Annotated in this window: 55 protein-coding genes and 1 other RNA gene (2 of these 56 cut by a window edge); 17 read left to right on the plus strand and 39 right to left on the minus strand. The window is 62.2% G+C overall.

Annotated elements, in window-relative coordinates; translation table 11 throughout:
* The 16 genes from ftsA to rsmI form a co-directional block, all read right to left on the minus strand.
* Window positions 1–383: the start of a cell division protein FtsA gene (gene ftsA, locus MRBLPB4O_RS23145; RefSeq protein WP_016488959.1), read on the minus strand. Its footprint begins 880 nt before the window's first position; 383 of the gene's 1,263 nt are visible here — the first part of the coding sequence; the start codon lies at window positions 381–383; its stop codon lies off the left edge, out of view.
* Between the two features lie 14 nt (window positions 384–397).
* Window positions 398–1,267 (minus strand): cell division protein FtsQ/DivIB, encoded by an 870-nt coding sequence (locus MRBLPB4O_RS23150; protein WP_016498051.1) that lies wholly within the window; start codon window positions 1,265–1,267, stop codon window positions 398–400.
* 5 nt (window positions 1,268–1,272) lie between these two features.
* Window positions 1,273–2,229: a D-alanine--D-alanine ligase gene (locus MRBLPB4O_RS23155; RefSeq protein ID WP_063422306.1), complete on the minus strand. Its 957-nt coding sequence runs from the start codon at window positions 2,227–2,229 to the stop codon at window positions 1,273–1,275.
* A complete protein-coding gene (gene murC, locus MRBLPB4O_RS23160; protein WP_016498049.1) occupies window positions 2,226–3,674 on the minus strand; it encodes a UDP-N-acetylmuramate--L-alanine ligase in 1,449 nt (482 codons plus the stop codon). The genes MRBLPB4O_RS23155 and murC overlap by 4 nt, the downstream gene beginning before the upstream one ends.
* A complete protein-coding gene (gene murG / locus MRBLPB4O_RS23165; protein WP_341796711.1) occupies window positions 3,667–4,746 on the minus strand; it encodes an undecaprenyldiphospho-muramoylpentapeptide beta-N-acetylglucosaminyltransferase in 1,080 nt (359 codons plus the stop codon). The genes murC and murG overlap by 8 nt, the downstream gene beginning before the upstream one ends.
* Window positions 4,736–5,947, minus strand: a complete 1,212-nt coding sequence (ftsW, locus tag MRBLPB4O_RS23170; RefSeq protein ID WP_169725189.1) for a putative lipid II flippase FtsW — start codon at window positions 5,945–5,947, stop codon at window positions 4,736–4,738. Before ftsW ends, murG begins: the two co-directional genes overlap by 11 nt.
* Window positions 5,947–7,293, minus strand: coding sequence for a UDP-N-acetylmuramoyl-L-alanine--D-glutamate ligase (murD, locus tag MRBLPB4O_RS23175; RefSeq protein WP_341796712.1), 1,347 nt, complete (start codon window positions 7,291–7,293; stop codon window positions 5,947–5,949). Before murD ends, ftsW begins: the two co-directional genes overlap by 1 nt.
* 6 nt (window positions 7,294–7,299) lie before the next feature.
* Window positions 7,300–8,382, minus strand: a complete 1,083-nt coding sequence (gene mraY, locus MRBLPB4O_RS23180) for a phospho-N-acetylmuramoyl-pentapeptide-transferase (protein WP_016498046.1) — start codon at window positions 8,380–8,382, stop codon at window positions 7,300–7,302.
* Entirely contained in the window at window positions 8,382–9,749 is a 1,368-nt protein-coding gene (gene murF / locus MRBLPB4O_RS23185) for a UDP-N-acetylmuramoyl-tripeptide--D-alanyl-D-alanine ligase (protein ID WP_341796713.1), read from the minus strand. Before murF ends, mraY begins: the two co-directional genes overlap by 1 nt.
* Entirely contained in the window at window positions 9,742–11,229 is a 1,488-nt protein-coding gene (locus MRBLPB4O_RS23190; RefSeq protein ID WP_341796714.1) for a UDP-N-acetylmuramoyl-L-alanyl-D-glutamate--2,6-diaminopimelate ligase, read from the minus strand. Before MRBLPB4O_RS23190 ends, murF begins: the two co-directional genes overlap by 8 nt.
* Window positions 11,229–12,968 carry a penicillin-binding protein 2 gene (locus MRBLPB4O_RS23195; protein WP_162471779.1) on the minus strand — a complete coding sequence of 580 codons (1,740 nt, stop codon included), beginning with the start codon at window positions 12,966–12,968 and terminating at the stop codon, window positions 11,229–11,231. The genes MRBLPB4O_RS23190 and MRBLPB4O_RS23195 overlap by 1 nt, the downstream gene beginning before the upstream one ends.
* Entirely contained in the window at window positions 12,968–13,261 is a 294-nt protein-coding gene (ftsL, locus tag MRBLPB4O_RS23200; protein ID WP_063422309.1) for a cell division protein FtsL, read from the minus strand. Before ftsL ends, MRBLPB4O_RS23195 begins: the two co-directional genes overlap by 1 nt.
* Window positions 13,258–14,199 (minus strand): 16S rRNA (cytosine(1402)-N(4))-methyltransferase RsmH, encoded by a 942-nt coding sequence (gene rsmH, locus MRBLPB4O_RS23205; protein WP_169725190.1) that lies wholly within the window; start codon window positions 14,197–14,199, stop codon window positions 13,258–13,260. The genes ftsL and rsmH overlap by 4 nt, the downstream gene beginning before the upstream one ends.
* 2 nt (window positions 14,200–14,201) lie before the next feature.
* Window positions 14,202–14,657, minus strand: a complete 456-nt coding sequence (gene mraZ, locus MRBLPB4O_RS23210; protein ID WP_019439042.1) for a division/cell wall cluster transcriptional repressor MraZ — start codon at window positions 14,655–14,657, stop codon at window positions 14,202–14,204.
* A 309-nt stretch (window positions 14,658–14,966) separates the two neighbouring features.
* Window positions 14,967–15,342: RNase P RNA component class A (rnpB, locus tag MRBLPB4O_RS23215), an RNA gene on the minus strand.
* Between the two features lie 67 nt (window positions 15,343–15,409).
* Window positions 15,410–16,285 (minus strand): 16S rRNA (cytidine(1402)-2'-O)-methyltransferase, encoded by an 876-nt coding sequence (gene rsmI / locus MRBLPB4O_RS23220; RefSeq protein WP_341796715.1) that lies wholly within the window; start codon window positions 16,283–16,285, stop codon window positions 15,410–15,412.
* A gap of 186 nt (window positions 16,286–16,471) precedes the next feature.
* Here rsmI and MRBLPB4O_RS23225 point away from each other — a divergent pair, with 186 nt between their 5' ends.
* From MRBLPB4O_RS23225 to MRBLPB4O_RS23245, 5 genes are all read left to right on the plus strand, one after another.
* Entirely contained in the window at window positions 16,472–18,289 is a 1,818-nt protein-coding gene (locus MRBLPB4O_RS23225; protein ID WP_341796716.1) for a penicillin-binding protein activator, read from the plus strand.
* Entirely contained in the window at window positions 18,289–18,660 is a 372-nt protein-coding gene (locus MRBLPB4O_RS23230) for a YraN family protein (RefSeq protein WP_341796717.1), read from the plus strand. Before MRBLPB4O_RS23225 ends, MRBLPB4O_RS23230 begins: the two co-directional genes overlap by 1 nt.
* Before the next feature lie 86 nt (window positions 18,661–18,746).
* Window positions 18,747–19,340, plus strand: coding sequence for a phosphoheptose isomerase (locus MRBLPB4O_RS23235; RefSeq protein ID WP_012274070.1), 594 nt, complete (start codon window positions 18,747–18,749; stop codon window positions 19,338–19,340).
* On the plus strand, window positions 19,337–19,915 hold the full coding sequence (locus MRBLPB4O_RS23240; protein ID WP_016498037.1) for a BON domain-containing protein: 579 nt from the start codon (window positions 19,337–19,339) through the stop codon (window positions 19,913–19,915). Before MRBLPB4O_RS23235 ends, MRBLPB4O_RS23240 begins: the two co-directional genes overlap by 4 nt.
* Window positions 19,916–20,015: 100 nt before the next feature.
* The gene (locus MRBLPB4O_RS23245; protein WP_016488976.1) at window positions 20,016–20,234 is read left to right on the plus strand and encodes a YgdI/YgdR family lipoprotein; all 219 of its coding nucleotides are present in this window, start codon (window positions 20,016–20,018) and stop codon (window positions 20,232–20,234) included.
* A 48-nt stretch (window positions 20,235–20,282) separates the two neighbouring features.
* Here the strand turns inward: MRBLPB4O_RS23245 and MRBLPB4O_RS23250 are convergent, their stop codons facing one another.
* From MRBLPB4O_RS23250 to rplM, 7 genes are all read right to left on the minus strand, one after another.
* Complete coding sequence (locus MRBLPB4O_RS23250; RefSeq protein WP_258653920.1) at window positions 20,283–20,711, minus strand: ClpXP protease specificity-enhancing factor; 429 nt, start codon at window positions 20,709–20,711, stop codon at window positions 20,283–20,285.
* A gap of 10 nt (window positions 20,712–20,721) precedes the next feature.
* Window positions 20,722–21,345: a glutathione S-transferase N-terminal domain-containing protein gene (locus MRBLPB4O_RS23255; RefSeq protein WP_341796718.1), complete on the minus strand. Its 624-nt coding sequence runs from the start codon at window positions 21,343–21,345 to the stop codon at window positions 20,722–20,724.
* Between the two features lie 117 nt (window positions 21,346–21,462).
* Entirely contained in the window at window positions 21,463–22,242 is a 780-nt protein-coding gene (locus tag MRBLPB4O_RS23260; protein ID WP_341796719.1) for a cytochrome c1, read from the minus strand.
* A complete protein-coding gene (locus MRBLPB4O_RS23265; RefSeq protein WP_003251825.1) occupies window positions 22,242–23,453 on the minus strand; it encodes a cytochrome bc complex cytochrome b subunit in 1,212 nt (403 codons plus the stop codon). The genes MRBLPB4O_RS23260 and MRBLPB4O_RS23265 overlap by 1 nt, the downstream gene beginning before the upstream one ends.
* Window positions 23,453–24,046, minus strand: coding sequence for a ubiquinol-cytochrome c reductase iron-sulfur subunit (gene petA / locus MRBLPB4O_RS23270; protein WP_016498033.1), 594 nt, complete (start codon window positions 24,044–24,046; stop codon window positions 23,453–23,455). The genes MRBLPB4O_RS23265 and petA overlap by 1 nt, the downstream gene beginning before the upstream one ends.
* A 262-nt stretch (window positions 24,047–24,308) precedes the next feature.
* Window positions 24,309–24,701, minus strand: a complete 393-nt coding sequence (gene rpsI / locus MRBLPB4O_RS23275) for a 30S ribosomal protein S9 (RefSeq protein WP_003260797.1) — start codon at window positions 24,699–24,701, stop codon at window positions 24,309–24,311.
* Window positions 24,702–24,715: 14 nt separating this feature from the next.
* Window positions 24,716–25,144 carry a 50S ribosomal protein L13 gene (rplM, locus tag MRBLPB4O_RS23280; protein WP_003251819.1) on the minus strand — a complete coding sequence of 143 codons (429 nt, stop codon included), beginning with the start codon at window positions 25,142–25,144 and terminating at the stop codon, window positions 24,716–24,718.
* Window positions 25,145–25,402: 258 nt separating this feature from the next.
* Between rplM and MRBLPB4O_RS23285 the strand changes: the two genes are divergently transcribed.
* Together MRBLPB4O_RS23285 and MRBLPB4O_RS23290 are read left to right on the plus strand one after the other, a co-directional pair.
* On the plus strand, window positions 25,403–26,443 hold the full coding sequence (locus MRBLPB4O_RS23285) for an NADP(H)-dependent aldo-keto reductase (RefSeq protein WP_341796720.1): 1,041 nt from the start codon (window positions 25,403–25,405) through the stop codon (window positions 26,441–26,443).
* Between the two features lie 189 nt (window positions 26,444–26,632).
* A complete protein-coding gene (locus MRBLPB4O_RS23290) occupies window positions 26,633–27,553 on the plus strand; it encodes a GlxA family transcriptional regulator (protein ID WP_341798924.1) in 921 nt (306 codons plus the stop codon).
* Between the two features lie 32 nt (window positions 27,554–27,585).
* On the opposite strand, the gene zapE is transcribed toward MRBLPB4O_RS23290, so the two are convergent.
* From zapE to MRBLPB4O_RS23305, 3 genes are all read right to left on the minus strand, one after another.
* Window positions 27,586–28,680: a cell division protein ZapE gene (zapE, locus tag MRBLPB4O_RS23295; protein ID WP_016498030.1), complete on the minus strand. Its 1,095-nt coding sequence runs from the start codon at window positions 28,678–28,680 to the stop codon at window positions 27,586–27,588.
* Between the two features lie 84 nt (window positions 28,681–28,764).
* The gene (locus MRBLPB4O_RS23300; RefSeq protein WP_341796721.1) at window positions 28,765–30,114 is read right to left on the minus strand and encodes a tryptophan--tRNA ligase; all 1,350 of its coding nucleotides are present in this window, start codon (window positions 30,112–30,114) and stop codon (window positions 28,765–28,767) included.
* Window positions 30,115–30,139: 25 nt separating this feature from the next.
* A complete protein-coding gene (locus MRBLPB4O_RS23305) occupies window positions 30,140–30,775 on the minus strand; it encodes an alpha/beta fold hydrolase (protein ID WP_341796722.1) in 636 nt (211 codons plus the stop codon).
* 135 nt (window positions 30,776–30,910) lie between these two features.
* Between MRBLPB4O_RS23305 and MRBLPB4O_RS23310 the strand changes: the two genes are divergently transcribed.
* Window positions 30,911–31,348: a DUF1043 family protein gene (locus MRBLPB4O_RS23310; RefSeq protein ID WP_016488987.1), complete on the plus strand. Its 438-nt coding sequence runs from the start codon at window positions 30,911–30,913 to the stop codon at window positions 31,346–31,348.
* Between the two features lie 288 nt (window positions 31,349–31,636).
* Here the strand turns inward: MRBLPB4O_RS23310 and MRBLPB4O_RS23315 are convergent, their stop codons facing one another.
* Window positions 31,637–32,833, minus strand: a complete 1,197-nt coding sequence (locus MRBLPB4O_RS23315) for a methionine gamma-lyase (RefSeq protein WP_341796723.1) — start codon at window positions 32,831–32,833, stop codon at window positions 31,637–31,639.
* A 127-nt stretch (window positions 32,834–32,960) separates the two neighbouring features.
* On the opposite strand from MRBLPB4O_RS23315, the gene MRBLPB4O_RS23320 reads away from it, so the two are divergent.
* Window positions 32,961–33,440 (plus strand): Lrp/AsnC family transcriptional regulator, encoded by a 480-nt coding sequence (locus tag MRBLPB4O_RS23320; RefSeq protein WP_016498026.1) that lies wholly within the window; start codon window positions 32,961–32,963, stop codon window positions 33,438–33,440.
* 76 nt (window positions 33,441–33,516) lie between these two features.
* Here the strand turns inward: MRBLPB4O_RS23320 and cysN are convergent, their stop codons facing one another.
* The 3 genes from cysN to MRBLPB4O_RS23335 form a co-directional block, all read right to left on the minus strand.
* Window positions 33,517–35,418 (minus strand): sulfate adenylyltransferase subunit CysN, encoded by a 1,902-nt coding sequence (gene cysN / locus MRBLPB4O_RS23325; RefSeq protein WP_341796724.1) that lies wholly within the window; start codon window positions 35,416–35,418, stop codon window positions 33,517–33,519.
* A gap of 16 nt (window positions 35,419–35,434) precedes the next feature.
* Entirely contained in the window at window positions 35,435–36,352 is a 918-nt protein-coding gene (gene cysD, locus MRBLPB4O_RS23330) for a sulfate adenylyltransferase subunit CysD (RefSeq protein ID WP_003251799.1), read from the minus strand.
* A gap of 276 nt (window positions 36,353–36,628) precedes the next feature.
* The gene (locus MRBLPB4O_RS23335; protein ID WP_049274848.1) at window positions 36,629–37,387 is read right to left on the minus strand and encodes a Nif3-like dinuclear metal center hexameric protein; all 759 of its coding nucleotides are present in this window, start codon (window positions 37,385–37,387) and stop codon (window positions 36,629–36,631) included.
* A 168-nt stretch (window positions 37,388–37,555) separates the two neighbouring features.
* Between MRBLPB4O_RS23335 and algW the strand changes: the two genes are divergently transcribed.
* On the plus strand, window positions 37,556–38,716 hold the full coding sequence (gene algW / locus MRBLPB4O_RS23340; protein WP_063422316.1) for a Do family serine endopeptidase AlgW: 1,161 nt from the start codon (window positions 37,556–37,558) through the stop codon (window positions 38,714–38,716).
* 166 nt (window positions 38,717–38,882) lie between these two features.
* Here algW and MRBLPB4O_RS23345 read toward each other — a convergent pair whose 3' ends face one another.
* From MRBLPB4O_RS23345 to MRBLPB4O_RS23360, 4 genes are all read right to left on the minus strand, one after another.
* Window positions 38,883–39,647, minus strand: coding sequence for an amino acid ABC transporter ATP-binding protein (locus MRBLPB4O_RS23345; RefSeq protein ID WP_016498022.1), 765 nt, complete (start codon window positions 39,645–39,647; stop codon window positions 38,883–38,885).
* Window positions 39,648–39,657: 10 nt separating this feature from the next.
* On the minus strand, window positions 39,658–40,755 hold the full coding sequence (locus MRBLPB4O_RS23350) for an amino acid ABC transporter permease (RefSeq protein WP_341796725.1): 1,098 nt from the start codon (window positions 40,753–40,755) through the stop codon (window positions 39,658–39,660).
* A gap of 10 nt (window positions 40,756–40,765) precedes the next feature.
* Window positions 40,766–41,944 carry an amino acid ABC transporter permease gene (locus tag MRBLPB4O_RS23355; RefSeq protein ID WP_341796726.1) on the minus strand — a complete coding sequence of 393 codons (1,179 nt, stop codon included), beginning with the start codon at window positions 41,942–41,944 and terminating at the stop codon, window positions 40,766–40,768.
* Window positions 41,945–42,011: 67 nt separating this feature from the next.
* The gene (locus MRBLPB4O_RS23360; RefSeq protein ID WP_043197986.1) at window positions 42,012–43,040 is read right to left on the minus strand and encodes an amino acid ABC transporter substrate-binding protein; all 1,029 of its coding nucleotides are present in this window, start codon (window positions 43,038–43,040) and stop codon (window positions 42,012–42,014) included.
* 332 nt (window positions 43,041–43,372) lie between these two features.
* On the opposite strand from MRBLPB4O_RS23360, the gene MRBLPB4O_RS23365 reads away from it, so the two are divergent.
* Both MRBLPB4O_RS23365 and rhlB read left to right on the plus strand, forming a co-directional pair.
* Window positions 43,373–44,029, plus strand: a complete 657-nt coding sequence (locus tag MRBLPB4O_RS23365) for an alpha/beta fold hydrolase (RefSeq protein WP_341796727.1) — start codon at window positions 43,373–43,375, stop codon at window positions 44,027–44,029.
* A gap of 100 nt (window positions 44,030–44,129) precedes the next feature.
* Complete coding sequence (gene rhlB / locus MRBLPB4O_RS23370; protein WP_341796728.1) at window positions 44,130–45,599, plus strand: ATP-dependent RNA helicase RhlB; 1,470 nt, start codon at window positions 44,130–44,132, stop codon at window positions 45,597–45,599.
* Window positions 45,600–45,737: 138 nt separating this feature from the next.
* Here rhlB and moaE read toward each other — a convergent pair whose 3' ends face one another.
* The 5 genes from moaE to MRBLPB4O_RS23395 form a co-directional block, all read right to left on the minus strand.
* Entirely contained in the window at window positions 45,738–46,184 is a 447-nt protein-coding gene (gene moaE, locus MRBLPB4O_RS23375; RefSeq protein WP_341796729.1) for a molybdopterin synthase catalytic subunit MoaE, read from the minus strand.
* Window positions 46,185–46,186: 2 nt separating this feature from the next.
* Window positions 46,187–46,432: a MoaD/ThiS family protein gene (locus MRBLPB4O_RS23380; protein ID WP_061202735.1), complete on the minus strand. Its 246-nt coding sequence runs from the start codon at window positions 46,430–46,432 to the stop codon at window positions 46,187–46,189.
* On the minus strand, window positions 46,432–46,902 hold the full coding sequence (gene moaC, locus MRBLPB4O_RS23385; protein ID WP_016498014.1) for a cyclic pyranopterin monophosphate synthase MoaC: 471 nt from the start codon (window positions 46,900–46,902) through the stop codon (window positions 46,432–46,434). The genes MRBLPB4O_RS23380 and moaC overlap by 1 nt, the downstream gene beginning before the upstream one ends.
* 210 nt (window positions 46,903–47,112) lie before the next feature.
* The gene (locus MRBLPB4O_RS23390) at window positions 47,113–48,507 is read right to left on the minus strand and encodes a PhoH family protein (RefSeq protein WP_016498013.1); all 1,395 of its coding nucleotides are present in this window, start codon (window positions 48,505–48,507) and stop codon (window positions 47,113–47,115) included.
* Window positions 48,508–48,778: 271 nt separating this feature from the next.
* Complete coding sequence (locus MRBLPB4O_RS23395) at window positions 48,779–49,915, minus strand: polysaccharide deacetylase family protein (RefSeq protein ID WP_341796730.1); 1,137 nt, start codon at window positions 49,913–49,915, stop codon at window positions 48,779–48,781.
* Window positions 49,916–50,052: 137 nt separating this feature from the next.
* Between MRBLPB4O_RS23395 and yaaA the strand changes: the two genes are divergently transcribed.
* The 5 genes from yaaA to algK all read left to right on the plus strand — a co-directional run.
* On the plus strand, window positions 50,053–50,832 hold the full coding sequence (gene yaaA, locus MRBLPB4O_RS23400) for a peroxide stress protein YaaA (RefSeq protein ID WP_341796731.1): 780 nt from the start codon (window positions 50,053–50,055) through the stop codon (window positions 50,830–50,832).
* 863 nt (window positions 50,833–51,695) lie between these two features.
* Entirely contained in the window at window positions 51,696–53,012 is a 1,317-nt protein-coding gene (locus MRBLPB4O_RS23405; RefSeq protein ID WP_016498010.1) for a UDP-glucose/GDP-mannose dehydrogenase family protein, read from the plus strand.
* Between the two features lie 74 nt (window positions 53,013–53,086).
* A complete protein-coding gene (locus MRBLPB4O_RS23410) occupies window positions 53,087–54,568 on the plus strand; it encodes a glycosyltransferase family 2 protein (protein WP_016498009.1) in 1,482 nt (493 codons plus the stop codon).
* 37 nt (window positions 54,569–54,605) lie between these two features.
* Window positions 54,606–55,772 carry an alginate biosynthesis protein Alg44 gene (locus MRBLPB4O_RS23415; RefSeq protein ID WP_341796732.1) on the plus strand — a complete coding sequence of 389 codons (1,167 nt, stop codon included), beginning with the start codon at window positions 54,606–54,608 and terminating at the stop codon, window positions 55,770–55,772.
* A 12-nt stretch (window positions 55,773–55,784) separates the two neighbouring features.
* Window positions 55,785–56,621, plus strand: the 5' portion of a protein-coding gene (gene algK / locus MRBLPB4O_RS23420) for an alginate biosynthesis TPR repeat lipoprotein AlgK (protein ID WP_341796733.1). 591 nt of this gene lie beyond the right edge of the window; 837 of the gene's 1,428 nt are visible here — the first part of the coding sequence; the start codon lies at window positions 55,785–55,787; its stop codon lies beyond the right edge, outside the window.

A 56,621-nucleotide genomic window follows, 5' to 3' on the forward strand; every position in this document is an offset into this window, starting at 1 on the left:
AGCACACGCTGGTCGGCCGGAATCGCCACGGCCTGGGCGGCGTCGAGTACACGTTCCAGGTCGGCCAGGCTGACCTCGCGGTCGCGGATGGCGACGATGCCGTGGGAGTTCAGGCTGCGGATGTGGTTGCCGGCTACCCCGACGAAGGCCGAGTGGATACGGCAGCCGGCCATCAGCTGCGCCTCTTCCACGGCGCGCTGGATCGACTGCACGGTGGACTCGATGTTCACCACCACGCCTTTCTTCAGGCCGCGGGACGGATGGGTGCCGATCCCGACGATTTCCAGGGTACCGTCTTCGCCCACTTCGCCCACCAGCGCCACCACCTTGGAGGTGCCAATGTCCAGCCCGACGATCATTTTGCCGCTATGCGCGTTTGCCATGGTCCTGCCTCTCTCTAATTCTTCGCAACGGCGGGTTGGGCCGTCGTCGGTGCAATCGGTTCCCGCCAACCAACGGCAAGTCCGTTGGAATAACGCAGATCAATGCGGGCGATAGTGGTGATCTGGTCTTTGAGTGTCTTGTCGTAAATGGCAATGAAACGGCGCATCTTCTCCACCAGATGGTCACGCCCCAACAGCAGCTCGATGCCTGGCCCGGCGCTGCTTGCACCGGTGGTCAGGAACCAGCTGCCTCGCTCGCGCAGCTCCAGGCGAGCAATGGAAAAGCCCATGGGGCGCAGCATCTGGCTCAATACCTGGTACTGCTGCATGACTTGTTGCTGAGCACGCTGGGGCCCGGCCAACTGCGGCAGGTGCTCGTAGTTGGCCAGTTCGCGCGGAGTGAAGGCCTGGCCCTGGTTGTTGAGCAAGGCTTCGTCACCCCAGCGCGCCACCGGCAGCTGTTCTTCCAGGCGGATCACCACCTCGTCAGGCCACACCCGGCGCACTTCGGCGTGGGCGATCCATGGCATCTGTTCGAGCTCCGCACGCATCGCTGGCAGGTCGACGCTGAAGAAGCTTGCCGCCACGTAGGGCGCGATGCGCTGCTGCACCGACTGCTGGCTGATGTAGCTGAGGTCGCCTTGCACGTCGATCTTGGTGATCGGCCGGTCGGCATACGGCATCAGGCGAATGGCGCCTTCGTAGGCACCAAAGCCGGCCGCCACCAGCAGCACCGGCCACAGCAGGCGCTTGAGGCCTCCCAGGCTTGGCCGCGGCAGGCGCGCCGATACGGGCTCGTCGGCCACCAGCCGGCTGGCACCACGCGGCACCGGCTTGCTACGGCCGGTAACGGGTTGCTGCTGACGTATCATCGCGCCTTGCATGGTTGTTAACCTCGCGTCGTCACGCTTTCAGCCAGGATTGCCAGCACCAGTTGCTGGAAGTCCAGGCCAGCCGCGCGGGCCGCCATTGGCACCAGGCTATGATCAGTCATGCCCGGTGCGGTGTTGACTTCGAGCAGCCAGAACCGGCCCTGCTCGTCCTGCATCACGTCCAGCCGCCCCCAGCCTTCGATGCCGATGGCATCACAGGCGCGTGCGGTCAGGTCGATCAGTTCCTGTTCCTTGACGCTATCCAGGCCGCACGGGATGCGGTACTGGGTATCGTTGGCGATGTACTTGGCGTCGTAGTCGTAGAACACGTGCGGCGTACCCAGGGCGATCGGCGGCAGCACCTGGCCGCGCAAGACCGCGATGGTGAACTCCGGGCCGTGGATCCACTGTTCCACCAGTACCTGGGAATCGTATTTGGCGGCGTCCTGCCAGGCGGCGACCAGTTCCTGGGCGCTGTTCACCTTGGCCATGCCGATGCTAGAGCCTTCATGGGCGGGTTTGACGATAAGCGGGAAGCCCAGTTCCGTACTGGCCAACAAACAATCGTTTTCGCTCGCCAACACCGCGTGACGCGGGGTCGGAATGCCCAGGCTCTGCCACACCTGCTTGGTGCGCAGCTTGTCCATGGCCAGCGCCGAGGCAAGGATGCCACTGCCGGTGTAAGGGATGCCCAGGCACTCCAGCAGGCCTTGCATGCTGCCGTCTTCACCGCCACGGCCGTGCAGGATGATGAAGGCGCGGTCGATCTTTTCGCTTTGCAGGCGCGTGAGCAGGTCGTCACCGACGTCGATGGCGACCACGTCGACACCGGCAGTGGTCAGCGCGTCGATCACCGCCGCACCGGACTTCAGCGACACTTCACGCTCGGCGCTTTTGCCACCGTACAGCACGGCGACGCGGCCGAACGCCTTGACGTCCAGGGTCGAGTGCAGTTTTTCGTAGGCGCTGGTCATTTCGACTTCTCCTGCTTGGCGCCAGCGAACAGCGGGCTTTTCATCAATTGCGGGGCCAGGCCGCCGACATCACCGGCACCCTGGCAGATCAGGATGTCGCCAGCGCGCAGCAGTGGCTTGACTAGCGGTGCCAGCTCGGCGCCGCGCTCGATGTAGATCGGGTCCAGCTTGCCGCGCTGGCGGATGCTGTGACACAGCTGACGGCTGTCGGCACCCGGGATCGGCTCTTCGCCCGCCGGGTAGACCTCCATCAGCAGCAGCACGTTGGCATCGCCCAGCACCTGGACGAAATCGTCGTACAGGTCGCGGGTGCGGCTGTAGCGGTGGGGCTGGTAGACGATCACCAGGCGGCGGCTTGGCCAGCCACCGCGCACGGCCTTGATCACCGCAGCCACTTCGGTCGGGTGGTGGCCGTAGTCGTCGACCAGCATCACGCTGCCGCCTTCCACCGGCAGCTCGCCGTACACCTGGAACCGGCGACCGACACCCTGGAAGCCGGACAGGCCCTGGACGATGGCTTCGTCGCTGATGCCTTCGTCGGTGGCGATGGCGATGGTGGCCAGTGCGTTGAGCACGTTGTGGTTGCCAGGCATGTTCACCGACACTTCCAGCGGCTCGCAGTCACGGCGCAGCACGGTGAAGTGGGTCTGCATGCCCTGCTGGCGCACGTTGATGGCGCGAATGTCGGCCTCTTCGCTGAAGCCGTAGGTCACCGTCGGGCGTTTCACCTGTGGCAGGATTTCGCGCACCACCGGGTCGTCCAGGCACATCACCGCCAAGCCGTAGAACGGCAGGTTGTGCAGGAACTCGACGAAGGTTTTCTTCAGCTTGTTGAAGTCACCTTCGTAGGTCGCCATGTGGTCGGCGTCGATGTTTGTGACCACGGCCACCATCGGCTGCAGGTGCAGGAAGCTCGCATCGCTTTCGTCTGCTTCGGCGATCAGGTAGCGACTGGTGCCCAGCTGGGCATTGGTACCGGCAGCGGTCAGGCGGCCACCGATAACGAAAGTCGGGTCCAGGCCACCGGCAGCGAACACCGACGCCAGCAGGCTGGTGGTGGTGGTCTTGCCGTGGGTACCGGCAACGGCCACACCATGACGGTAGCGCATCAGTTCGGCGAGCATTTCGGCACGTGGCACTACCGGAATGCGTCGCTCGAGGGCGGTAGCCACTTCCGGGTTGGCCGGGTTGATGGCACTGGACACGACGAGCACGTCAGCGGTAGCGGCGTTCTCGGCGCGGTGGCCGACGAAGATCTCGGCGCCGAACGATTCCAGGCGCTCGGTCACCGGCGAAGCTTTCAGGTCCGAACCGGACACTTCATAGCCCAGGTTCAGCAACACTTCGGCAATGCCGCACATGCCCACGCCGCCGATACCGACGAAGTGAATACGGCGGATACGGCCCATCTTCGGATGGGGCATGGCTTTCTGGCTTTCAACCATGGGCCACCTCCAGGCAGATATCGACCACGGTGCTGGTTGCAGCAGGTTTGGCCAGGCGCCGTGCGGTGCCTGCCATGACGTTGAGTTTCTCGGGTTGCATCAGCACCTCGTTCAGGCGTTCAGCGAGCTGCGCTGCGCCAGTTGTCGCTTGTGGCATCAGGAAGGCAGCGCCTTCGCGGGCCAGATATTGGGCGTTGTGGGTCTGGTGGTCGTCGATGGCGTGGGGCAAAGGCACCAGCATCGAAGGCAGGCCTGCTGCCGCCAGCTCGCTGACGGTCAGGGCACCGGCCCGGCACACCACCATGTCGGCCCAGCCATAGGCTTGGGCCATGTCCTTGATGAAGGGCTCTACCTGAGCCTCGACGCCCGCCTCGTGATAACGCTCGGCGGTGATTGGCGCGTGTTGCTTACCGGCCTGGTGGAACACCTCTGGCCGCAGCGCGGCAGGGACCTCGGACAGGGCCTTAGGCAACAATTTGTTCAATGGTTCCGCACCCAGGCTGCCACCGAGCACCAGCAGGCGCGCACGGCGCTGGGCCAGGGGCGCGCGTTGTGCATCCATGAACAGCTCCGGGCGCACCGGGTTGCCGGTGGTGCGACGCTTGTCGCTGGCCTCGAAGGTGTTCGGGAAAGCTTCGCAGACCCGCGCCGAGAGTGGCACCAGCAACCGATTGGCGGTACCGGCACGGGCGTTCTGCTCGTGGATCACCAGCGGCACGCCGCACAGCCGCGCGGCCACACCGCCGGGGCCGGTCACGTAGCCGCCAAAGCCCAGCACGCAGACCGGCTTGAGCTGGCGAATGATGCGTCGCGCCTGCAGCACGGCCTTGATAAGGGTGAATGGCGCCTTGAGCAACGACAGTTTGCTTTTGCCGCGCAGGCCGCTGACCTGGATCAGGTGCAGTGGCAGGCCAGCCTGTGGCACCAGCTCGTTCTCGATGCCACGCGGGGTGCCCAGCCAGTGCACGGTAAAACCACGCGCCTGGAACTCACGGGCGCAGGCCAGGGCCGGGAATACGTGGCCCCCGGTGCCGCCCGCCATGATCAGTATGTTCTTGCCGTCAGCGCCCATGACTGGTCTCCTCGGCAAAATCGCTTTCGCTGAACTCGTGTTCCTCGCTGCCCAGGTGCGTGCGGCTCTCCCACTCGATACGCAGCAACAGGCCTACGCAGGCGCAACAGATCACCAGCGAACTGCCCCCGTAACTGAGGAACGGCAGCGTCAGGCCCTTGGTTGGCAGCAGGCCGACGTTCACCCCGATGTTGATCAGGAACTGGCCGATCCACAGGAACGCCAGGCCGAAGGCCACATAGGCGGCAAAGAACTGCTTGGCCTTCTCGGCCCACAGGCCGATGTACAGGGCACGCACGGTCACGAACACGAACAGTGCAATGGTCAGCAGCGAACCGACCACACCCAGCTCTTCGGCCAGTACCGAGAACACGAAGTCGGTGTGCGCTTCGGGCAGGTAGAACTGCTTCTGCACGCTGTTGCCCAGGCCAACACCCAGCCACTCGCCACGCCCGAAGGCGATCAGTGCCTGGGTCAGCTGGTAACCCGAGCCGAACTGGTCGGACCACGGGTCGGTGAAGGTGATAAGCCGCGCCATCCGGTAGGGCTGCGCCTGTACCAGCACAAACACCGCCAGCACCGCCAACACCACCATGAGGCTGAAGCGGAACAGCCCAACCCCGCCGAGGAACAGCATGGCCGCCGCCGCGCCCATCATCACCACGGTGGCACCGAAGTCCGGCTCCATCAGCAGCAGGGCGGCCATGGGCAGCAGCACGATGAACGGCTTGAAGAAGCCCATCCAGGTTTCGCGCACTTCGGTCTGCCGGCGCACCAGGTAACCCGCCAGGTAGACGACCACGAACACCTTGGCGATTTCCGAAGGCTGGACGTTGAAGAAGCTGAAGCCGATCCAGCGCATGGAGCCGTTCACTTCACGGCCGATACCCGGCACCAGCACCAGCACCAGCAGGCCGAAGGCGCCCAGCAGCATCATGAAGCCCATGCGCTGCCAGGTGGCGATCGGCACCAGCATGGTCGCGCCGCAGGCAACCAGGCCAAGGAACACGTAAACCAGGTGGCGGAACATGTGGTAAAGCGGGTTTCCCGACTGCACCGCGGCCACTTCCGAGGACGCCGAGGTGATCATCACCAGGCCCAGGCCAAGCAAGGCCAGGCAGCCGGCGAGCATCGGGAAGTCCAGGTCGATGCCACGACCGCTGATCAGCGGCGACGGGTAGGGCTTGAAGATGCCGAAGATCATGCAAGACCTCCCGCTGCCTGGGCAAACAGGCGCCCGCGCTCTTCAAAGTTCTTGAACATGTCGAGGCTGGCGCACGCCGGCGACAGCAGCACCGCATCGCCGGCCAGGGCCAGTTCGGCACACTGCTGCACGGCGTCCTCGAGGGTCTTGACCCGTACCAGCGGCACGTCATTACCCAACGCTTCGGCCAGGCGCTCGGCATCACGGCCAAGCAATACCACGGCGCGGCAGAAGCGCTTGACGGGCTCGCGCAACGCAGTGAATTCAGCACCTTTGCCGTCGCCACCGGCGATCAGCACCAACTTGCCTTCGATATCGGCACCCAGGCCTTCGATGGCGGCCAGGGCAGCACCGACGTTGGTGGCCTTGGAGTCGTCGTACCAGTTCACGCCATTACGCTCGCGCACCCACTGGCACCGGTGGGCCAGGCCACCGAACTCACGCAGGGCTTCGAGCATGGGCTCGAACGGCAGGCCAGCGGCATGCCCCAGGGCCAGTGCCGCCAGGGCGTTGGACTGGTTGTGGGCACCGCGAACCTTCAGCTCGCGCGCCGGCATCAGCGCCTGGAATTCGAACGCCAGGTATTTTTCACCGTCCACTTCACGCAGGCCAAAGGCCTTGAAGTCGGGTTGGTTGAGGCCGAAGGTCCAGCATGGGCGGCCTTCCACCGGCAGTGGCCGGCTCAGGGCGTCCTGGCGGTTGACCACCACCTGGCGGGCACCGCGGAAAATCCGGTGCTTGGCCAGGTGGTAGGCCGGCAGGCCGCTGTAGCGGTCCATGTGGTCTTCGCTGATGTTCAGCACAGTGGCCACTTCTGCGTTGAGCTGGTCGGTGGTTTCCAGTTGGAAACTGGACAGCTCCAGCACGTACAGCTCGACGTCATCAGCCAGCAAGTCCAGCGCCGGGGTACCGAGGTTGCCGCCCACCGCCACGCGCTTGCCGGCCTTGGCGGCCATTTCGCCGACCAGAGTGGTAACGGTGCTCTTGGCGTTGGAACCGCTGATGGCAACGATCGGCGCCTTGGCGTGCCGGGCGAACAGCTCGATGTCACCGGACAGCTTCACGCCACGCGCGGCTGCCTGCTGCAGGGCCGGGGTGGCCAGGGCCAGGCCAGGGCTCACGTACAGCTCGTTGGCGCGGCACAGGAAGTCCACGTCCAGCTCGCCACAGCGCACTTCCACCTGCGGGTAATCACGGCGCAGGGTGTCCAGTTCCGGCGGTAGCTCGCGGGTGTCGGCGACCGCAAAGGCAATGCCCCGGTTCGCCAGGAAGCGAACCAGGGACATGCCGCTCTTGCCGAGGCCGACAACGATGCGGAATTGGTCGGAAGCGATCAAAGACACGCTCATCTACCTCAGTTTCAGGGTTGCAAGGCCAATCAGCACCAGAATCACGGTGATGATCCAGAAGCGGACGATCACCCGAGGCTCTGGCCAGCCCTTGAGTTCAAAATGGTGGTGGATCGGCGCCATGCGGAACACGCGCTTGCCGGTCAGCTTGAAGGAGGCGACCTGGATCACCACCGACAAGGTTTCCACCACGAAGATGCCGCCCATGATGAACAGCACGATTTCCTGGCGGACGATCACGGCGATGGTGCCCAGCGCGGCGCCCAGCGCCAGCGCGCCGACGTCACCCATGAAGACTTGTGCCGGGTAGGTGTTGAACCACAGGAAGCCCAGGCCGGCACCGATCAGCGCGCCGCAGAACACGATCAGCTCGCCCGAGCCCGGTACGTAAGGGATCAGCAGGTATTCGGCGAACTTCACGTTACCCGACAGGTAGCAGAAGATGCCCAGGGCGCCGCCGACCATCACCGTCGGCATGATTGCCAGGCCGTCGAGGCCATCGGTAAGGTTGACCGCGTTGCTGGAGCCGACAATGACGAAGTAGGTCAATACGACGAAGCCGACGCCCAGCGGGATGGTGACATCCTTGATGAACGGCAGGATCAGCGTGGTCTCGACGCTGGTCGGCGCGGTCTTGTACAGGAACACGGCTGCAGCCAGGCCGAACACCGACTGCCAGAAGTACTTCCAGCGGCTTGGCAGCCCACGGGAGTTCTTTTCGATCACCTTGCGGTAGTCGTCAACCCAGCCGATCGCGCCGAATGCCAGGGTAACGATCAGCACCACCCACACATAGCGGTTGGATAGATCAGCCCACAGCAGTGTGCTGATGGCGATGGCCGACAGGATCAGAGCACCACCCATGGTCGGGGTGCCGGACTTGGACAGGTGCGATTGCGGGCCGTCGTTACGCACGGCCTGGCCGATCTGGCGAATTTGCAGGGTACGGATCATCCACGGCCCCAGCCACAGCGCCAGGGACAACGCGGTCAGTACACCAAGGATCCCGCGCAGGGACAGGTACTGGAAGACCGCGAAGCCTTTGTGGAACTGTTGCAGATACTCGGCCAACAGCAGCAGCATTAATGTTTCTCCCCGCTGGCACCGCACAATGCCGCCACGACGTTTTCCATCGCAGCGCTGCGCGAGCCCTTGATCAAGATAGTGGTATCGCTGGCATTTTCGGCGCTAACCGCGTCGATCAGCTCAGCTTGAGTAGCGAAATGACGGCCATTGGCGCCGAACGCCTTGACCGCATGTGTCATGTTGGAACCCACTGCGTACAGGGCGTCGACCTTGCCACGCGCGTAGTCACCCACCTGACGGTGGCCTTCTTCCGCCCATTGCCCTAATTCGCCGATATCCCCAAGCACGAGGACGGTGCGTCCGGAAAAGCCGGCGAGTATATCAATGGCTGCGCACATGGAGGTGGGATTTGCGTTGTAACTGTCATCGATCACCCGCACGCCGTTAGGCGCGATCTGCGCCACGGTGCGGCCCTTGACCGGCTGCACGGCATTCAGGCCGGCGGCGATGCCGCTCAGGCTCAGACCAACGGCATGGGCCGCGGCTGCGGCGGCCAGGGCGTTGCTGACGTTGTGCTCACCCAGCACGTTGAGTTGCACAGCCACCGAGTCACCGGCGCCATGCAGCGTGAACGACGGGCAGCCACGGGCATCGCGACCAATGTCGCTGGCGTAGAAGTCAGCCTTGATATCGCTGCGGGCGAAACTGATGACCTTGTGCGCACCGGCACGGGCTTTCCAGGTATCGAAAGCCTTGTCGTCCAGATTCAGAATGGCCGTACCGCCCTCGCCCAGGCCTTCGAGGATTTCGCCCTTGGCTTCGACGATTTTTTCTGGGCCGCCGAACTCGCCGACATGGGCGGTACCGGCGTTGTTGATAATGACCACCTGTGGCCGGGTAAGGCCGACGGTGTAGCGAATTTCACCAATGCGCGACGCACCCAGCTCGATCACCGCAACGCTGTGCTCCGGGGCGATTTCCAGCAGGGTCAGCGGTGCGCCGAGGTCATTGTTCAGGTTGCCGCGGGTGGCGTGCACCAGGCCACGGGTGCGCAGGATGCTGGCAAGCATTTCCTTCACCGTGGTCTTGCCACTGGAACCGGTAATGGCCACTACGGGCTTGTCGAAAGCAGCGCGGTTCAGGGCACCGAGCTGACCCAGTGCTACCCGGCAATCCTTGACCAGCAGTTGGGGCAGGTCGACACCGGCTACTTCACGCTCGACCAGCGCAGCAACCGCGCCCTTGGCTTTAACGTCAGCCAGGTAGTCATGGCCATCGAAACGCGGGCCGGCCAAGGCGACGAACAGCTGCCCGGTGCTGACGCTGCGGCTGTCGATGCTGACGCCGGTGAAGGTGGCGTCGGCACCGACTTGTTGACCACTCAGTGCTGTGGTCAGCTGGCTGAGTGTCATCGGCTTAAGCATGTGGAGCCTCCCAGGCTTCAAGGGCCTTCTCGGCTTCGATCAGGTCGGAGAAGTCATGGCGCTCGCCATTGATCTCCTGGTAATCCTCATGCCCCTTCCCGGCCAGCACGATCACATCGTTGGCAGCGGCTGAGGCGATCAGGTGCGCAATGGCTTCGCCACGGCCGGCGACGAACTCGACGTCGTCAGGCTTGTTGAAACCGGGGCGGATGTCATCGAAGATGCGCAGCGGGTCTTCCGTGCGCGGGTTGTCGTCGGTGACCAACACGCGGTCGGCCAGGCGCTCGGCGACTTCAGCCATCAAAGGGCGCTTACCGCGGTCACGGTCGCCGCCGCAGCCGAACAGGCACAGCAGCTTGCCGTGAGCATGCGGGCGCAGGGCTTCAAGGACTTTTTCCAGGGCGTCCGGGGTGTGTGCGTAGTCGACCACCACCAGCGGCTTTTGGCCGCCACCCAAGCGCTGCATGCGGCCAACCGGCCCTTGCAGTCGCGGGGTGACCTCCAGGATTTCGTCCAGCGCGTAATCCAGCGCCAGCAGGGTTGCCACGGCGGCCAGCATGTTGCTCAGGTTGAAGCGGCCCAGCAGCTGGCTGCGCAGGGTGCGCTCACCCTGGGCGGTGACCAGCGTGGCGCACACGCCATCGTCAGTGAACACGGCTTCGCGGCAGAACAGCGAGGCTTCCGGGTTTTCCAGGCTGTAGCTGAGCAGCCGGGTCTCGACAAGGTCGACACTCGGGCGGCAAGCAAAGTCTTCGGCCAGGCGACGACCAAAGTCGTCATCCAGGTTGACCACCTGGCAACGCAGGTTCGGCCAGGCGAACAGCTTGGCCTTGGCCGCCTCATAGGCTTGCATGCTGCCGTGGTAGTCCAGGTGATCACGGGACAGGTTGGTCATGACCGCGATGTCGAACGCCAATGCGGCGACACGCCCCTGCTCCAGGGCGTGGGAGGAAACCTCCATGGCCACGGCCTTGGCGCCCTGCTTTTTCAGGTCGTAAAGGGTCGACTGCACGGCAATCGGGTCTGGCGTGGTCAGCCGACCACTTTGCAGGTCACCGTAGAAACCGGTACCCAAAGTGCCAATAAGGCCGCAGCGCTGGCCGAGCACATCAAGCGCCTGGGCTACCAACTGGGTGACGCTGGTCTTGCCGTTGGTACCGGTCACGCCCACCAGGTTCAGCTGGCGGCTGGGCTCGCCATAGAAGCGCCCGGCGATGTCCGACAGCTGCGCGATCAGGCCCTTGACCGGAATCAGCGGCACATCGGTCAACGGCAGAACGTTGGCGCCATGCTCTTCATAGGCCACGGCGGCAGCGCCACGGGCCAGGGCATCGGCGATATGCTCGCGGCCATCGACCTTGGCACCCGGCACGGCCAGGAACAGATCGCCCGGGCGCACACTGCGGCTGTCCAGGGTCAGTTCACGAATCAGCGGGTCGCGGCTGGCGTGAGCGAAAAGTTTGCTTAATGGCATTGTCATCATCCACGCCCTCCCTTGGCGGCTGCTGCATTGACTTGCGACTGTTCGGCGGGTGCTGGTGGCGGCAGGTTGTCTGGCGGCACGTTCATCAAACGCAGGGTGCCGGACATGACCTTGCTGAAGACCGGCGCCGAAACCAGGCCACCGAAATAACCACCCTTGCCCGGCTCGTCGATGACCACGACGATGGCGTAGCGCGGGTCACTCATTGGCCCGAAGCCTGCAAACAGCGAGCGGTAGGCGTTTTCGGTGTAACCCTTGGAACCCACGGTGGCTTTACGCGCGGTACCGGACTTGCCGGCCACGTGATAGAACGGCACCTGGGCACGGAACACGCCACGCGGCGCTTCAATCACCTGCTGCAGCATGCCCTGAACGGTTTCGGCGGTTTCTTTCGGAATGGCCTGCACGGCTTCCGGCGCCTTGTCCACCTTGATGATCGACAGCGGCACCATCTTGCCGTCGTTGGCCAGCGCCGCGTAGGCATGCACCAGTTGCAGGGCAGTCACCGACAGGCCGTAGCCATAGGAAAGGGTCGCGGTCTCGGCCTTGCGCCACTCGCGGTGGTTAGGCAGGTTACCGACACGCTCCCCCGGGAAACCAAGGCCGGTGTACTGGCCCAGGCCGACTTGGGACATAACCCGGTAGATGGCCTCGCCGCCGATGTCGAAGGCGATCTTGCTCATGCCGACGTTACTGGAGTTGATCAGGATGCCGGTCAGGTCGAGGATCGGGCCCTCGCTGCGCGACACATCCTTGATGGTGTAGCGGCCGATCTGCAGGCTGCCCGGGTAAACCTCGACCTTGTCGGTCGGCTTCCAGCGGCCGCTTTGCAGTGCCGCACTCATGGAAATCGGCTTGACCGTGGAACCGGGCTCGAACACGTCGATGATCGCCCGGTTGCGCATCGCTGCCGGGAACATGCTGCGGCGGTTGTTCGGGTTGTAGGTTGGCTGGTTGACCATGGCCAGAACTTCACCGGTCTTGACGTCCATGATCACCAGGCTGCCGGCCTTGGCGTCCTGTTCGGCAATGGCGTTGCGCAGCTCGCGGGTAGCCAGGTATTGCAGGCGCAGGTCTATCGACAACGCCAAGGTCTTGCCGGCCTTGGCGTTCTTGGTTACCTGGATGTCCTTGATCAGCCTGCCACGCCGGTCCTTGATCACCTGGCGCTTGCCGGGCACGCCGGCCAGCCACTCGTCATAGGCCAGTTCCACCCCTTCACGACCGTGGTCGTCGAGGTCGGTGAAACCAACCATGTGCGCAGTGACATCACCGGCCGGATAGAAGCGGCGGAATTCTTCCAGGCCGTATACACCTGGCACCTTCAGGTCGAGTACGTGCTGGCCCTGCTCCGGGGTCAGGCCGCGGACCAGGTAGATGAACTCCTTGCTGGCCTGCGCGGTCAGGCGCTCGACCAGTTGCTGCGGGTTTTGCCCCAACGCTGCAGCCAGCTGTGGCCAGCGGTCTTTGGACGCCTGCATTTCTTTGGGGTTGGCCCACAGGGTAGTGACCGGGGTACTCACGGCCAATGGCTCACCGTTGCGGTCGGTAATCAGGCCGCGGTGCGCCGGGATAGGAATATGACGCAGGCTGCGCGCATCGCCCTGCCCCTTGAGGAAGTCACGGTCGACCACCTGCAGGTCGATGATGCGCCAGCAGATGGCACCCACCATGATTGCCAGCAAGCCGATCACCACGCGGAAGCGCCACGGGTAGAGTGCGCCTTCGAGCTTCATCATGGCGCCACCATCCGCACTTCGTCAGCCGAAGGCACGCGCATCTTCAACTGCTCGGAAGCCAGGTTTTCGATACGGCTGGCGGCGGTCCAGGTGCTCTGTTCCAGAATCAGCCGGCCCCACTCGGCCTGGGCCTTGTCACGCTCGTTCAACTCCCCGTAAAGGGTGTTGAGCAACTGACGGTTCCAGTGCGCGCTGTAGGACACGGCGACGGCCGAAACCAGCACGCCGACAAACAGCAGAAGCATCAGGAAGCTTCCGCCTGGCAATGGCTTGGCGAAAAGCCTGCTCACCGCAGCTTCTCCGCCACACGCATCACGGCGCTACGCGACCGCGGGTTGGCCTTGAGCTCGGCTTCGGAGGCGAACTGGGCCTTGCCGATGAGCTTGATTTTCGGCTCGAAGACCTTGTGCTGTACCGGCAGGTTACGGGGCAGGTTGTCGGCCTCGCCCTTGACCAGCTTGCGCATGAACAGCTTGACGATACGGTCCTCGAGAGAGTGGAAACTGATCACTGCCAGGCGACCACCGACCTCGAGCGCATCGAGTGCGGCCTCAAGGCCAGCCTCCAGGTCACCCAGTTCGTTGTTGACATGGATCCGCAGCCCCTGGAAGGCACGGGTAGCCGGGTTCTTGCCTTTTTCCCAGGCAGGGTTGGCAACCTTCAGCACTTCAGCCAGGTCGGCAGTGCGGGTGAACGGCTCCTTTTCGCGGCGCTCGACCACGGCACGCGCCATGCGGCCGGAGAAGCGCTCTTCACCGTACTCCTTGAAGACGCGGGCAATTTCTTCGACAGGCGCCGTGGCGATGAACTCGGCGGCACTGATGCCCTGGTCCGGGTTCATGCGCATGTCCAGCGGGCCATCATTGAGGAAGCTGAAGCCACGCTCGGGGTCATCCAGTTGCGGCGAGGACACGCCCAGGTCCAGCAGCACACCGCTGACCTTGCCGTGCAGGCCGCGCTCGGCCACTTCCGCGCCCAGCTCGGCAAAGCTGCGCTGCACAATGACAAAGCGGCCGTCTTCGGCCGCCAGCGCTTGCCCCGTGGCAATCGCCTGTGGATCTTTGTCGAAGCCCAGCAGCCGCCCTTGCGGCCCGAGCTTGCTGAGAATCAGCCGGCTGTGTCCGCCACGGCCGAAGGTGCCGTCCAGATAGCAACCGTCGGCGCGCAGGGCCAATGCCTCGACAGCTTCGTCGAGCAGGACGGTAATGTGGTTGAAGCCGCTATCTATGGTCACAGGATCAGGTCACGCAATTCGTCGGGCATGGCGCCCGGTTGTTGAATAGCTGCAAGGTCGGCTGCCGAAACCGTGTTCCAGGCATCTTCATCCCACAGCTGGAATTTGTTCAGTTGCCCCACCAGCATCGCCTTCTTGTCGAGCTTGGCGTACTCACGCAGGCGGGGCGGCACCAGGAAACGCCCACTGCCATCGAGCTCCAGGTCAACCGCATTACCGATCAGCAAACGCTGCAGACGGCGGTTTTCCTCACGCAACGATGGCAAGGCTCGCAACTTGGCTTCTATCTGTTCCCACTCATCGAGGGGGTATACGCACAAGCAGGGGTCAACGGCGTCAATGGTCACGATCAGCTGGCCATTGCAACGCGAATCGAGCTCGTCACGGTACCGGCTCGGCATGGCGAGACGTCCCTTGGCATCGAGGCTGACGGCGTTGGCTCCGCGGAACACGGCTGCGATTCCCCACAATATTAGCTTTTTTGTGCCAGAAAACCCACTTCATCCCACTTTCTGCCACTTGCGCACACTATAGGAATCCGCCCGCAGCACCGTCAAGGCACGTTCATAAGGAAAAGCCTTACAGGACCGAGATTTAGCGCGATAAGGGAATGTGGAACGATTACCAAGGCGAAGAAAACACGAGAAAAATCAAACCCACGCAAGCAAATGGAGTTCGAAGTTAAAGTGATTTATGAAGAGTAAGATTTTTTCGGTATTACCAGAGAGGATCTGCTATCGAATCAAGCAGGGGAGGAAAAGGTGGAGAGTCGATCTGTAAGCCGGGTTTTGTCGAGGACAGTCATTCCTCTACGACGGCCATCACTGGACGCCTCTAGCAACCTACCCGGTTCCGACGCGGGCCACGCCTGATGGAACCCTATTTGGTCTTGCTCCGAGTGGGGTTTACCTAGCCACGAACTGTTGCCAGCCGTGCGGTGCGCTCTTACCGCACCTTTTCACCCTTACCGGCACCGAAGTGCTTAGGCGGTTATTTTCTGTGGCACTTTCCGTAGGCTCGCGCCTCCCAGGCGTTACCTGGCACTCTGCCCTATGGAGCCCGGACTTTCCTCCCCCTGCTGCTCACACAACAAAAAGTTGCGGAACGAAAACAGGCAGCGACTGTCCGATCGACTCTCCGCCGCCAAGGTTACCGGCACGCGCGCACAAGAACAAGCAATACCGGCATTTATATCAAACTGCCACTATTCGGCTTTCTGCTTTTCCAGGGCAAGTTGATACAAAAGGTTCTTGCGCACCCCGGTAATTTCCGCCGCCAGCGCCGCCGCCCGCTTCAGTGGCAACTCGGCCAATAGCAGGTCGAGCACTCGCTGGGCCTCGCCACTGATGGCCTGCTCGCCTTCCGGCGCGCTCCAGCCGCCCACCAGTACTACGCATTCACCGCGCTGCTGGTTGCTGTCGCCAGCAACGAACGCGCGCAGTTCGGCCAGCGGCAGGCCCTTGAGGGTCTCGAAGGTCTTGGTCAGTTCACGGGCCAGCAGTGCCGGGCGTTCGCCACCAAATACCAGCTCCATGTCTTCAAGGCATTCGAGGATACGGTGCGGGGCTTCATAGAAGATCAGCGTACGCGGCTCTTCCTTCACCTGCTCGAGGCGCGCCCGGCGCCCTGCCTGCTTGGCCGGCAGGAAGCCTTCGAAGATGAAGCGGTCCGACGGCAAGCCGGCCGCCGACAGTGCAGCGATCAAGGCGCAGGCGCCCGGCACCGGCACCACGCTCACCCCCGCAGCCCGCGCCTGGCGCACCAGGTGGTAGCCCGGGTCGGAAATCAGCGGTGTGCCGGCATCGGAAACCAGCGCCACGTTCTCGCCAGCCAGCAGCTTGGTGAGAAAACGCCCGCCCTCGTCACGCTCGTTGTGTTCATGACAGGCCGCCAGCGGCGTGTCGATGCCAAAGTGTTGCAGCAGGCGGATCGAATGGCGGGTGTCTTCGGCAGCGATCAGCGCCACATCCGCCAGCACCTTCAGCGCCCGGGCGCTCATGTCGTCGAGGTTGCCGATGGGGGTTGCCACCACATACAGCGTCCCCACCGTGGATTTCGAAGCCCCTGCCACATCAGTCACTGCGCACACCTGTCATTCGGATCAAAGGCGCCATTGTAGCCCGAGCGCCTGCAACAGGGCGCAAAGAACTTCGCCGGCGATCAGCTGCAAGCCACCTACAGTGAAGGATCAGCACAGCAACATCGCGCCCCGGCCAGTGCTTGGGTACAATTGCCGGCCAACTTGATCGAGTAACAGGACCTTTACATGATCGCTTGCCTGCGGCTGCTCACAGCCCTCTGCCTCGCTGCCCTGCTGGCAGCTTGCGCCAGCTCGCCCTCATCCAGCCTGGGCGAACTGCCGCGCACCCCGGACGCCAGCATCGAGCAACTGCTCGAAAAGGCCGCTTCCAGCAAGTCTGCGGAAGACGCCGCACTGCTGCGCCTGAGCGCGGCCGACCTGGCCTACAAGCAGAAGGATTTCCCACGCGCCGCACGCATTCTTGAGCAAGTCCCGCTGGACACGCTCAAGCCGGCCCAGCAAGTGTTCGCCAGCACCCTCGCGGCTGAGCTGGCCATGAGCCGCAACCAGCCCAAGGCGGCCCTCACCGCCCTGGCTCACCCCAGCCTGCAACGAGTAGCCGAGCTGCCGGCAGAGCAGCAAGCGCGCACCTACAACGTGCACGCCGCCGCCCTGGAAGCCGACGGCCAGGCCCTGGCTGCCGCGCAACAGCGCGTGCTGCTGGCCCCGCTGCTCAGCGGCCAGGCTGCCAGCGCCAACAATGACGCTATCTGGGCCCTGGTCGCCTCGTTGCCGGCAGAACAACTGCAGCAGCCCGCCAACGACCAGACCCTGGCCGGCTGGACCAGCCTGGCCTTCGCCGTGAAAAGCGCCGGCACCCTGGAACAGCAGCAAGCGGCCATCGACACCTGGGTCAAACAGCACCCGGACCACCCTGCTGCCCAGCAACTGCCGCAGGCACTGACCAAGCTCAAGGAACTGGCCAGCCAGCCACTGACCAAGATTGCCCTGCTGCTGCCCCAGGAAGGCCCGCTGGCCGGTGTTGCCCGCGCCCTGCGTGACGGCTTCATGGCCGCCCACTTCCAGGCCCAGCAAGCCGGTCAGCCAGCGCCTGCGGTGCAGGTGTTCGACAGCTCGCGCATCGGCTCGCTCGACGATTTCTACAGCCAGGCCCAGGCCGCCGGCGTGCAACTGGTCATCGGCCCGCTTGAAAAGCCACTGGTCAAACAACTGGCCGCCAAACCACAACTGCCGATCACCACCCTGGCCCTGAACTACGCCGACGCCGGTCAAAAGGCCCCGCCGCAACTGTTCCAGTTCGGCCTGGCTGCCGAAGACGAAGCGCGCGAAGTAGCCCGCCGCGCCCGCGCCGACGGCATGGTCCGCGCCGTGGCTCTGGTGCCGAGTGGCGAATGGGGTGACCGCGTGCTGGCCGCCTTCCGCCAGGACTGGGAAGGTAATGGCGGAACCCTGCTCGCCGCCGAGCGCATCGCCCAGCCGGTTGCCCTGGCCCAGCAGATCGCCGACCTGTTCCAGCTGCGCCAGAGCGAAGGCCGCGCCAAGAGCCTGCAAAGCACGGTAGGCGGCAGCATTGCCGCACAACCGTCGCGCCGCCAGGATATCGATTTCATCTTCCTGGCCTCGACCCCGCAACAGGCCCAGCAGATCAAGCCGACCCTGAACTTCCAGTACGCCGGTGACGTACCGGTATACGCCACCTCGAACCTGTACAGCGCCAGCGGTGACGTCAACCAGTACAACGACATGAACGGCATCCGCTTCTGCGAAACGCCGTGGCTGCTCGACACCAGCAACAGCCTGCGCCAGCAGGTGGTACAGCAATGGCCGCAGGCCGCTGGCAGCCTTGGCCGCCTGTACGCCATGGGCGTCGATGCCTACAGCCTGGCGCCGCGCCTGGGCCAGCTGAAAGCGCTGCCGGACAACCGCGTCCAGGGCCTTTCGGGCAGCCTGAGCATCAACGCCAACCAGCGTATCGAGCGCCAGCTGCCATGGGCCGAGTTCGCCGGCGGCCAGGTCAAGCGCCTGCCTGACACCGCACGCTGATGGCAACTGCGTCGCCCACCAGCGCCGGGCAAGCAGCTGAAACCCAGGCCCTTGAGTACCTTCAAGGGCAGGGCCTGCAGCTGCTGGCGCGCAATTGGCGATGCAAAGGCGGTGAGCTTGATCTGGTCATGCTTGACGCCGATACAGTAGTATTCGTCGAAGTCCGCTACCGGTTGCACGCGTGCTTCGGTGGCGCCCTCGAAAGCATCGACGGGCGCAAGCAGAAACGGCTGGTGCTCGCCGCCAGCCTGTACCTGCAGAAGGCGCCCCACTGGGGCAACCACCCCTGCCGCTTCGACGTAGTCGCCCTGCAGGGCAGCCACCATGCAGGCAAACCGCTTCAATGGCTGAAAAACGCCTTCGAATGCTGAACCCACTTCGTTTTTTTTGCTCTATGTTTCGCGGGCTGGTCGTTGATGCGCGCAGCAAAGGCCACCGCCCCACTTAAGGTCACCAGATGGACATGCAATCCCGAATTCGCCGGCTGTTCCAGGCCAGCATCGATACCAAGCAACAGGCAATGGACATCCTGGCACCGCACATCGAGCAGGCCAGCCTGGTCATGGTCAATGCGCTGCTCAACGAGGGCAAGATGCTCGCCTGTGGCAACGGCGGCTCGGCCGGTGATGCCCAGCACTTTTCGTCGGAACTGCTCAACCGTTTCGAGCGCGAGCGCCCGAGCCTGCCAGCCATCGCGCTGACCACCGACAGCTCGACCCTGACCTCGATCGCCAACGACTACAGCTACAACGAAGTCTTTTCCAAGCAGATTCGCGCCCTGGGCCAGCCCGGCGACGTTCTGCTGGCGATCTCCACCAGCGGCAATTCGGCCAACGTGATCCAGGCGATCCAGGCTGCACACGACCGCGAAATGATTGTCGTAGCATTGACTGGCCGCGACGGCGGCGGCATGGCTTCACTGCTGCTGCCCGAAGACGTGGAAATCCGCGTACCTTCGACGGTTACCGCACGCATCCAGGAAGTCCACCTGCTGGCGATCCACTGCCTGTGCGATCTGATCGACAGCCAACTGTTCGGGAGTGAAGAATGACCCCTATGCGCCTCGGCCTGATGGCCCTGACCCTGTGCCTGAGCGTCACCGGTTGCAGCTCGGTACTCACCTCTACCCGCAATTCGCCGATCGAAGACGATCGCGGTACGCGCACCATTGGCAGCAAGATCGACGATTCGCTGATCGAGACCAAGGCCTCGGTGAACATTTCCAAGGCCAGCCCTGACCTGGACAAGGGCTCGCACATTGTTGTCAGCAGCTACAACGGCATCGTCCTGCTGGCCGGCCAAACCCCACGCGCCGACCTCAAGAGCCTCGCCGAGCAGACCGCCGGCCAGGTACAGCGCGTCAAGAAAGTGCACAACGAGCTGCAGGTGATGCAGCCCTCCTCCATCCTGGCACGCAACAACGACGCCTGGCTGACCACCAAGATCAAGACCCAGATGCTGGGTGACAGTGCCGTGCCAAGCTCGCGCATCAAGGTGATCACCGAGAACGGTATCGTCTACCTGCTCGGCCTGGTAACACAAAAGGAGGCCAACTCGGCCACCGCAGTGGTGCAGGGCGTGTCGGGCGTGCAGAAGATCGTCAAGCTGTTCGAGTACATCGACTGATTCATTGCTGTCTGCACCGGCCTCTTCGCGGGTTTACCCGCGAAAGGGCCAGTACAAGCAACAACAATGCCCCACCTTTCAGAAACCCAGGAAACACCGCATGAAAAAGCTTCTGCTGCCTGCCCTGCTGATCGGCACCTTCGCCACCCTGGCCGGCTGCTCCACCCCAAGCCTGATCACCCTCAACGATGGCCGTGAAATCCAGGCTGTCGACGCACCGAAGTACGACCGCGACGCAGGCTTCTACGAGTTCCAGCAACTCGATGGCAAGCGCACCCGCATCAACAAGGACCAGGTACGCACTATCAGCGACCTGTAACCCGAAGTCGGCAAAGAAAAAGGCGATCCGGTTGGATCGCCTTTTTTGTTACTTGACCACTTTCAGGCTTGGCCGACCACTTGGGCGCGGCGGTTGGCCCCCACCTTCTGGCGGGCCATCGTCGTCCGGCTGTACATCATCGTCTTCCAGCTCGTCGCCATCCATCGATGACTCCAGCTCGAAGACCATGCCCTGGCCATTTTCGCGGGCATAAATACCCAGGATGGCGCCAACCGGCACAAACAGCGAATGGGCCACGCCACTGAAGCGGCCCTCGAAGCTGACCGCGTCGTTATCCATGTGCAGACTGCGCACGGCACTTGGCGAAATATTCAGGACGATCTGGCCATCACTGGCGAAACCATCCGGCACCTGCACTTTCGGGTATTCGGCATTGACCAGCATATGGGGCGTGCAATCGTTGTCGACGATCCACTCATACAGTGCTCGAACCAGATAGGGGCGACTGGAGTTCATCAACAGCTCCTTAAAGCTTGCGCATTTCACGTTCTACGGAGGACAGGCTCGCCAGGAAAGGCTCGCGGGCAAACTGCCGCTCCATGTAATCCAGCAGCGGCTTGGCTTGCCGCGGCAATTCGATACCCAACACTGGCAAGCGCCAGAGTATGGGCAATAGACAACAATCGACCAGGCTTTGATCCTCACTCATGAAACAGGCGTACTCACCGAACAATGGCGAGACGCCGGTGAGGCTTTCGCGCAGGGCCTTGCGCGCCTCGACACGGGCTGCCTCGGTGCTGCGCGAGTCCAGCACGGTGTCGGCCAGGGCACACCAGTCGCGCTGGATGCGGTGCATCAGCAAACGGCTGTTACCCCGTGCAACCGGGTACACCGGCATCAGCGGCGGGTGCGGGTAACGCTCCTCGAGGTATTCCATCACCACGGTCGACTCATACAACGCCAGGTCACGGTCGACCAAGGTCGGCACACTGCCGTAAGGATTTGCCTCGGCCAGCTTGGCCGGCAGGCGACTGGGGTCGACATCGATGACCTGCACGCTGACACCCTTCTCGGCCAGCACAAGGCGTACCCGATGAGAATAGTGATCAGCGGGATCGGAATAGCAGGCTAACCTGTTGGTTGCGCCCATGTAGCGGCTCCTCGCACGGGATGCTTGTACAACTGTAAATGAAAACGCGCCTGGGGCCCCCTGGCAAAACTGCCAGGGCGCCCCAGGCGCGTTCAACAACCAGAAACTACTGCGTGATCAGTGCACGTCCTTCCAGTATTCACGCTTGAGCAAATAGGCGAATACGAAGAAGAAAGCCAGGTACAGCAACACGTAGGTACCAATGCGCTGGCTTTCCAGTTTGACCGGGTTGGCCGAATAGGCCAGGAAGGTCACCAGGTTCTTGACCTTCTCGTCGAACTGCTCGGTGGTCAGGGTACCGGATTTCGGCGTGATGGTCAGCTGGTCACAGGCTTCGTGGGTGATCGGGCTGCCGGTCAACGGGTCGAATTGCTTCTTGCCATCGATTACCGTCTGCACCTGCTTGCAGCCAATCACCTGGTTACCCTGCAAGCCAACCAGCACGTTAGGCATGCCCACGTTCGGGAACACCTTGTTGTTCACCCCGTAAGGCCGCGATGGGTCCTCGTAGAAGCTGCGCAGATAGGTGTACAGCCAGTCGGTACCCCGCACACGGGCGACCAGGGTCAGGTCGGGCGGCGCGGCACCGAACCAGGTCTTGGCGTCACTGGGCTTCATGCCGATCTGCATGTGGTCACCGATCTTGGCACCGGTGAACACCAGCTTTTCGAGCATCAGCTCGTGGGGGATACCCAGGTCATCGGCCACCCGCTCGTAACGCTGGAACTTGGCACTGTGGCAGCCCATGCAATAGTTGGCAAAGGTGCGCGCACCGTCCTGCATGGCGGCCTTGTCGGTCAGGTCGATATCGGCCTTGTCCAGCTCCAGGCCGTGTTCGGCAGCGAAGGAAAAGGCAGGCATCACTGCCAGCAAAAATACTGCAATAAACTTTTTCATCAGCCAGTCACCCTTTCCGGAACCGGTTTGGTCTTCTCAAGCCTTGTGTAGAACGGCATTAGCAGGAAGTAGGCGAAGTACAACACCGTGCACACCTGCGACAGCAAGGTACGCCCAGGTGTCGGCGCCAGTACGCCCAGCACGCCGAGGATGACGAAGGCCACGCAGAACACCAGCAGGAAGACCTTGCTGATCCAGCCCTTGTAACGCATGGAACGCACCGGGCTGCGGTCGAGCCAGGGCAGTACGAACAGCACGGCGATGGCCGCGCCCATGGCAATGACGCCCATCAGCTTGTCAGGCACCGCCCGCAAGATTGCGTAGAACGGTGTGAAGTACCACACCGGTGCGATGTGCTCAGGCGTCTTGAAGGCGTTGGCCTGCTCAAAGTTCGGTTTTTCCAGGAAGTAACCGCCCATTTCCGGGAAGAAGAACACCACGGCGCAGAACACGAAGAGGAACACCACCACGCCGACGATATCCTTGACGGTGTAGTACGGGTGGAACGGAATGCCGTCCAGCGGAATGCCGTTTTCGTCCTTTTTCTTCTTGATGTCGACACCATCGGGGTTGTTCGAACCCACTTCGTGCAGGGCAAGAATGTGCAGCACTACCAGGCCAAGAATCACGATTGGCAGGGCGACCACATGCAGGGCGAAGAAGCGGTTCAGGGTAATGCCCGAAATCAGGTAGTCACCACGGATCCACTGGGTGAGATCGTCACCGATCACCGGAATGGCACCGAACAGCGAGATGATCACCTGGGCACCCCAGTACGACATCTGGCCCCACGGCAGCAGGTAGCCCATGAAGGCTTCGGCCATCAGCGCCAAGTAGATCAGCATGCCGAAAAGCCAGACCAGCTCGCGCGGCTTCTGGTAGGAGCCATAGAGCAGGCCGCGGAACATGTGCAGGTAGACCACGATGAAGAACGCAGACGCACCGGTGGAGTGCAGGTAGCGCAGGATCCAGCCGTATTCCACGTCACGCATGATGTACTCGACCGAGGCGAACGCCTCTTCCGCCGAGGGCGTGAAGCTCATGGTCAGCCACACACCGGTGACGATCTGATTGACCAGCACCAGCAATGCCAGGGAGCCGAAGAAGTACAGGAAGTTGAAGTTCTTGGGCGCGTAATACTTGCTCAGGTGGTCTTCCCACATCTTGGTGGCGGGGAAGCGAGCATCAATCCAGTCCATGAACTTGCTCATCATGCGTTCTCCTGATCGACGCCGATGACAATGATGTCGTCCGTCTCGTAAGAGTGCGGCGGCACTGGCAGGTTGAGAGGTGCCGGCTGCGACTTGTAGACACGGCCAGCCAGGTCGTAGTGGGAACCGTGGCACGGGCAGAAATAGCCACCCACCCACTTCGGACCAAGGTCAGCAGGCGCAACTTCCGGGCGGAAGGTGGGCGAACAGCCCAGATGCGTGCACAGGCCGACGAGAATGAGGATTTCCGGCTTGATCGAGCGAACCTCAGGGTCGACGTAGGTCGGCTGCACCGAGGCCTTGGACTCGGGATCAGACAGGTCACCCGTGATTTTTTTCAGGTTGCCGAGGATTTCCTGCGTTCGCCGCACGATGAATACCGGCTGACCACGCCATTCGGCCACCATCTGCTGCCCGGCCTCGACCTTGGCGATATTGACCTTCACCGGTGCACCCGCGGCTTTCGCCTTGGCACTGGGAAACCATGACCCCACGAACGGTACCGCAGCCCCCACTGCCCCCGCCGCCCCGACCACGGATGTCGCGGCTACGAGGAAGCGGCGCCGGCCTGCGTTGACGCCGTCATTGCTCATTCAGTCCTCTCCCATCAGCTTGCTTGGCCTGTTGAATCAGGCTCGTACTTAGGTTGTGTCAATGGCACTAAAATTTGGCCGTCATGGTAAGAAACAAATCCACACACTGACAAGGTGATTACCCCGACATGGGCGACAACCCGCGCTTTGCTTGATCTGCGTCTATGCGACAAGCGGCCACTGACATGCTGACAGGTTAGTTCAAGCCAAAAAAAAAGCCCGGTTCCAAGGAACCGGGCTTTTTTCGACTGCCGAAGCGGTATTAACGCTTGGAGTACTGAGGACGCTTACGCGCTTTACGCAGACCCACTTTCTTACGCTCGACTTCACGAGCGTCGCGGGTGACGTAGCCAGCACGACGCAGAGCGCCACGCAGGGTTTCGTCGTATTCCATCAGAGCGCGGGTGATACCGTGACGGATCGCACCGGCTTGACCGCTGACACCACCACCGGAAACGGTGACGTAGATGTCGAACTTCTCAACGGTTTCGGTCAGCTCGAGTGGCTGGCGAACAACCATGCGAGCGGTTTCGCGACCGAAGAACACGTCCAGAGAACGGTTGTTGATGGAGATGTTACCAGTACCCGGACGCAGGAATACGCGAGCGGTTGCGGTCTTGCGACGGCCAGTGCCGTAATTTTGAGTCGCCGACATAATGAACTATCCCGTTAGATCTTCAGTTCTTGAGGCTGCTGAGCAGTGTGTGGGTGAGCAGCACCCGCGTACACTTTCAGCTTGCGGTACATGTCGCGACCCAGCGGGTTCTTAGGCAGCATGCCTTTGACCGCGGTTTCGATAACACGCTCAGGGGCCTTGGCGATCAACTTCTCGAAGTTGATTTCCTTGATACCGCCCGGGAAGCCGGAGTGGGAGTAGTACATTTTGTCGGAAGACTTGGCACCAGTCACACGAACCTGCTCGGCGTTGATAACGACGATGTAGTCACCGGTGTCAACGTGAGGGGTGTATTCTGGTTTGTGTTTGCCACGCAGACGGGTAGCGATTTCAGTAGCCAGACGACCCAGGGTCTGGCCAGCGGCGTCGACTACGAACCACTCGCGCTTTACTGTTTCCGGTTTAGCAGTAAAAGTTTTCATTCTCTAAAGCCTCAGAGGCCGCCCAGCGAAAAATAGACGGCGAATCTTACTGGATAGTGCACACGTTGCCAAGAGCAAGCGCGCAGCCGAACACAGACGCTTTTGGGGGCTCGGGTCGGGCACGCCAATGTTCGACGGGGTTCTTCCTGCGTGATGGTGCATCACTTCCGCCACGCGGAGAGGGGCTGAATTATCCAGATTGCGAGAAAAATTTCAACCTGCTTTGATAGGTATCTATTGCCAAGGAGTGTCTAACCGATGGAATACCGCCAGCTCGGCCGTACCGACCTCAATGTCAGCGCCCTGTGCCTGGGCACCATGACCTGGGGCGAACAGAACGTTCAGGCCGAAGCCTTCGAACAGATTGCCCGGGCCAAGGCCGCCGGGATCAACTTCATCGACACCGCCGAGATGTACCCGGTGCCGCCCCGCCCGGAAACCTACGCAGCCACCGAGCGCATCATCGGCAACTGGTTCCGTGACAACGGTGATCGCGACGACTGGGTGCTGGCCAGCAAGGTTGCAGGCCCTGGCAACGGCATCAGCCACATCCGCGACGGCCAGCTCAAGCACAACCGCCAGCACATCGTCGCGGCCCTGGAGGAGAGCCTGAAGCGCCTGCAGACCGACCGTATCGACCTGTACCAGCTGCACTGGCCGGAACGCAGCACCAACTTCTTCGGCAAGCTGGGCTACCAGCACCTGCCCCAGGACCACTTCACTCCGCTGGAAGAAACCCTCGAAGTACTCGACGAGCAGGTGCGGGCGGGCAAGATCCGCCACATCGGCCTGTCCAACGAAACGCCGTGGGGCACCATGAAGTTCCTGCAACTGGCCGAAAGCCGAGGCTGGCCGCGGGCGGTGTCGATCCAGAACCCGTACAACCTGCTAAACCGCAGCTTCGAGGTGGGCCTGGCGGAAGTGGCCATCCGCGAGCAGTGCGGCCTGCTGGCCTATTCGCCGCTGGCGTTCGGCATGCTCTCGGGCAAGTACGAGAACGGCGCACGGCCGGGCAACGCGCGCCTGACCCTGTTCAGCCGCTTTGCCCGCTATTCAAACCCGCAGACCGTGGCAGCCTGCAGCCGGTACGTGCAACTGGCCCGCGAGCACGGCCTGGACCCGGCGCAGATGGCCCTGGCGTTCGTCACCCGGCAGCCGTTCGTGACCAGCAACATCATTGGCGCGACCAGCCTGCAGCAGCTGGACAGCAACCTGGCGAGCCTTGACCTGAGCCTGAGCGATGAGTTGCTGGCAGCAATCGAGGCGATTCACCAGGAGCAGCCGAACCCGGCGCCTTGAGCTGAAAGGGGCCGCTTCGCGGCCCCGCTGTTACACGGGGTAGACACAATCGCCAAAAAATAAGACGATCCAGCCGGTGATTGACCACTCTACCCTATAAGAACAATGACAATGATGTTTACCCAACCCTCCGCGTCGCTGCGGCGCGTCAGCATCCTGGCCATTGACAAGGTGTTTGCTTCGACCTTGATGCAGGCCAAGGATTTCTTCCATCTCGCCAGCCTGCGTTACAGCAAGCAGCTGGGCCTGGGCTTGCAGCCCATGTTCGAGATCCACCTGGTGAGCCCCGACGGCCAGCCCGTGGACAGCTTCAGTAATGTTCAGCTACCGGTCGACGGCGGCCTGGACGACGCCGATGTGATCATCCTCCCGGCCTACTGGGACGATTTCGACAACCTCCTGCAACGTTATCCACAGGTGCTGCCATGGCTGCGTGAACAGCATGCCCGCGGTGCGGTGCTGTGCGCCGAGGCCAGTGGTGTGTTCTGGCTGGCCGAATCCGGCCTGCTCGATGGCAAGGAGGCGACGACCTACTGGCGCTTCTTCACCAGCTTTGCCGAACGCTTTCCGAAGATCCGGCTGAACCAGGACAAGCACCTGACCGACGCCGACAATATCTATTGCGCCGGCGGCGCCACTTCGGCCTGCGACCTGTACATCTACCTGATCGAGCGCTTCTGCGGCGCAAATGTGGCCCGCGCCGCGGCCCGCGACATCCTCTACGAAGTGCAGCGCAACTACACCCCGGGGCGCATGGGCTTTGGCGGGCAGAAGCTGCATCAGGACCTGATCATTCTGCAGATCCAGCATTGGCTGGAGGAACACTTCGCCGACAAGTTCCGCTTCGAGGATGTGGCCCGCAACCACGGCATGAGCATCCGCAACTTCATGCGCCGCTTCCAGGGCGCGACAGGTGACAAGCCGCTGCACTACCTGCAACGGCTGCGGATCGAGACCGCCAAGGGGTTGCTGTCGAGCACGCGCAAGAGCATCAAGACCATCAGCTACGAAGTTGGCTATGACGATGCCAGTTTCTTTGCGCGGCTTTTCCGTCAGCACACCGAGCTGTCGCCGAACCAGTATCGGCAGCAGTTCATGCAAGAGGCTTGAGGGCCATGGGGCTGCTTTGCAGCCCCATGTTCTTATGGCTTGTGCGCGCGCGACAGGAATTCGTGCGACTGCATCTCCAGCAACCGGCTCAGGGTGCGCTGGAACTCGAAGCTCAGGCGCCCGCCGGTGTACAGGTCTTTGAGCTCCACCTCGGCCGAGATGATCAGCTTGACGTTGCGGTCGTAGAACTCGTCCACCATGTTGATGAAACGACGGGCGATGTCGTCGGTGGCGACACCCATCTGCTCCACATTGCTCAACAGCACGGCATGGAAGATCTTGCCCAGTTCGATGTAGTCGTTCTGGCTGCGCGGCCCATCGCACAGGGCGCGGAAGTCGAACCAGGCGACATCGTCACAGGTGCGCAGGGCATTGATCGGACGGTTCTCGATCATCAGCACATCGTTCTCGACCGCCTGGGTGCACTCAGGCGTCAGCGCCTTGAAGCTGGCGCGCATGCTCTGGTGCGCCGCATCGTTGAGCGGGTAGTGGAACAGTTCGGCCTGCTCCAGGTGACGCAGGCGGTAGTCGACCCCACTGTCAACGTTCACCACGTCGGTGAACTGCTTGATCATGGCAATGGCAGGCAGGAAGCGTGCGCGTTGCAGGCCGTCCTTGTACAGGCCGTCCGGCACGATGTTGGAGGTGGCTACAAGCGACACGCCGTTCTTGAACAGCTCTTCCATCAGGGTGCCGAGGATCATGGCGTCGGTAATGTCCGACACGAAGAATTCGTCGAAGCAGATCACCCTGGCTTCGTCGCTGAAGCGCTTGGCGATGATGGTCAGCGGGTTCTTCTCGCCCTTGAGGGTTTTCATTTCCTCGTGCACACGCTTCATGAAGCGGTGGAAGTGCGTACGCATCTTCTGCTTGAACGGCAGCGCTTCGTAGAAGGTATCGACCAGGTAGGTCTTGCCTCGCCCTACCCCACCCCAGAAGTACAGGCCCTTGACCGGGGTCTGCTCCTTCTTGCCGAACAGCTTGCCAAACACGCCCGGCTTGTTGTTCTGCGCCTGTACCAGGTCGTCGTACAGGCGCTGCAGGTGACGCACCGCAGTTTCCTGCGCCGCGTCATGGAAGAAGTCGGGACGTTTCAGATCTGCTTGATAGCGTTCTAAGGGAGTCATGATTCGTTAGCGAGGCAACAAAAAACGGGCCGTCACTGTAGCGACAGGCCCGCTTAATGGCAATCAGACTTGCGTCAATATGCCTCAGTCCTGCTGTGGTGCCAGGGCATCACGCAGGCTTTGAATGGCCGCATCACGGGCTTGGGCGCTGTCGAACTGCGGCCCGTCGGCAACCTGCTCGCCATTGAGCCACAGGCCGAAGCTCAAGCCTTCGACCCGTACATCAGCCTCGCCACCCTGCTGAAGCTGCTTGCTCACGGCGCCGGCGCTCTTGCCGTCGGCGAAGCTGCGCGACAGCAGCAGTTGCTCGCCGTCAGCGGCCAGCAGGCGGAAGCGGAAGCTGCCGTCTTCGTCGCGGAAGCTGACGAAGCGTGCGCTCTTGGCGGCCTTCTTCTTCACCTCGGTGCCGGCTTGCACACCGCTACGGAACGAACGCAGGCCAACGGCTTCGCGCAGTTGCTCGAGGAACGGCGTGGCAATCTTGCGTGCCTTGGCGGCGCCGGCCAGCAGGATGTCTTCCAGGTCCGCCGGGCGGGCGATCAACTGGTGGTAGTACTCGCGTTTTTCGGCCAATTGGCCATCCAGCAGCTGGAACAGGCGCTGCTTGGCATCGCCCCAGCCCAGGCCCTGCAGCAGCTCTTCGCGGAATTCGGCGCATTGCTGCGGCGTCGAGAAGGCCTGGTACAGGGTGAACAGGTGCGAATTGTCCGGGTCTTTCGCTTCGCCTGGCGCGCGCGAGTCAGTGACGATGCGCGAGATGGCGTCCTTCATGTCCTTGGCGCTGGTAAACAACGGGATGGTGTTGTCATAGCTCTTGGACATCTTGCGCCCGTCCAGGCCTGGCAACGTGGCCACGCTTTCCTCGATCACCGCCTCCGGCAGGGCGAAGAAGTCCCGGCCCTGGCCGAACAGGTGGTTGAAGCGCTGGCCGATGTCGCGGGCCATTTCCACGTGCTGGATCTGGTCACGGCCGACCGGCACCTTGTGGGCGTTGAACATCAGGATGTCGGCGGCCATCAGTACCGGGTAGCTGAACAGGCCCATGGTCACGCCGGCGTCCGGGTCTTCGCCGTTCTCGACGTTCTTGTCCACCGAGGCCTTGTAGGCATGCGCGCGGTTCAGCAGGCCCTTGGCGGCAACGCAGGTCAGCAGCCAGGTCAGCTCGGGGATTTCCGGGATGTCGGACTGGCGGTAGAAGGTCACCTTGTCCGGGTCCAGGCCACCAGCCAGCCAGGTGGCGGCTATCTCCAGGCGCGAACGCTGGATACGCAGCGGGTCGTCGCACTTGATCAAGGCGTGGTAGTCGGCCAGGAAGTAGAACGAGTCGGCACCGGGCTGCTGGCTGGCACGGATCGCAGGGCGAATGGCGCCGGCGTAGTTGCCCAGGTGCGGAGTGCCGGTGGTGGTGATACCGGTAAGAATGCGCGTGGTCATGGGTGTTCGCTTATTCAGGCTTGGCTCAGTTCGAAAGGCGCGGCAGCAGCAGATCCTTCAGATCGGTCAGCTTGCCATGGAAGAAGTGTCCGCATTCTGCCACTTTCAGCAGCTCATGGGGGCGCGACAGGCTATCGGACCATTCGTAAACCAACTGCGGCGCGACCACTTCGTCGGCATCTGGCTGCACCACGGTGATCGGGCAGTGCTGTGGCAGCGGGAATTCGGCCGTCAGGCGCATGACTGCCGGGGCAATCATGAACAATTGTTGCAGCGTTACCCCGGCGGCTTCCAGGCGGCCGGCCAGGCTGGTGGCAACGAAACCGCCGAACGAGAAGCCCATCAGCACCAGTGGCAGGTCGGGGTGCCTGGCACGCAGCCAGGCGGCGGCGGCCTCGGCATCGGCCACTTCGCCGCCCCCCATGTCATGGCTACCGGCGCTCTGGCCGACGCCACGGTAGTTGAAACGCAGGGTCACATAGCCGGCATCGCGGGCGGTGCGTTGCAGGGTCGAGACCACCTTGTTGAGCATGGTGCCGCCCTGGACCGGGTTGGGGTGGCAGATCAGCACCGCGCCACGGGCATCGGCCACGTCCAGGTACAAGGCTTCCAGCTGGCCGCTGGGGCCATCGATGAACAAGGGGGTTTCGCGGACAAGCAAGGCACTACTCCGTGACCTCGGGAAGGGTCGATTCGTCTAGGTGAGGAATTCTGTTCTGATTTGCGATCGCTCGCGGTATACAGCGCAGGTCTGAGCCGTTAACGTAAAGCAAAGCCGTTTATAGAGGAAGGACTCGTGGAACTCTCGCTCCTTGTTTGGTTGTTGCCAACCCTGGCCCTGGTCATCGGTGTGGCGGTCGGTTTCATTGTTGCCCGCCTGCTGCCCAACGCGGCGCCGAGCAACACCCAGCGCCAACTGGATGACATCCAGAAGCGCTTCGACAGCTACCAGAACGAAGTGGTCACCCACTTCAACAGCACCGCCATGCTGGTCAAGAAACTGACCCAGAGCTACCAGGACGTACAGGATCACCTGGCCGAAGGCGCCAACAGCCTGGCCCTCGATGAAGTCACTCGCCAGCGCCTGCTGGCTGCACTGCATTCCGAAGCGCCGCAAGGCCCGCGTGACCGCCTGACCCCACCGAAAGACACCGCCGAAGTGCCGCGCGACTATGCGCCAAAAGCGCCAAATTCGCCGGGCATGCTCGATGAGAGCTACGGGCTCAAGCGTTGATCTGCTGAACATGAAAAAGGCCTCGCAAGAGGCCTTTTTTGTGCTTTGAATCGCCAAGAGAACCCCGCCAGTGCGGGGTTCCCAGTTCAGATCAAGGCTTGCGCCAGGACTGGCCACCTTCATCATCGTCACCGCCACTGCGGCAAATGAACAGGTCGATGTATTTCGGGAATACGCTCATTGTCAAACTCCTCTTGGATAAGCCGGCCAATTCACCAGCTCATCCAAAGTGCCATCGCCTGATCCCGTAAGGCATTGGGCAAGTATTCCCGATCCTGCAAGGCAAGGTCATGCACACGCCTTCAACGCCACCTCGATATCTGCCAGCAGGTCCTCCCCATCCTCCAGCCCCACTGACAACCTCACCAGCCCCTCTGATATCCCGTGATGCGCCCGCTCTTGTGGCGTGTAACTGGAGTGCGTCATGCTCGCCGGGTGCTGAGCCAGCGACTCCGCATCCCCCAGGCTCACTGCCCGGGCAAAAAGCTGCAGCGCATTCATGAAACGCCGCCCTGCCTCTATCCCCCCCTTGAGCTCAAAGGCAATCATCCCGCCCGGCAGACGCATCTGCCGCTGTGCCAGTTCGTACTGGGCAAACGACGGCAACCCTGGGTAGTGAATCAGCTCCACCTGCGGCTGCCGAGCCAGAAACTGCGCAACCTGCAACGCATTGGCGCAGTGGCGGTCCATGCGCAGAGCCAAGGTCTTGATACCGCGCATCAATAGCGAAGCGTCATGCGGCGACAGCACAGCCCCGGTCATGTCTTTGAGCCCTTCAAGGCGAATCCGGTCGACCAGCGCCTTGCGCCCCACCACCAGGCCTGCGGTGATGTCCCCATGGCCACTGAGGTACTTGGTCGCCGAATGCACCACCAGGTCCGCCCCCAGTTCCAGTGGCCGCTGCAGGTAGGGCGTGCAGTAGGTGTTGTCGACCACCACAAGCACATCACTCCCCCGCACCGCCTCGACGACCGCCGCTATATCCACCAGTTGCATGTTGGGGTTGGCCGGTGTTTCGAAGTAGATCATCCGCGTTTTGCTGTTGATCGCCGCTTTCAGGGCCTTGGCATCGTTAAGGTCGACATGGTGGATCTTGACCCCGAACTCGCCAATGCCATGGTGCAGGAACGCAAAGGTGCAGCCATACAAGGTGCGCCCCACGATCAGCTCATCACCAGGCCGCAGCAGGGTCCAGAGCGTCGAAGTAATGGCCCCCATCCCCGACGCCAGCGCCAATCCCCCCTCACCACCCTCCAGTGAAGCCATGCGTTGCTCGAGCAAGGCCAGGGTGGGGTTGGAGATGCGGCTATAGAAGTGCCCCGCCTCCTCCCCGGCGAAGCACGCAGCGCCGTATTCGACAGTCGGGAAGGCATAGGTAGCGGTCTGGTACACCGGCGGCACCAGGGCACCACCGTGGGAAAGCGGGTCGTAGCCATGGTGAATGGCCCGTGTGGAAAAACCGGTGTTGTTAGGGGAGCCGCGCATGGCAACAGCCTCTTGTGGTTTGTTATAAGCTTATGCCACCGAGCTGCCCGATTTTTTCCAAAATTGCCCACGCATCTGCGTGCTTGCTGGAACAAAAACAACAATTAACGGACCAGGAGGGCAAAACATGCCTTCAAGCCTCGACCGCACCGACCGCGCCCTGCTCGCCGCCTTGCAGGACAACGCCCGCCTCACCGTCGCCGAACTTGCCGACCAGGTGGCATTGACCACCTCGCCCTGCTGGCGCCGGGTCAAGCTGCTGGAAGACAACGGCTATATCACTGGCTACCAGGCCATCCTCTCGCCCAAGTCGCTGGGGTTTGGCGTGACCGCGTTCGTCAGCATCATGATGGACTCACACACCAAGGACATGGCGCTGGCGTTTGAGCAGCGGCTTATGGAAATCCCCGAAATCGTGGCCTGCCACAACATCTCCGGGCGCTATGACTTTTTGCTGGAGATCCTGGCCCGGGACCTGGAGTCGTTCGGGGAGTTCACCCGCGAAGTGCTGCAGCGGCTGCCGGGGGTGAAGGAGATCTATTCGAGTTTTTCCTACAAGGCGGTGAAGGAGCGGCGGGTGATTCCGGTGTCGGAAAAACATATCTGAACCGGATACGCAGCACCTGCGGGAGCGAGAAATAAAAAAACCCCGCCGAAGCGGGGTTTTTCCTGCTGGCCAGCGCTTAGATAGCGCCACGCTGGCGCAGTACGTCCAGCACCAGTTTCACACCTTCGTCCACGCTAGTGGCCTGGGTGTCGATCACAAGGTCTGCATCCAGCGGCACATCGAACGGGAAGCTTTCGCCCGGGATGTTTTCGCCACCGGCAGCGTACAGGCCTTGCGGGTCGCGCTCGCGGCAAGCCAGCGGCGAGGCCTGGACGTAAACGGTCACCAGGCGCTCTTTGCCGATCAGGGCCTTGGCCTGTTCGCGGCCTTCGGCATCCGGGGCCACGAACGCAGCCAGGGTCAGCAGGCCGGCTTCGTTGAACTGGCGCGCCACATGGGCGGCGCGGCGCCAGTTTTCGGTGCGACCGGCGCGGTCTTGCGGCAAACCCTTGTTCAGGTCGTGGCGCAGGTTCTGGCCGTCGAGCACGTATACCGCACGGCCCATGTCGAACAGCTTGCGCTCCACGGCATAGGCCAAGGTGCTCTTGCCAGCGCCGGACAGGCCGCTGAACAGCACGGTGGCTGGCTGCTGGCCGAAGCGCAGGGCGCGCTCTTCGGTAGACACGTGGGCCTGCTTGCCATGCTGGCCGGTGCTGCCGTGTGGCAGAACAGGCGGAGCGATGATCATGCCGGCGCCGACGGTGCCGTTGGTCAGGCGGTCGATCACGATGAACGCACCGGTGGTGCGGTTGCTGTCGTAGCCGTCCAGGGCGATCGAGGCGTCCAGCGCAACTTTCACGCGGCCGATCTCGTTCAGTTGCAGTGCGCTGGCAGCGCCCTGCTCCAGGGTGTTCACATCGACCTTGTGGGTGATGCTGGCAATCGAGCCCGGCACGTAGCTGGTGGCGCGCTTGATGTCGTACTTCTTGCCCGGGAGCATTGGCTCTTCGGCCATCCACACCAGCATGGCATCGAACTGGTCGGTCACCGGCGGTACGTTGTCGGCATGTACCAGCAGGTCGCCACGGGAGATGTCGATCTCGTCTTCCATGGTCAGGGTCACGGCCTGGCCTGGGCCGGCGTTTTCCAGTTCACCTTCGTAGGTGACGATGGACTTGACGCGGCTGCTCTTGCCCGACGGCAGCACGACGATTTCGTCGCCCTTGTGCACCACGCCGCTGGCAATGGTGCCGGCGAAGCCGCGGAAGTTCAGGTTCGGGCGGTTCACGTACTGCACCGGGAAGCGCAGGTCGGTGAAGTTGCGGTCGGCCGCAACCTCGACAGTTTCGAGGATTTCCATCAGCGTCGGGCCGGTGTACCACGGCGAACGCTCGCTATGGTTGACCACGTTGTCGCCCTTGAGCGCCGACATTGGAACGAAGTGCAGGCTGCTCGGGGTCAGGTTGATGGCTTCGGCAAACTTCAGGTAGTCGGCCTTGATCGACTCGAATACGCCTTCATCGAAGCCCTTCAGGTCCATCTTGTTGATTGCGACCACGATGTGCTTGATGCCCAGCAGCGAGGCAATGTAGCTGTGGCGACGGGTCTGGGTCTGCACGCCGTAGCGGGCATCGACCAGGATGATCGCCAGGTCGCAGGTGGACGCACCGGTGGCCATGTTGCGGGTGTACTGCTCGTGGCCCGGGGTGTCGGCGATGATGAACTTGCGCTTGGCGGTGGAGAAGTAGCGGTAGGCGACATCGATGGTGATGCCCTGCTCACGCTCGGCCTGCAGGCCGTCGACCAGCAATGCCAGGTCGATTTCTTCGCCGGTGGTGCCGACTTTCTTCGAATCACGGGTGATGGCTTCGAGGTGGTCCTCGTAGATCATCTTCGAATCGTGCAGCAGGCGCCCGATCAGGGTGCTCTTGCCGTCATCCACGTTGCCGCAGGTGAGGAAACGCAGCAGTTCTTTGCGCTCGTGCTGAGCCAGATAAGCGAGGATGTCTTCGCTGATCAAATCGGATTGGTGCGACATGGAGTAACCCTGAAAATTAGAAGTAGCCCTGACGTTTTTTGTCTTCCATGGAACCGGCGCCATCGTGGTCGATGACCCGGCCCTGGCGCTCGGAAGTGCGCGTCAGGAGCATTTCCTGAATGATGTCGGTCAGCGTTTCTGCTTCCGACTCGACAGCACCCGTCAACGGGTAGCAACCGAGGGTACGGAAACGCACCTTCTTCTTGACGATACGGGCCTTCTCTTCCTCGGAAAGGTGCTCGAGGATGCGCTCGTCGTCGATCATGATCAGGGTGCCGTTCTTCTCGATGACTTCACGCTCGGCGGCGAAGTACAGCGGCACGATCGGGATGCCTTCAAGGTAGATGTACTGCCAGATGTCCAGCTCGGTCCAGTTCGACAGCGGGAAGACGCGGATCGACTCGCCCTTGTTGACCTTGCCGTTGTAAACGTTCCACAGCTCGGGGCGCTGGTTTTTCGGGTCCCAGCGGTGCTTGCTGTCGCGGAACGAATACACACGCTCTTTGGCCCGCGACTTCTCTTCGTCGCGGCGCGCGCCACCGAAGGCGGCGTCGAAACCATGCTTGTCCAGTGCCTGCTTCAAGCCCTGGGTCTTCATGATGTCGGTGTGCTTGGAGCTGCCATGGGTGAACGGGTTGATGCCCTGCGCCACACCCTCAGGGTTGACGTGGGTGATCAGTTCCAGGCCCATTTCCTCGACCATCTTGTCGCGGAAGCTGTACATCTCCTGGAATTTCCACTGGGTGTCGACGTGCATCACCGGGAACGGCAGCTTGCCCGGGAAGAAGGCCTTGCGCGCCAGGTGCAGCATCACGGCGGAATCCTTGCCGATCGAGTACAGCATCACCGGGTTGTCGAACTCGGCGGCCACCTCGCGGATAATGTGGATGCTTTCCGCCTCCAGCTGTTTCAAGTGCGTCAGTTTGTCGACCATGGCTACTCACGAAAAACGATCTTATGGACGGCCTGCGGGCCGTGTTCGAGCGAGCCACTTTATCACAGCGGCTGCTTCTATTTAGGAGGCGGGCTAGATCGAAAAGGTCTAACGATATGACTGCGGGTTTGGGCTCTGCCTGCCCAGCACCGAGCCCTGCAGGAGCAGCCTTGTGCTGCGAAGAGGCCGGTACAGCAGATAGGGATCTATTGCTTGCGTCGACCCTTCGCAGCACAAGGCTGCTCCTACAACGAACCGCATGCAACTCCGAAAGCCTCAGATGGGATTGGGGCAATCGATGAACAGGTGCTCCACGGCAAACCGCCGCGCAAGGTAATCGCCCAGCGCCTGCACCCCGTAACGCTCGGTGGCATGGTGCCCGGCAGCAATGAAGCTGACGCCATTCTCGCGCGCGCTGTGGTAGGTCTGCTCCGACGCCTCGCCGGTCAGGTACAGGTCCACCCCGGCGGCAATCGCCGTGTCGATGTAACCCTGCCCGCCACCGGTGCACCAGCCGACCCTGCGGATCATCTGCTCGCCGTCCACCAGCAACGGCTCACGCCCCAGCACTTCCTGAACCCGCCGGGCAAAATCGCGCGCAGTCACAGGTTCAGCCAGTGAGCCGACCAACCCCACCACCTTGGGGTTCTCCGGGTCCAGCGGGCCTTCGACGGTGATGTCCAGTTGCCGCGCCAACTGCACGTTGTTGCCTACCTCCGGATGCACATCCAGCGGCAGGTGAAACGCCAGCAGGCTGATGTCGTTGTTCAGCAAGGTTTTCAGGCGACGCTGGCGGATACCGGTAATGCACGGGTTCTCACCCTTCCAGAAGTAACCATGGTGCACCAGCACCAGGTCGGCCTGGGCCTCGACCGCAGCATCCAGCAACGCCTGGCTGGCAGTAACGCCGCTGACGATACGACTGACCTGCGGCCGGCCCTCCACTTGCAGGCCATTGGGGCAATAATCCTGGATCTTCGCGCTGCCCAGGTAACGCTCGGCTTCCTCGACCAGGATGTTTAGAGCGACGGCCATGAAAATCTCCTCGAAAACTGCGCTTTTCTCGGGCGCAACGCCAATGGAACGCCCGTATAATGCCGGCCATTATGGGCCGTCGCCGGCACTGGGGGAACCGGTGTATGATCGCGCGCGCTCATGCCCCACTGCGCGGCCACTGGCCCTCGCTCTTTCCAGGATTCGTTCATGTTCAAGGCTTTGCGTTACTTTGGCTGGCCCCTGCTAACCGGCGTACTGATCGCCATGCTGATCATCCAGCGCTTCCCGGAGTGGGTAGGCCTGCCCAGCCAGGACGTCAACCTGCAACAGGCACCGCAGACCACGCGGATCATGCAGGGCCCGGTGTCGTATGCCGACGCCGTGACACTGGCCGCCCCCGCCGTGGTCAACCTGTACACCACCAAAGTGGTGAACAAAAGCGCCCATCCGCTGTTCGAAGACCCGCAGTTCCGCCGTTTCTTCGGCGACAACCTGCCCAAGCAACGCCGTTGGGAATCGAGCCTGGGCTCGGCGGTGATCATGAGCCCCGAGGGCTACCTGCTGACCAACAACCATGTCACCAGCGGCGCCGACCAGATCGTCGTGGCCCTGAAAGATGGCCGCGAAACCCTGGCCCGCGTGATCGGCAGCGACCCGGAAACCGACCTGGCGGTGCTGAAGATCGACCTGAAGAACCTGCCGGCGATCACCATCGGCCGTTCCGACACCATCCACATCGGCGACGTGTCGCTGGCCATCGGCAACCCGTTCGGGGTCGGCCAAACCGTGACCATGGGCATCATCAGTGCCACCGGCCGTAACCAGCTGGGCCTGAACAACTACGAAGACTTCATCCAGACCGACGCAGCGATCAACCCCGGCAACTCGGGCGGCGCACTGGTCGATGCCAGTGGCAACCTGGTCGGCATCAACACCGCGATCTTCTCCAAGTCCGGCGGTTCGCAGGGCATCGGCTTCGCCATCCCGGTGAAACTGGCACTGGAGGTGATGAAGTCGATCGTCGAGCACGGCCAGGTGATCCGTGGCTGGCTGGGCATCGAGGTGCAGCCGCTGAGCCAGGAGCTGGCCGAATCGTTCGGCATGAAGGACCGCCCGGGTATCGTGGTGGCCGGTATCTTCCGCGAAGGGCCGGCGGCCAAGGCCGGGTTGCAACTGGGTGACGTGATCCTGAGCATCAACGGCGAACCGGCCGGTGACGGGCGCAAGTCGATGAACCAGGTGGCGCGGATCAAGCCCACCGACAAGATCACCATCGAGGTGATGCGCAATGGGCAGCAGCTGAAGCTGATTGCCGAGGTGGGGCTGCGGCCGCCACCGGCGCCGGCTGCAACGCAAGAAGAAAAGTAACCCTCCCGTGTAGAAGCGGCCTTGTGCCGCGAAAGGGCCGCATGGCGGCCCCAGCCATATCAGCGGCGAAGCTGAAACCCTGGGGCCGCTGCGCGGCCCTTTCGCGGCACAAGGCCGCTCCTACAGGGATCGCGACAGCCCCCTCAATAGTGCAGCACCAGTTGCCTCAATGCAGGATCTGGCTCAGGAACAACCTGGTCCGGTCACTGCGCGGCCGGTCGAAGAAGTCATCCGGCGCCGCCTGCTCCACGATCTCCCCCTTGTCCATGAAGATCACCCGGTTCGCCACGGTGCGGGCAAAGCCCATCTCGTGGGTCACGCAGAGCATGGTCATGCCGTCTTCGGCCAGGCCCACCATGGTATCGAGCACTTCCTTGACCATTTCCGGGTCCAGCGCCGAGGTCGGCTCGTCGAACAGCATGATCTTCGGCTTCATGCACAGCGCACGGGCAATGGCCACACGCTGCTGCTGGCCACCCGACAACTGCCCCGGGTACTTGTGTGCCTGCTCGGGAATACGCACACGCTCCAGATAATGCATGGCAATTTCCTCGGCCTTGCGCCGCGGCATCTTGCGCACCCACATGGGCGCCAGGGTGCAGTTTTCCAGAATGCTCAGGTGCGGGAACAGGTTGAAGTGCTGGAACACCATGCCCACTTCGCGGCGGATGGCCTCGATCTGCTTGAGGTCGTTGGTCAGCTCGACGCCATCGACCACGATACGCCCCTGCTGGTGCTCTTCCAGGCGGTTGAGGCAACGGATGGTGGTGGACTTGCCCGAGCCGGACGGCCCGCACAGCACGATGCGCTCGCCCTGGCGCACGTTCAGGTTGATGTCCTTGAGCACATGGAACTGGCCGTACCACTTGTTCACACCCTGCATCTGGATGATGCCTTCGGGGCCGGCAGGCTGCTTGATCGCTTCACTCATTTCGAAACTCCTAACGCTTGTGGCCAGTGTCCAGCTTGCGCTCCAGGTGCATGGAGTAGCGGGACATACCGAAACAGAAAATCCAGAACACCAGGGCGGCGAACACATAGCCCTCGGTAGCCATGCCCAGCCAGGCCGGGTCGGCGGCAGCTTGCTTGACGCTGTTCAGCAGGTCGAACAGGCCGATGATGATCACCAGGCTGGTGTCCTTGAACAAGGCAATGAAGGTGTTGACGATGCCGGGGATCACCAGCTTGAGCGCCTGCGGCAGAATCACCAGGCCCATCGAGCGCCAGTAGCCCAGGCCCATGGCCGCAGCGGCTTCGTACTGGCCCTTGGGGATGGCCTGCAGACCGCCGCGCACCACCTCGGCGATATACGCCGACTGGAACAGGATCACGCCGATCATTGCCCGCAGCAGCTTGTCGAAGCTCATGCCTTCGGGCAGGAACAACGGCAGCATCACCGACGACATGAACAGCACGGTAATCAACGGCACGCCGCGCCAGAACTCGATGAAGGTCACGCACACCACCTTCACGGCCGGCATCCTCGAACGCCGGCCCAGGGCCAGCAGGATGCCCAGCGGCAAGGCGCCGACAATACCCACGGTGGCGATCACCAGGGTCAGCATCAACCCGCCCCACTGGCTTGTCGGTACGCTTTCCAGGCCCAGGTACCCACCGTGCAGCAGGGTGTAGGCCAGTATCGGGTACAGCACCAGGAAGCCCAGGCCGTAGAAGGCCTTGCGCGGGAAGCGCTTGATGAACAGCGGCGCAGCGCCGATGACGGCAAGCCACACCGTCAGGTCCACCCGCCAGCGCAGCTCGGCCGGGTAGTAGCCGTACATGAACTGGCCAAAGCGCTGCTGCACGAACACCCAGCAGGCGCCCTCCTTGGTGCAGTCGGCGCGGGTGGTGCCGACCCAGTTGGCGTCGATCAACGCCCACTGCAGCAGCGGTGGCACGATCAGCCATACCAGGTAGATGGCGAGCAGGGTCAACAGCGTGTTGTGCCAGCTGGAGAACAGATTGGCACGCATCCATGCGAGCACGCCGACGGTTTTCACCGGTGGCGGCATATCGGGTTTGAAAACATGGGCATTCACGGACGTATCCTCACCGCTCGATCAGCGCTATGCGCTTGTTGTACCAGTTCATCAGCAGCGAAATGCTGATGCTGATGGCGAGATAGACACTCATGGTGATCGCAATCACCTCAATGGCCTGGCCGGTCTGATTGAGCACGGTGCCGGCGAACAGCGAGACCATCTCCGGGTAACCGATACCGGCCGCCAGCGAGGAGTTCTTCGCCAGGTTCAGGTACTGGCTGGTCAGCGGCGGAATGATCACCCGCAGTGCCTGGGGAATGATCACCTTGCGCAGGGTCGGCCCCTCGCGCAGGCCCAGCGAGCGCGCGGCTTCGGTCTGACCATGGCTGACCGAACGGATGCCGGAACGCACGATTTCAGCAATGAAGGCTGCCGTATAGATAGTCAGCGCCAAGGTCAGCGCCAGCAGCTCAGGGATCAGCACCCAGCCACCGACGAAGTTGAAGCCCTTGAGCTGCGGCACTTCCCAGCTGACCGGGCTGCCGAACAACAGCACGCTCAGGCCCGGGATGACCAGCAGCAGCGCCAGCCCCACCCAGAACTTGTGGAACGGCACGCCAGTCTCGTCGAAGCGCTTGTTGGCCAGGCGCACCATCACGACAATGGCGGCAATTGCCACCACCAGGGCAATGATGAATGGCCAGAAGCCATCAGCCATGGATGCGCCAGGCATGTTCAGGCCACGGTTGCTGATGAAGAACATATCGTCGATGTTGATGCTGCCCCGCGGTCCCGGCAGCGTCAGGAACACGGCGAAGTACCAGAACAGGATCTGCAGCAACGGCGGGATGTTGCGGAAGGTTTCCACATACACGGTCGCCAGTTTGTTGATCATCCAGTTGGGTGACAGGCGAGCCACACCGATGATGAAGCCCAGAATGGTCGCCAGGATGACGCCGATGAAGGTCACCAGCAGGGTATTGAGCAGGCCGATGACGAACACCCGCGCATAGCTGTCGGATTCCACATAGGGGATCAGGTGCTGGGCGATGCCGAAGCCTGCACTGCGGTCGAGGAAATCGAAGCCCGAGGTGATACCCCGGTGTTGCAGGTTGGTTTGTGTGTTGTGGAACAGGTACCAGCCCAGGCCGACCACGAAGACGATCGTGAGGATCTGGAACAGCCACGCGCGCACACGCGGATCGTTAAGGGACAAGCCCTTGGGTGCGCCGATTTGATTTTGCATGAAGTGCCCCGGACAGTAGGGATTCGAACAGCCTGCGGCGGCGGGATGCCGCCGCAGGATGCAACCATCAGCGCACAGGTGGCGCGTACTGGATGCCGCCGTTGTTCCACAGGGCGTTCATGCCACGGTCGATCTTCAGGTCGGTGCTCTGGCCCAGGTTCTTCTCGAACACTTCGCCGTAGTTGCCGACTTGCTTGACGATCTGAACTACCCAGTCTTTGGGCAGCTTGAGGTCCTTGCCGTACTCACCATCCGCACCCAGCAGGCGGGCGACGTCAGGGTTTTTGGTGCCTTTGGCTTCGGCCTCGACATTCTTCGAGGTGACGCCCGCCTCTTCGGCGTTGAGCATGGCGAACAGGGTCCACTTGACGATGCTGAACCACTCCTCGTCGCCTTTACGCACCACCGGGCCCAGCGGCTCCTTGGAGATGGTTTCCGGCAGCACCACGTAGTCGGTCGGCGCTGCCAGCTTGGAACGCTGGGCGAACAGCTGCGACTTGTCCGAGGTCAGCACGTCGCAACGGCCCGACTCCAGCGACTTGGCGCTTTCGTCCGAGGTGTCGAAGGTGATCGGGGTGTACTTGAGGTTATTGGCGCGGAAGAAGTCCGACACGTTCAGCTCGGTGGTGGTACCGGCCTGGATACAGATGGTTGCGCCATCAAGCTCCTTGGCACTGGATACACCCAGCTTCTTGTTGACCAGGAAGCCAACGCCGTCGTAGTAGGTGACACCGGCAAACACCAGGCCCATGCCGGCATCGCGCGAACTGGTCCAGGTGGTGTTGCGCGATAGCACGTCGACCTCGCCCGACTGCAGGGCGGTGAAGCGTTCCTTGGCGTTGAGCTGGCTGAACTTGACCTTGGTCGCGTCGCCGAACACGGCGGCGGCCACGGCGCGACAGACATCGGCGTCGATACCGACGATCTTGCCCTGCGCATCAGGTACCGAGAAGCCCGGAAGACCGTCGCTCACGCCACACTGGACGAAGCCCTTCTTCTTTACCGCATCGAGGGTGGCGCCGGCCTGGGCAGTGCTCACGGCGCCCAGTGCGGCGGCAGCGGTCAGGACTGCCAGGGTGGTTTTCAACATCTTCATTCACAACCTCCAAATCGCTCTTGTTGTATCGAGCCGGAATTGCACCGCACCCTTTTGAGGCGTATCCGACCCGTATTGGCTTGTTATTGGGTCAATTGGCGCAATGGACTGTTCTGTGACAGCCTTCGCGTACAAAGGGTGTTACCGTCTCGGCCTGCCCTTTGCATCACAGATTGAATTGCAAAGCGCGTACCAGATTCTGTGGCTGTAGCGTTTAAGCGCTCGTCAAGTAGGGAAAGTTGTATCGTTGCGACATTCTTTTTCCGACAATCATTTCCAGCGCCTTCTTTTCACGCACGCCATAACAAGACCCGCACACTTTCGGAGCAGTCATGACCAACCCGCTGATTCTCGAACCACAGAAAACCGCTGACGCCTGTGTGATCTGGTTGCACGGTCTGGGGGCCGACCGTTACGACTTCCTACCTGTGGCCGAATTCATGCAGGAGCGTCTGCTCGGCACCCGCTTCATCATGCCCCAGGCCCCGACCCGTCCAGTTACCATAAATGGCGGGTATGCCATGCCCAGCTGGTATGACATCAAGGCCATGACCCCGGCCCGCGCCATTGACGAAGCGCAGCTGGAAGCGTCGGCCGAGCAAGTGGTTGCCCTGATCAAGGCTGAGCAGGCCAAAGGCATCAACCTGTCGCGGATCTTCCTGGCCGGCTTCTCCCAGGGTGGCGCGGTGGTGCTGCACACTGCCTATATAAAGTGGCAAGAAGCACTGGGCGGGGTAATTGCCCTGTCCACCTATGCCCCCACCTTCAATGACGCGCACCAGTTGAGTGCCTGTCAGCAGCGCACCCCGGCCCTGTGCCTGCATGGTGTGCATGACCCGGTGGTGATCCCGTCCATGGGCCGCACCGCCTTCGAGTACCTGAACACCTGGGGCGTCGCCGCCCGCTGGTACGAATACCCGATGGAACACGAAGTGGTAGTCGAAGAACTGAACGACATCCACAACTGGCTCAGCGAGCAACTGCAATAGGCTGGCTCTCTTGTAGTTGTGGGAGTATTCCGCTACGCCGCGCCCGGATCTTGCATTACACTGCCCGGCGTACATTCCTTAATCAGTTGATGAGACGATCGTGCTCAAAGCACTCAAGAAAATATTCGGCAAGGGAGACGCCGCGCCACAGGCCGTCGCTCCTGCTGCCAGCGTGACGCCGCCTGCGCCCGCACCCGCCAGAGAGGCCCGGCCCGCAGCAAAACCGGCCGTACCGCATGCCAACACCGCCCCCGAGGCTGAACAAACCGCAACCGCTACCGCTACGCCACCTGCCGACAAAGCGGGCAAGGACAAACCGCGTCGCGAGCGCAAGCCCAAGCCGCAGGCCAGCCTGTGGAAGCCGGAAGACTTCGTGGTCGAGCCGCAGGAAGGCAAGACCCGCTTCCACGACTTCAAACTGTCCAACGAGCTGATGCACGCCATCCACGACCTGGGCTTCCCGTACTGCACGCCGATCCAGGCGCAGGTGCTGGGTTATACCCTGCGTGGCCAGGACGCCATCGGCCGGGCACAGACCGGTACCGGCAAGACTGCGGCGTTTTTGATTTCGATCATTTCCCAGCTGCAGCAGACGCCACCGCCCAAGGAACGCTACATGGGCGAACCGCGTGCGCTGATCATCGCGCCTACCCGCGAGCTGGTGGTGCAGATTGCCAAGGACGCCGCTGCGCTGACCAAGTACACCGGGCTGAACGTCATGAGCTTCGTCGGCGGCATGGACTTCGACAAGCAACTGAAGGCCCTTGAAGCACGCCACTGCGACATCCTCGTAGCTACCCCAGGCCGCCTGCTGGACTTCAACCAGCGCGGCGAGGTGCACCTGGACATGGTCGAGGTGATGGTGCTGGACGAAGCCGACCGCATGCTCGACATGGGCTTTATCCCCCAGGTGCGCCAGATCATTCGCCAGACGCCGCCGAAAAGCGAGCGCCAGACCCTGCTGTTCTCCGCCACCTTCACCGACGACGTGATGAACCTGGCGAAGCAATGGACCACCAACCCGGCCATCGTCGAGATCGAACCGGAAAACGTGGCCAGCGAAACGGTCGAGCAGCACGTGTATGCGGTGGCTGGCAGCGACAAGTACAAGCTGCTGTACAACCTGGTGACCCAGAACAACTGGGAACGGGTGATGGTGTTTGCCAACCGCAAGGACGAAGTGCGGCGCATCGAGGAAAAACTGGTGCGCGACGGCATCAATGCCGCCCAGCTGTCGGGCGACGTGCCGCAGCACAAGCGCATCCGCACCCTGGAAAACTTCCGCGAAGGGCGCATCACCGTGCTGGTGGCCACCGACGTGGCCGGGCGTGGCATCCATATCGATGGTATCAGCCACGTGATCAACTTCACCCTGCCAGAAGACCCGGACGACTACGTGCACCGCATTGGCCGTACCGGCCGGGCGGGGGCCAGTGGCGTGTCGATCAGTTTTGCCGGGGAGGATGACTCGTATCAGTTGCCGGCCATCGAAGAACTGCTGGGGCGCAAGATCAAGTGCGAAATGCCGCCCGATGAACTGCTAAAGCCAGTGCCGCGCAAACACCACTGATGCTGGGGCTGCTTTGCAGCCCAATCGCCGGCAAGCCGGCTCCCACATGTACTGCACAGGCTTCGGCAGCTGCGGATTACCTGTGAGAGCGGGCTTGCCCCGCGAACCGGGGCAAAGCCCCGGCCATCAGACAGAAATCTACCAGCGCCCCGCCGCATCCTGGTCACTCTGCTTGCCTTCAACCCACCGCGGCCCTTCCTCGGTATTCTCCTTCTTCCAGAACGGCGCCCGGGTCTTCAGGTAGTCCATGATGAAGTTGCAGGCATCGAACGCGGCCTGCCGATGGGCACTGGCCACACCGACAAACACGATCGGCTCGCCTGGCTCCAGCGCCCCGATGCGGTGCAGCACCTCCACCTTGAGCAACGGCCAGCGCTGTTCGGCCTCGACCACGATCTTGGCCAGCGCCTTTTCGGTCATGCCCGGGTAGTGTTCAAGGAACATCCCCGCCACTTCGCGGCCATCGTTGAAATCCCGCACATAGCCGACAAAACCAACCACCGCGCCCACGCCAACATTGGCCGCATGCATGGAATTAACCTCGGCGCCCGGGTCGAACGCGCCTTGCTGCACTCGCACTGCCATGTTCAGCCTCCGGTCACCGGCGGGAAGAACGCCACTTCATCACCCTCTTCCAGTGGCTCATCAAGCTTGCACAGCTCTTCGTTGCGCGCGCACATCAGGTTCTGCTCAGCCAGCACCGCATAGTGCCCACCCTTGCCCACCAGGGCCTGGCGCACATCGTCCAGCACCTTGAACGCGCCTTCTACACGCTCGCCATCCACACCCAGCAGTTCGCGGTAGCGGGCGAAGTACATCACCTTGACCTTCATCATGCCTGCACCTTGTAGTGGCCACTCTTGCCGCCGAGCTTTTCCAGCAGGCGCACCTGTTCGATGACCATGCCCTTGTCCACAGCCTTGCACATGTCGTAGATCGTCAGCGCGGCAACGCTGGCAGCGGTCAGTGCTTCCATCTCCACGCCGGTCTGCCCAGCCAGCTTGCAACGGGCGACAATACGCACGGCGTCCTCGCCCTCGGCGCTGAGCTCGACCTTGACGCTGGTCAGCATCAGCGGGTGGCACAGCGGGATCAGGTCGCTGGTCTTCTTCGCCGCCTGGATCCCGGCAATGCGTGCCACGGCGAACACGTCGCCCTTGGGATGTTCGCCGTCGACGATCATCTGCAGGGTCTGCGGCAACATGCGCACCCGCGCCTCGGCGATGGCCTCACGCTCGGTCACGGCCTTTTCAGTGACGTCGACCATGTTGGCCCGCCCCTGGGAATCAAGATGTGTCAGCACTGCTCTGCTCCTGTGAAGGGAACAGCCAGTGTAAACCTGTGGGTCAGGTTTGAGCAGAGGTATGAGGCATGCACATCACCTGCAGGAGCAGCCTTGTGCTGCGAAAGGGCCGGCATGACTGGAAAATAGCTATGCCTGTAATGGCCTCTTCGCAGCACAAGGCTGCTCCTACAAGGGAAGGCCGGGCGGCGAACCGCCCGGCGGTGAAGGTTACAGATGCGACTCGGCGTACTCGGCCAGCACCGAGCGTGGCACGCCCTGCAGGGTGATGTGCACGCCATGGGGGAAGTCCTTGAAGCGCTCGGTCAGGTAGGTCAGGCCCGAGCTGGTCGCGGACAGGTAGGGGGTGTCGATCTGCGCCAGGTTGCCCAGGCAGACCACCTTGGAACCGGAGCCGGCACGGGTGATGATGGTTTTCATCTGGTGCGGCGTCAGGTTCTGGCACTCGTCGATCAGGATCAGGCTTTGCTGGAAACTACGGCCTCGGATGTAGTTCAGCGACTTGAACTGCAACGGCACGCGCTCAAGGATGTACTCGACGCTGCCATGGGTGCTTTCGTCATCCATGTGCAAGGCTTCGAGGTTGTCGGTGATGGCGCCCAGCCAAGGCTCCATCTTCTCGGCCTCGGTGCCCGGCAGGAAGCCGATTTCCTGGTCCAGCCCCTGCACGCTGCGGGTGGCGATGATGCGCCGGTAGCGCTTGCTGACCATGGTCTGCTCGATGGCCGCGGCCAGGGCCAGGATGGTCTTGCCGGAACCGGCCGCGCCAGTCAGGTTGACCAGGTGGATATCCGGATCGAGCAACGCGAACAGCGCCAGGCTCTGGTGGATATCGCGTGGCTTCAGCCCCCAGGCCTCCTGGTGCAGCAACGGTTCCTGGTGCAGGTCGAGCAGCAGCAGTTCATCGTTGCGGATACCCTTGATCCAGCCGACGAAGCCCTGTTCGTCGATGATGAACTCGTTGATGTGAACCGCAGGCAGGTTGTCGATCATCTGCACCCGATGCCAGGTGCGGCCGCGCTCCTGACGGGTATCAACCTTGCTGACCCGGTCCCAGAACGAGCCGGTGACCGAGTGGTAGCCCTTGGACAGCAAGGACACGTCATCCACCAGCTGGTCGGTGCTGTAGTCCTCGGCCGCAATGCCACAGGCGCGCGCTTTCAAGCGCATGTTGATGTCTTTGGTAACCAGCACCACGTCCAGGTCGGTGCGCCGCGCCCGTACTTCAAGCAGCTGGTTGATGATGATGTTGTCGTTGAGGTTTTCCGGCAGCAGCTTGTTCGGCTCGTTGCGCGGGGTCATCAGGATGGACAGGAAGCCTTTGGGCCCGCTCTTGTTGCGCTGGATCGGCACGCCCTGCTCGACATCGTTGGGCGAGGCGTCGCCCAGGGTCTGGTCGATCAGGCGGATGGCCTGGCGGCATTCGGCGGCGATGGTCTGTTTGCCGGTCTTGAGCTTGTCGAGTTCCTCCAGCACCGTCATCGGGATGGCGACATGGTGCTCCTCGAAGTTCAGTAACGCGTTGGGGTCGTGAATCAGGACGTTGGTATCGAGCACATACAGGATTGGCTTGCTGGAGGAAGGGTTGCGTCCTTGGTCATCCATACTCGGTCACCTTATGTCGAAGCCACACGGCGCGGTCTGTTGCGCCGCAGAGTGACTACCGGTCTCCCCTGCACCGCGTTGTTACGGGCGGGAAGCGAACCTGGCTAGGTGGGCCTGGATGACGCCACCTGTGCTGCAGGAATCGGCTGTCTGGTTTCTTCATACCGCAAAACCGATGAACGAAAAAAGTATTTTTATGTGTTTTGAAGTTTATTTTTCTGATTGATGAAGAAGCCTTGGCGGCGAAGCCAGAGGGGACTACGCTCAGAAGTCATACCCCCTCTTCGCGATAAGCATAATCCCGGCAATCCGCCCAGCCAATGCCGCTCTGGGCGGTGTTGCGCAGCAACCACTCCACCGCTGGCTGCGCCTTGGGCAGGCTGTCATGGAGCTGGATCACGCCCTTGCGCCACAGCAGCATCAGGGTCAGCACCCGCTGCGCAGAGGCCTCTGCGCTCAGTGCGCCATCGTCCAGGGCATCGATATCCCACAACGATACCCGCAGCTGCTGGCTGGCCATGAACGCCTCGCCATCGGCACGACGCTGCCCGTAGGGTGGCCGGAACAACGGCACATACTCTGCCGGCAGGTCGGCCTGCACCCGTGCCTGGCTGCGCCGCAACGAGTCCTGCCAGTCCGTCCACTGGGCATGGGAACGGTATTCCCAACCCTGAATGCCCACACACTGGCCGCGGTAGACCTGGCGCAAGGCATTTGCCGCCCCGGCGTCACGGCGTTGCTGTAAGCGGTTCCCCAACACGAAGAATGTGCCTTCAAGCTTCTGCCGGCGCAGGTAGTCGGCAAGCAGATCGGTGTTGCCACCCTCTGGCCCGGGGCCGCCGACGAAGGTCAGCAGGAACATACGGTCGTTCAATTCATCACCATTGCGCTCCCGCGCAGAAAGCCGCTCCACCTCACTGGTAGTCTGCGGCAGCAAGGCAGCCTTGCGCAGTTGTTCGTCCAGGTAACGCACATGGAACTGGTGGCTCGGCTCGATCCAGTTTGTATAGAACGTGCCGACATCGGCAGCGAACGTCGCGGCTTGCGTGCGCAGATCCGCCATTGATGTCACCGGGTAGCAGAATGAGGCATCCTGCTCGCAGCTGCGCTGCGCCTGTTCATACCCTTGCCACAGCCGCTGCCACATGCGCGCACGCACAAGGCGTACCTTCTGCAGGTTGATCTGCCGTAACCCAAGCCGCGCCGCCAGCGCTGCGTCGTCTAGCAACTCGCTTTCGTGCAGTACCTGAGCAAACGACAGGATCTCTGCCCGCGAGGCTACATCGAACAACGCCGGGCTGTTCAGTTGCTCGGGCCACAGGCTGCGGTCCAGGCTCACCTGGGGTAAAGGGGCGGCTTGCACGGCCAGGCTCAGCAGAGCGGCCAGCAAGGCAAAGGCAATGCGCACGGTGGAAGGCTCCGTAACGGCAAAACGCGAACTATAGCGCCTGCACCGGCCATGGTCTGTGACTATCGTCGCCATAGTTTGGACTTGCACCGCCCAGCCCGTAGAATCTGTGGCCAACGATGCCAGGAGCCGACCCGATGCTGACGGTGATTTCCCCCGCCAAGACCCTCGACTACGACACCAAGCCTGTAACCGAGCGTTTCACCCTGCCCGAGTACCTGGACGACTCCCAGGAACTGATCCAGCAACTGCGCGAACTGTCGCCGGCGCAGATCAGCGAACTGATGCACCTGTCCGACAAGCTCGCAGGCCTGAACGCCGCCCGCTTCGGCAGCTGGACTCCGGACTTTACCCCGGCCAATGCCAAGCAGGCCCTGCTGGCGTTCAAGGGTGACGTGTACACCGGCCTCGACGCAGAGAGCCTGGGCGAGGACGACTTCAGTTACGCGCAAGACCACCTGCGCATGCTTTCGGGCCTGTACGGCCTGCTGCGCCCGCTCGACCTGATGCAGCCCTACCGCCTGGAAATGGGCACCAAGCTGGCCAACGCCCGCGGCAAGGACCTGTATGCCTTCTGGGGTACACGCATTAGCGAATGGCTGAACCAGGCCCTGGCCGAACAAGGCGATGACGTGCTGCTGAACCTGGCCAGCAACGAGTACTTCAGTGCAGTGAAACGCAGCGCGCTGAAGGCCCGGGTGATCAATGTCGACTTCAAGGACCTGAAGAACGGCCAGTACAAGATCATCAGCTTCTACGCCAAGAAAGCCCGCGGCATGATGAGCCGCTTCGTCATCCAGCAGCGCATCAGCGACCCGGAACAGCTCAAGCAGTTCGACGTGCAGGGGTACTACTACAGTGCCGAGCAGTCCAAGCCGGACCATCTGGTGTTTTTGCGGGATCATCCCTCGGACTGACCCTGTGACGCCCTCTTCGCGGCTAAAGCCGCTCCCACAGGATGCGCGATGAGCTACCGGCCAGCGCCACACCTGTGGAAGCTTCTTTAACTGCGAAGAGCCTGCTGCCATGAAACGTCCCCCCCGCCCTGCAATGGGGCTCGCTGCAAATCGCCACCATGTCACTATTTCGGCGCCAAAAAACCACCATGCATACATTTATCGCCAAACGCCATAAGACCGTTCATACCTTTTTTGACGAATTCTGAAAATTTTTTTCGGATGCTGGCATAAAAATATCTCGTAACAGTTTCACCCTTGATACACGGGGGTGAAACACCCGTGTGCTATCAATTTGAAACTGCCCATAACTGAATAAATATTTAGAAATCTTTCATTCGGGCGAAACCCGCTCAGGAACTTCTCCTGCGGGAGATCGCTCATAGTGCCGTAACGATTTTCCTGCCTACGGGCTGTGAGAGATGACTTACAGATGACAACGGCAGGTATCTACTACCCGCCCTGGTAACTTCGACAGGTAGCACGGGATCCCCCGAGAACCTTGTCCCATGCAGGAGAAGCGTCCCTTACACATCGTCCTAGTGGTTGATTTCAAAGGATTTATCCACTTGAAAAAACAAGCACAGCAACGCGCCAAGTAGCGCATTGCAATAAAGACGGCTGCATTTCAGGGCACGTTTTTTAATTAATGGCTTTTTACTGCCAACTTTGAGTGCATAACTTTTTGCGCTCCGGATTTATTTTGCCTGCGCTCGGCGAAGTGTGCATTCGCCATGGACCCGTGCGCCCGAAAACTGATGTTAATCAATCCAGCCCGGCTCTCTGCGGAGGCGTCGGCGTGATAAACACATGAGGTGATAGCGATGCGTATCAGCATCTTTGGTTTGGGTTATGTAGGTGCAGTCTGTGCAGGCTGCCTGACGGCGCGTGGCCATGAAGTGATCGGTGTGGACGTGTCCAGCACCAAGATCGACCTGATCAACCAGGGCAAGTCGCCCATCGTCGAACCTGGCCTGGAAGCACTGCTGCAACAGGGCATCGCCAACGGCCGACTGCGTGGCACCACCGACTTCGCTGAAGCCATCCGTGCCAGCGACGTGTCGATGATCTGCGTGGGCACGCCCAGCAAGAAGAACGGCGACCTGGGCCTGGAGTACATCGAGTCGGTATGCCGTGAAATCGGCTACGTACTGCGTGACACCACTCGCCGTCACACCATCGTGGTGCGCAGCACCGTGCTGCCGGGCACCGTCAAGAACGTGGTCATCCCGATCCTCGAAGACTGCTCGGGCAAAAAAGCCGGCGTCGACTTCGGTGTCGCAGTCAACCCGGAATTCCTGCGTGAAAGCACCGCAATCAAGGACTACGACCAGCCACCGATGACCGTCATCGGCGAACTGGACACTGCCAGCGGCGACATCCTGCAAGCCCTGTACGAAGAACTCGACGCACCGGTCATCCGCAAGCCGATCGAAGTGGCCGAGATGATCAAGTACACCTGCAACGTGTGGCACGCCACCAAGGTCACCTTCGCCAACGAGATCGGCAACATCGCCAAGGCGGTAGGCGTTGATGGGCGTGAAGTGATGGACGTGGTCTGCCAGGACACGGTGCTGAACCTGTCCCAGTACTACATGCGCCCTGGCTTCGCCTTCGGCGGTTCGTGCCTGCCAAAGGATGTGCGCGCCCTCACCTACCGTGCCGCCAGCCTCGACGTGCGTGCACCGCTGCTCGACTCGCTGATGCGCAGCAACGAATCGCAGGTGCAGAACGCCTTCGAGCTGATTGAAGCCCATGACAAGCGCAAGGTCGCCCTGCTCGGCCTGAGCTTCAAGGCCGGTACCGACGACCTGCGCGAAAGCCCCCTGGTAGAGCTGGCCGAGCGCCTGATCGGCAAGGGCTACCAGCTGGACATCTACGACGAGAACGTCCAGTACGCCCGTGTACACGGCGCCAACAAGGACTACATCGAGTCGAAGATCCCGCACGTGTCGTCGCTGCTCAATGCCGACTTCCAGCAGGTGATCGACAACGCCGACATCATCGTCCTCGGCAACCGTGACGAGCAGTTCCGCGCGCTGGCCCAGCAAGCGCCAGCCGGCAAGCAGGTGATCGACCTGGTCGGCTTCATGAGCAAACCGACCTGCACCACCAGCCGTACCGAAGGCATCTGCTGGTAAGCCCTCGGCCGGGCGGTGCAGGCCTCACAGCCTGCGTCGCCCACCCTTTCCCGAATTCTCGACGGATGCTGAACATGCAAAGGCTCCAGACCGTGCTGTTGCAGTGCGCCGGGTGGCTGCTCTACATGAGCCTGCTCATGCTGATCGCCCTGGCCCTGCCAGCCGATATCTTCGACTCGCAGTCGAAGCACTTCATCTTCCTGGTCGGCGCAGTCGGCATCTGGCGCTATTCCATGGGCGCCACCCATTTCATCCGCGGCATGATCTTCCTCTACGGCGTGTACCCGTACCTGCGCCGCAAGGTGCAGAAAATGGGCGATGCCACCGACCCGTCGCACGTATACCTGATGGTCACCAGCTTCCGTATCGAGGCGTTGACCACCGCCCAGGTGTACAGCTCGGTGATCCGCGAGGCGATCAACTGCGGCTTCCCCACCACCGTGGTCTGCTCGCTGGTGGAAATGTCGGATGAACTGCTGGTGAAGAGCCTGTGGGCCAAGTACAACCCGCCGGCCCACGTGAAGCTGGACATCGTGCGCATTGCCGGTACCGGCAAGCGCGATGGCCTGGCCTACGGCTTCCGCGCCATCTCGCGCATGCTGCCGGACGAGAACGCCGTGGTGGCCGTGATCGACGGCGACACCGTGCTGGCCGATGGCGTGGTCCGCAAGACCGTGCCGTGGTTCAAGCTATTCCCCAACGTTGGCGGCCTGACCACCAACGAGTTCTGCGAAGTACGTGGCGGCTACATCATGAGCGAGTGGCACAAGCTGCGCTTCGCCCAGCGCCACATCAACATGTGCTCTATGGCCCTGTCCAAGCGCGTGCTGACCATGACCGGGCGCATGTCGATGTTCCGCGCAAGCGTAGTGACCAACCCCGAATTCATCGCCGACGTCGAAAGCGACTCGCTGATGCACTGGCGCCTGGGCCGCTTCAAGTTCCTTACCGGTGACGACAAATCCAGCTGGTTCAGCTTGATGCGCCTGGGTTACGACACCTTCTACGTGCCGGACGCCGCCATCAACACGGTCGAGCACCCGCCAGAAAAGAGCTTCTTCAAGGCCAGCCGCAAGCTGATGTACCGCTGGTACGGCAACAACCTGCGGCAGAACTCCCGTGCGCTGGGCCTGGGCCTGGGCCGTCTGGGGCTGTTCACCAGCATCGTGCTGTTCGACCAGCGCGTGTCGATGTGGACCAGCCTGCTGGGGCTGACCGTGGCGGTGATCGCCAGCCTCAAGTTCGGCCTGGCCTTCCTGCTGGTGTACCTGCTGTGGATCGGCATCACCCGCCTGATCCTCACCATCATGCTGCTGTGCTCCGGCCACAACGTAGGCCCGGCCTACCCGCTGATTCTCTATTACAACCAGATCATCGGCGCGCTGATGAAGATCTACGTGTTCTTCCGCCTCGACAAGCAGTCCTGGACGCGTCAGCCCACTGCCCTCAAGCGTGACCTCGCCAGCTTTCAACAATGGTTCAACACCTGGTCCTCGCGGACCATGACCTTCTCGGCTGCCAGCATCTTCGTTGCTGTGCTGTTCATGGTCGTGTGAGCCCAACCCGGATCGGATCTAACAGGAACAAACCACCATGAATACCGCCGTGAACGTCAATGTCGTGCATGAGTCCGAAGCCCAGCGCCAACACGCCCGGGTACGCATTCCCGCCAAGCTGCGTTTCCTGGACGCCCAGCGCCAAACCCACGAAGTTAAGGTCGACGACCTTTCCGCCGGTGGCCTGAGCTTCCACACCAAGCAGCCACTGTCGGTGGGCGATGTGCTGCGCGGGCGCCTGCAGTTCGTGGTCGACAACCTGGGCCTGTCGATCGACATCGAGTTCCAGGTGCGCTCGTACAATCCGGACAATGGCCGTACCGGTGCGCAGTTCCAGAACCTTGAACCACGCGACATCGCCACGCTGCGACACATCATCACCAGCCACCTGTCGGGTGAGCTGATCAGCATCGGCGATGTGCTCAGCACCTTGCAGCGCGACAACTTCACCAAGGCACGCAAGCAGAAGGACGGTGGTTCGGGCCTGAGCGCCTTCGGCCGACTCAAGGCGGTTACCGTCACCCTCGGCGTGTTCGTGGTTGGCGTTGCGGCGTTCGGCTTCGTCGCCAAGTCGCTGTACGGCATGTACTTCGTCAGCCACGCCGAAGCCGGTGTGGTCGCGGTACCGACCACCACTATCACCATGCCGCGCGACGGCACTGTGAGCAGCCTGGTCGAAAGCGGTGGGCAGATCGCCAAGGGCGCACCACTGGCCAGCTTCACCACCAGCATGCTGGACATGCTCAAGGGCAACCTGGACGACGCGCAGCTGGAACCGGCGAAGATCGAGGAACTGTTCGGCAAGCAGCTGTCAGGCACCCTCACCAGCCCCTGCGATTGCGTGGTCGCCCGCCAGCTGGTGGACGATGGCCAGTACGCAGCCAAGGGTCAGGCGATCTTCCAGCTGATCCCGCGCACCACCACGCCGATGGTCGAGGCGCGCTTCAGCTACCGCCAGTTCGACGAGGTCAAGCCAGGTACCCGGGTCAACTTCCAGGTCGCCGGCGAAGACGAAGTGCGCACCGGCCAGATCGTCAGCAGCACCAGCCTCAACAGCGACGACCTGTCCTCCGACATCCGCGTGCAGATCAAGCCTGACAGTGGCATGCCCGCCGAACTCGCCGGCCGCCCGGCAGCGGTCAACAGCGACCGTGGCCCGTCAATGAACTGGCTGATCGACAAAGCCGTGGCCCGTGGGCTGTAAGAGGATCACCGCATGATTCCCTACAAGAAGCGCGCAAACCTGGGCCTGTGTGCCCTGGCTGCGGCCATCACCCTGGCCGGCTGTGCCGGCCTGCCCGACCAGCGCCTGGCCAACGAAGCCCTGAAGCGCGGCGACACAGCATTGGCCGAGCGCAACTACAAGGCCCTGGCCGACCTGGGCTACAGCGAAGCGCAGGTGGGCCTGGCGGACATCAAGGTGGCCACCCGCGACCCGTCGCAAATCAAGGAAGCCGAGGCCACCTACCGCGCCGCGGCCGCCACCTCGCCCCGTGCCCAGGCGCGCCTTGGCCGCCTGCTGGTGGCCAAGCCCGACAGCAACCAGGCCGAACGCGAGGAAGCCGAAACCCTGCTCAAGCAGGCCGCGAAACAGGGCGAAAGCAACACCCTGATTCCGCTGGCCATGCTCTACCTCAGCTACCCGCAAAGCTTCCCCAAGGTCAACGCACAGCAGCAGATCGACCAGTGGCGCGCCGCCGGCAACCCCGAAGCGGGCCTGGCCCAGGTGCTGCTGTACCGCACCCAGGGCACCTACGATCAGCACTTGGGCGACGTGGAAAAGATCTGCAAGGCCGCGCTGAGCACCACCGACATCTGCTACGTCGAACTGGCCACCGTTTACCAGAAACGTGGCCAGGCCGACCAGCAAGCCGCCCTGCTCGGCCAGCTGAAATCCGCCTACGCCCGTGGCGCCGTACCGGCCACCCGGGTCGACAGCGTTGCCCGGGTACTGGCCGACCGCAGCCTGGGCCAGACCGACGAGAAAACCGCCAAGGAACTGCTCGAACAGGTAGCCCCGGCCAACCCGGCATCCTGGGTCAGCCTGGCGCAA

It is taken from the genome of Pseudomonas sp. LPB4.O, assembly GCF_038383825.1.
Taxonomy (GTDB): Bacteria; Pseudomonadota; Gammaproteobacteria; order Pseudomonadales; family Pseudomonadaceae; genus Aquipseudomonas; species Aquipseudomonas putida.

Bases quoted from the DNA above. Each gene is read 5' to 3' on its own strand.
- MRBLPB4O_RS23150 (WP_016498051.1), bottom strand. From the start codon at position 1,267: ATGCAAGGCGCGATGATACGTCAGCAGCAACCCGTTACCGGCCGTAGC.
- MRBLPB4O_RS23155 (WP_063422306.1), bottom strand. From the start codon at position 2,229: ATGACCAGCGCCTACGAAAAACTGCACTCGACCCTGGACGTCAAGGCG.
- murC (WP_016498049.1), bottom strand. From the start codon at position 3,674: ATGGTTGAAAGCCAGAAAGCCATGCCCCATCCGAAGATGGGCCGTATC.
- murG (WP_341796711.1), bottom strand. From the start codon at position 4,746: ATGGGCGCTGACGGCAAGAACATACTGATCATGGCGGGCGGCACCGGG.
- mraY (WP_016498046.1), bottom strand. From the start codon at position 8,382: ATGCTGCTGCTGTTGGCCGAGTATCTGCAACAGTTCCACAAAGGCTTC.
- murF (WP_341796713.1), bottom strand. From the start codon at position 9,749: ATGCTTAAGCCGATGACACTCAGCCAGCTGACCACAGCACTGAGTGGT.
- MRBLPB4O_RS23190 (WP_341796714.1), bottom strand. From the start codon at position 11,229: ATGACAATGCCATTAAGCAAACTTTTCGCTCACGCCAGCCGCGACCCG.
- MRBLPB4O_RS23195 (WP_162471779.1), bottom strand. From the start codon at position 12,968: ATGAAGCTCGAAGGCGCACTCTACCCGTGGCGCTTCCGCGTGGTGATC.
- MRBLPB4O_RS23225 (WP_341796716.1), top strand. From the start codon at position 16,472: ATGATCGCTTGCCTGCGGCTGCTCACAGCCCTCTGCCTCGCTGCCCTG.
- MRBLPB4O_RS23230 (WP_341796717.1), top strand. From the start codon at position 18,289: ATGGCAACTGCGTCGCCCACCAGCGCCGGGCAAGCAGCTGAAACCCAG.
- MRBLPB4O_RS23235 (WP_012274070.1), top strand. From the start codon at position 18,747: ATGGACATGCAATCCCGAATTCGCCGGCTGTTCCAGGCCAGCATCGAT.
- MRBLPB4O_RS23240 (WP_016498037.1), top strand. From the start codon at position 19,337: ATGACCCCTATGCGCCTCGGCCTGATGGCCCTGACCCTGTGCCTGAGC.
- MRBLPB4O_RS23245 (WP_016488976.1), top strand. From the start codon at position 20,016: ATGAAAAAGCTTCTGCTGCCTGCCCTGCTGATCGGCACCTTCGCCACC.
- MRBLPB4O_RS23250 (WP_258653920.1), bottom strand. From the start codon at position 20,711: ATGAACTCCAGTCGCCCCTATCTGGTTCGAGCACTGTATGAGTGGATC.
- MRBLPB4O_RS23255 (WP_341796718.1), bottom strand. From the start codon at position 21,345: ATGGGCGCAACCAACAGGTTAGCCTGCTATTCCGATCCCGCTGATCAC.
- MRBLPB4O_RS23260 (WP_341796719.1), bottom strand. From the start codon at position 22,242: ATGAAAAAGTTTATTGCAGTATTTTTGCTGGCAGTGATGCCTGCCTTT.
- MRBLPB4O_RS23265 (WP_003251825.1), bottom strand. From the start codon at position 23,453: ATGAGCAAGTTCATGGACTGGATTGATGCTCGCTTCCCCGCCACCAAG.
- petA (WP_016498033.1), bottom strand. From the start codon at position 24,046: ATGAGCAATGACGGCGTCAACGCAGGCCGGCGCCGCTTCCTCGTAGCC.
- rpsI (WP_003260797.1), bottom strand. From the start codon at position 24,701: ATGTCGGCGACTCAAAATTACGGCACTGGCCGTCGCAAGACCGCAACC.
- rplM (WP_003251819.1), bottom strand. From the start codon at position 25,144: ATGAAAACTTTTACTGCTAAACCGGAAACAGTAAAGCGCGAGTGGTTC.
- MRBLPB4O_RS23285 (WP_341796720.1), top strand. From the start codon at position 25,403: ATGGAATACCGCCAGCTCGGCCGTACCGACCTCAATGTCAGCGCCCTG.
- MRBLPB4O_RS23290 (WP_341798924.1), top strand. From the start codon at position 26,633: ATGCAGGCCAAGGATTTCTTCCATCTCGCCAGCCTGCGTTACAGCAAG.
- zapE (WP_016498030.1), bottom strand. From the start codon at position 28,680: ATGACTCCCTTAGAACGCTATCAAGCAGATCTGAAACGTCCCGACTTC.
- MRBLPB4O_RS23300 (WP_341796721.1), bottom strand. From the start codon at position 30,114: ATGACCACGCGCATTCTTACCGGTATCACCACCACCGGCACTCCGCAC.
- MRBLPB4O_RS23315 (WP_341796723.1), bottom strand. From the start codon at position 32,833: ATGCGCGGCTCCCCTAACAACACCGGTTTTTCCACACGGGCCATTCAC.
- MRBLPB4O_RS23320 (WP_016498026.1), top strand. From the start codon at position 32,961: ATGCCTTCAAGCCTCGACCGCACCGACCGCGCCCTGCTCGCCGCCTTG.
- cysN (WP_341796724.1), bottom strand. From the start codon at position 35,418: ATGTCGCACCAATCCGATTTGATCAGCGAAGACATCCTCGCTTATCTG.
- cysD (WP_003251799.1), bottom strand. From the start codon at position 36,352: ATGGTCGACAAACTGACGCACTTGAAACAGCTGGAGGCGGAAAGCATC.
- MRBLPB4O_RS23335 (WP_049274848.1), bottom strand. From the start codon at position 37,387: ATGGCCGTCGCTCTAAACATCCTGGTCGAGGAAGCCGAGCGTTACCTG.
- algW (WP_063422316.1), top strand. From the start codon at position 37,556: ATGTTCAAGGCTTTGCGTTACTTTGGCTGGCCCCTGCTAACCGGCGTA.
- MRBLPB4O_RS23345 (WP_016498022.1), bottom strand. From the start codon at position 39,647: ATGAGTGAAGCGATCAAGCAGCCTGCCGGCCCCGAAGGCATCATCCAG.
- MRBLPB4O_RS23355 (WP_341796726.1), bottom strand. From the start codon at position 41,944: ATGCAAAATCAAATCGGCGCACCCAAGGGCTTGTCCCTTAACGATCCG.
- MRBLPB4O_RS23360 (WP_043197986.1), bottom strand. From the start codon at position 43,040: ATGAAGATGTTGAAAACCACCCTGGCAGTCCTGACCGCTGCCGCCGCA.
- MRBLPB4O_RS23365 (WP_341796727.1), top strand. From the start codon at position 43,373: ATGACCAACCCGCTGATTCTCGAACCACAGAAAACCGCTGACGCCTGT.
- moaE (WP_341796729.1), bottom strand. From the start codon at position 46,184: ATGGCAGTGCGAGTGCAGCAAGGCGCGTTCGACCCGGGCGCCGAGGTT.
- MRBLPB4O_RS23380 (WP_061202735.1), bottom strand. From the start codon at position 46,432: ATGAAGGTCAAGGTGATGTACTTCGCCCGCTACCGCGAACTGCTGGGT.
- MRBLPB4O_RS23390 (WP_016498013.1), bottom strand. From the start codon at position 48,507: ATGGATGACCAAGGACGCAACCCTTCCTCCAGCAAGCCAATCCTGTAT.
- yaaA (WP_341796731.1), top strand. From the start codon at position 50,053: ATGCTGACGGTGATTTCCCCCGCCAAGACCCTCGACTACGACACCAAG.
- MRBLPB4O_RS23405 (WP_016498010.1), top strand. From the start codon at position 51,696: ATGCGTATCAGCATCTTTGGTTTGGGTTATGTAGGTGCAGTCTGTGCA.
- MRBLPB4O_RS23410 (WP_016498009.1), top strand. From the start codon at position 53,087: ATGCAAAGGCTCCAGACCGTGCTGTTGCAGTGCGCCGGGTGGCTGCTC.
- MRBLPB4O_RS23415 (WP_341796732.1), top strand. From the start codon at position 54,606: ATGAATACCGCCGTGAACGTCAATGTCGTGCATGAGTCCGAAGCCCAG.